48 protein-coding genes (1 of these 48 only partly in view) are annotated in these 57,671 nt (G+C 43.2%); 15 read left to right on the top strand and 33 right to left on the bottom strand.

From position 1 onward, the window contains the following. A protein-coding gene (locus tag AAEY78_RS00490; RefSeq protein WP_352336392.1) for a cation:proton antiporter crosses the window boundary here: on the top strand, positions 1-1,950 show its 3' portion. 279 nt of this gene lie to the left of the window's left edge; only the last 1,950 of its 2,229 coding nucleotides appear in the window; its start codon lies beyond the left edge, outside the window; it ends in the stop codon at positions 1,948-1,950. A 129-nt stretch (positions 1,951-2,079) separates the two neighbouring features. Here AAEY78_RS00490 and tmk read toward each other — a convergent pair whose 3' ends face one another. Then, a complete protein-coding gene (tmk, locus tag AAEY78_RS00485) occupies positions 2,080-2,766 on the bottom strand; it encodes a dTMP kinase (protein WP_352336391.1) in 687 nt (228 codons plus the stop codon). Between the two features lie 88 nt (positions 2,767-2,854). Next, positions 2,855-4,195 carry an endolytic transglycosylase MltG gene (mltG, locus tag AAEY78_RS00480; RefSeq protein WP_352336389.1) on the bottom strand — a complete coding sequence of 447 codons (1,341 nt, stop codon included), beginning with the start codon at positions 4,193-4,195 and terminating at the stop codon, positions 2,855-2,857. A 149-nt stretch (positions 4,196-4,344) separates the two neighbouring features. Here mltG and AAEY78_RS00475 point away from each other — a divergent pair, with 149 nt between their 5' ends. Beyond that, positions 4,345-5,109: a DpnI domain-containing protein gene (locus AAEY78_RS00475; RefSeq protein WP_352336388.1), complete on the top strand. Its 765-nt coding sequence runs from the start codon at positions 4,345-4,347 to the stop codon at positions 5,107-5,109. Between the two features lie 31 nt (positions 5,110-5,140). On the opposite strand, the gene AAEY78_RS00470 is transcribed toward AAEY78_RS00475, so the two are convergent. After that, a complete protein-coding gene (locus AAEY78_RS00470) occupies positions 5,141-5,719 on the bottom strand; it encodes a hypothetical protein (RefSeq protein WP_352336386.1) in 579 nt (192 codons plus the stop codon). A 153-nt stretch (positions 5,720-5,872) separates the two neighbouring features. Here AAEY78_RS00470 and AAEY78_RS00465 point away from each other — a divergent pair, with 153 nt between their 5' ends. After that, complete coding sequence (locus AAEY78_RS00465; RefSeq protein ID WP_352336384.1) at positions 5,873-6,061, top strand: DpnD/PcfM family protein; 189 nt, start codon at positions 5,873-5,875, stop codon at positions 6,059-6,061. A 5-nt stretch (positions 6,062-6,066) separates the two neighbouring features. On the opposite strand, the gene AAEY78_RS00460 is transcribed toward AAEY78_RS00465, so the two are convergent. Both AAEY78_RS00460 and AAEY78_RS00455 read right to left on the bottom strand, forming a co-directional pair. Next, positions 6,067-7,008, bottom strand: a complete 942-nt coding sequence (locus tag AAEY78_RS00460) for an aminotransferase class IV (RefSeq protein ID WP_352336382.1) — start codon at positions 7,006-7,008, stop codon at positions 6,067-6,069. 74 nt (positions 7,009-7,082) lie between these two features. Beyond that, positions 7,083-7,763, bottom strand: a complete 681-nt coding sequence (locus tag AAEY78_RS00455) for a hypothetical protein (protein ID WP_352336380.1) — start codon at positions 7,761-7,763, stop codon at positions 7,083-7,085. Between the two features lie 520 nt (positions 7,764-8,283). On the opposite strand from AAEY78_RS00455, the gene aroE reads away from it, so the two are divergent. Continuing rightward, positions 8,284-9,177 carry a shikimate dehydrogenase gene (gene aroE, locus AAEY78_RS00450; RefSeq protein WP_352336378.1) on the top strand — a complete coding sequence of 298 codons (894 nt, stop codon included), beginning with the start codon at positions 8,284-8,286 and terminating at the stop codon, positions 9,175-9,177. Here aroE and AAEY78_RS00445 read toward each other — a convergent pair. Further along, on the bottom strand, positions 9,174-10,286 hold the full coding sequence (locus tag AAEY78_RS00445) for an FUSC family protein (protein WP_352336377.1): 1,113 nt from the start codon (positions 10,284-10,286) through the stop codon (positions 9,174-9,176). The two genes, aroE and AAEY78_RS00445, sit on opposite strands and share 4 nt — an antisense overlap. Before the next feature lie 404 nt (positions 10,287-10,690). Between AAEY78_RS00445 and AAEY78_RS00440 the strand changes: the two genes are divergently transcribed. Both AAEY78_RS00440 and AAEY78_RS00435 read left to right on the top strand, forming a co-directional pair. After that, positions 10,691-12,511: an acyl-CoA dehydrogenase C-terminal domain-containing protein gene (locus AAEY78_RS00440; protein ID WP_352336375.1), complete on the top strand. Its 1,821-nt coding sequence runs from the start codon at positions 10,691-10,693 to the stop codon at positions 12,509-12,511. Between the two features lie 207 nt (positions 12,512-12,718). After that, positions 12,719-13,216, top strand: a complete 498-nt coding sequence (locus tag AAEY78_RS00435; RefSeq protein ID WP_352336374.1) for a hypothetical protein — start codon at positions 12,719-12,721, stop codon at positions 13,214-13,216. A 57-nt stretch (positions 13,217-13,273) separates the two neighbouring features. Here the strand turns inward: AAEY78_RS00435 and AAEY78_RS00430 are convergent, their stop codons facing one another. Both AAEY78_RS00430 and ybaK read right to left on the bottom strand, forming a co-directional pair. Then, positions 13,274-13,648, bottom strand: coding sequence for a 5-carboxymethyl-2-hydroxymuconate Delta-isomerase (locus tag AAEY78_RS00430; protein WP_352336372.1), 375 nt, complete (start codon positions 13,646-13,648; stop codon positions 13,274-13,276). Positions 13,649-13,769: 121 nt separating this feature from the next. Continuing rightward, positions 13,770-14,240, bottom strand: a complete 471-nt coding sequence (gene ybaK, locus AAEY78_RS00425) for a Cys-tRNA(Pro) deacylase (protein WP_352336370.1) — start codon at positions 14,238-14,240, stop codon at positions 13,770-13,772. 224 nt (positions 14,241-14,464) lie between these two features. Between ybaK and plsB the strand changes: the two genes are divergently transcribed. After that, positions 14,465-17,248: a glycerol-3-phosphate 1-O-acyltransferase PlsB gene (gene plsB, locus AAEY78_RS00420; protein ID WP_352336368.1), complete on the top strand. Its 2,784-nt coding sequence runs from the start codon at positions 14,465-14,467 to the stop codon at positions 17,246-17,248. 153 nt (positions 17,249-17,401) lie between these two features. Here the strand turns inward: plsB and ettA are convergent, their stop codons facing one another. Continuing rightward, positions 17,402-19,063: an energy-dependent translational throttle protein EttA gene (gene ettA, locus AAEY78_RS00415; protein WP_352336367.1), complete on the bottom strand. Its 1,662-nt coding sequence runs from the start codon at positions 19,061-19,063 to the stop codon at positions 17,402-17,404. Positions 19,064-19,521: 458 nt separating this feature from the next. On the opposite strand from ettA, the gene AAEY78_RS00410 reads away from it, so the two are divergent. Continuing rightward, entirely contained in the window at positions 19,522-19,815 is a 294-nt protein-coding gene (locus AAEY78_RS00410; RefSeq protein ID WP_352336366.1) for a GNAT family N-acetyltransferase, read from the top strand. A gap of 283 nt (positions 19,816-20,098) precedes the next feature. Continuing rightward, on the top strand, positions 20,099-20,392 hold the full coding sequence (locus tag AAEY78_RS00405; RefSeq protein ID WP_352336364.1) for a 4a-hydroxytetrahydrobiopterin dehydratase: 294 nt from the start codon (positions 20,099-20,101) through the stop codon (positions 20,390-20,392). 163 nt (positions 20,393-20,555) lie between these two features. Here the strand turns inward: AAEY78_RS00405 and AAEY78_RS00400 are convergent, their stop codons facing one another. Next, positions 20,556-20,711 carry a DUF1328 domain-containing protein gene (locus tag AAEY78_RS00400; RefSeq protein WP_025646712.1) on the bottom strand — a complete coding sequence of 52 codons (156 nt, stop codon included), beginning with the start codon at positions 20,709-20,711 and terminating at the stop codon, positions 20,556-20,558. Positions 20,712-21,127: 416 nt separating this feature from the next. Here AAEY78_RS00400 and AAEY78_RS00395 point away from each other — a divergent pair, with 416 nt between their 5' ends. Together AAEY78_RS00395 and AAEY78_RS00390 are read left to right on the top strand one after the other, a co-directional pair. Continuing rightward, positions 21,128-22,441 (top strand): saccharopine dehydrogenase family protein, encoded by a 1,314-nt coding sequence (locus AAEY78_RS00395; protein ID WP_352336363.1) that lies wholly within the window; start codon positions 21,128-21,130, stop codon positions 22,439-22,441. A gap of 828 nt (positions 22,442-23,269) precedes the next feature. Further along, positions 23,270-23,692, top strand: coding sequence for a hypothetical protein (locus AAEY78_RS00390; RefSeq protein WP_352336361.1), 423 nt, complete (start codon positions 23,270-23,272; stop codon positions 23,690-23,692). Positions 23,693-23,853: 161 nt separating this feature from the next. Here the strand turns inward: AAEY78_RS00390 and AAEY78_RS00385 are convergent, their stop codons facing one another. Beyond that, the gene (locus AAEY78_RS00385) at positions 23,854-26,406 is read right to left on the bottom strand and encodes a Tex family protein (RefSeq protein ID WP_352336359.1); all 2,553 of its coding nucleotides are present in this window, start codon (positions 26,404-26,406) and stop codon (positions 23,854-23,856) included. Positions 26,407-26,785: 379 nt separating this feature from the next. Between AAEY78_RS00385 and ompR the strand changes: the two genes are divergently transcribed. Together ompR and AAEY78_RS00375 are read left to right on the top strand one after the other, a co-directional pair. Then, positions 26,786-27,553, top strand: a complete 768-nt coding sequence (gene ompR / locus AAEY78_RS00380; protein ID WP_352336357.1) for an osmolarity response regulator transcription factor OmpR — start codon at positions 26,786-26,788, stop codon at positions 27,551-27,553. A gap of 84 nt (positions 27,554-27,637) precedes the next feature. Next, the gene (locus AAEY78_RS00375) at positions 27,638-28,792 is read left to right on the top strand and encodes a CobW family GTP-binding protein (RefSeq protein ID WP_352336356.1); all 1,155 of its coding nucleotides are present in this window, start codon (positions 27,638-27,640) and stop codon (positions 28,790-28,792) included. Positions 28,793-28,930: 138 nt separating this feature from the next. Here the strand turns inward: AAEY78_RS00375 and AAEY78_RS00370 are convergent, their stop codons facing one another. From AAEY78_RS00370 to ubiG, 5 genes are all read right to left on the bottom strand, one after another. Next, positions 28,931-29,197 carry a DksA/TraR family C4-type zinc finger protein gene (locus AAEY78_RS00370; RefSeq protein WP_352336354.1) on the bottom strand — a complete coding sequence of 89 codons (267 nt, stop codon included), beginning with the start codon at positions 29,195-29,197 and terminating at the stop codon, positions 28,931-28,933. Between the two features lie 135 nt (positions 29,198-29,332). Continuing rightward, positions 29,333-30,127, bottom strand: a complete 795-nt coding sequence (locus tag AAEY78_RS00365) for a substrate-binding domain-containing protein (RefSeq protein ID WP_352336352.1) — start codon at positions 30,125-30,127, stop codon at positions 29,333-29,335. Positions 30,128-30,302: 175 nt separating this feature from the next. Next, the gene (locus AAEY78_RS00360) at positions 30,303-31,097 is read right to left on the bottom strand and encodes a YciK family oxidoreductase (protein ID WP_352336350.1); all 795 of its coding nucleotides are present in this window, start codon (positions 31,095-31,097) and stop codon (positions 30,303-30,305) included. Between the two features lie 128 nt (positions 31,098-31,225). After that, complete coding sequence (locus tag AAEY78_RS00355) at positions 31,226-31,936, bottom strand: HAD family hydrolase (RefSeq protein ID WP_352336348.1); 711 nt, start codon at positions 31,934-31,936, stop codon at positions 31,226-31,228. 11 nt (positions 31,937-31,947) lie between these two features. Then, positions 31,948-32,745, bottom strand: a complete 798-nt coding sequence (gene ubiG, locus AAEY78_RS00350) for a bifunctional 2-polyprenyl-6-hydroxyphenol methylase/3-demethylubiquinol 3-O-methyltransferase UbiG (RefSeq protein ID WP_352336805.1) — start codon at positions 32,743-32,745, stop codon at positions 31,948-31,950. A 492-nt stretch (positions 32,746-33,237) separates the two neighbouring features. Between ubiG and AAEY78_RS00345 the strand changes: the two genes are divergently transcribed. Then, positions 33,238-33,858, top strand: a complete 621-nt coding sequence (locus AAEY78_RS00345) for a thiol:disulfide interchange protein DsbA/DsbL (RefSeq protein WP_352336346.1) — start codon at positions 33,238-33,240, stop codon at positions 33,856-33,858. A 103-nt stretch (positions 33,859-33,961) separates the two neighbouring features. On the opposite strand, the gene yjgA is transcribed toward AAEY78_RS00345, so the two are convergent. The 8 genes from yjgA to mazG form a co-directional block, all read right to left on the bottom strand. Continuing rightward, the gene (yjgA, locus tag AAEY78_RS00340; RefSeq protein ID WP_352336344.1) at positions 33,962-34,471 is read right to left on the bottom strand and encodes a ribosome biogenesis factor YjgA; all 510 of its coding nucleotides are present in this window, start codon (positions 34,469-34,471) and stop codon (positions 33,962-33,964) included. 91 nt (positions 34,472-34,562) lie between these two features. Then, on the bottom strand, positions 34,563-35,519 hold the full coding sequence (gene rapZ, locus AAEY78_RS00335; RefSeq protein ID WP_502943581.1) for an RNase adapter RapZ: 957 nt from the start codon (positions 35,517-35,519) through the stop codon (positions 34,563-34,565). A gap of 108 nt (positions 35,520-35,627) precedes the next feature. Further along, positions 35,628-36,521 (bottom strand): pantoate--beta-alanine ligase, encoded by an 894-nt coding sequence (panC, locus tag AAEY78_RS00330; RefSeq protein ID WP_352336342.1) that lies wholly within the window; start codon positions 36,519-36,521, stop codon positions 35,628-35,630. A gap of 48 nt (positions 36,522-36,569) precedes the next feature. Beyond that, positions 36,570-37,370, bottom strand: a complete 801-nt coding sequence (gene panB / locus AAEY78_RS00325) for a 3-methyl-2-oxobutanoate hydroxymethyltransferase (protein WP_352336341.1) — start codon at positions 37,368-37,370, stop codon at positions 36,570-36,572. Positions 37,371-37,430: 60 nt separating this feature from the next. Further along, a complete protein-coding gene (gene folK / locus AAEY78_RS00320) occupies positions 37,431-37,931 on the bottom strand; it encodes a 2-amino-4-hydroxy-6-hydroxymethyldihydropteridine diphosphokinase (RefSeq protein ID WP_352336802.1) in 501 nt (166 codons plus the stop codon). A gap of 250 nt (positions 37,932-38,181) precedes the next feature. Further along, positions 38,182-40,656 (bottom strand): polynucleotide adenylyltransferase PcnB, encoded by a 2,475-nt coding sequence (gene pcnB, locus AAEY78_RS00315; RefSeq protein ID WP_352336339.1) that lies wholly within the window; start codon positions 40,654-40,656, stop codon positions 38,182-38,184. A gap of 210 nt (positions 40,657-40,866) precedes the next feature. Then, the gene (locus tag AAEY78_RS00310) at positions 40,867-41,229 is read right to left on the bottom strand and encodes a ComEA family DNA-binding protein (protein WP_352336338.1); all 363 of its coding nucleotides are present in this window, start codon (positions 41,227-41,229) and stop codon (positions 40,867-40,869) included. After that, positions 41,213-42,127, bottom strand: a complete 915-nt coding sequence (gene mazG, locus AAEY78_RS00305; protein ID WP_502943580.1) for a nucleoside triphosphate pyrophosphohydrolase — start codon at positions 42,125-42,127, stop codon at positions 41,213-41,215. The genes AAEY78_RS00310 and mazG overlap by 17 nt, the downstream gene beginning before the upstream one ends. A gap of 229 nt (positions 42,128-42,356) precedes the next feature. Between mazG and AAEY78_RS00300 the strand changes: the two genes are divergently transcribed. Then, positions 42,357-43,844, top strand: a complete 1,488-nt coding sequence (locus AAEY78_RS00300; protein WP_352336336.1) for a phosphohexomutase domain-containing protein — start codon at positions 42,357-42,359, stop codon at positions 43,842-43,844. A gap of 118 nt (positions 43,845-43,962) precedes the next feature. Here AAEY78_RS00300 and AAEY78_RS00295 read toward each other — a convergent pair whose 3' ends face one another. The 9 genes from AAEY78_RS00295 to AAEY78_RS00255 all read right to left on the bottom strand — a co-directional run bounded on the left by AAEY78_RS00295 (position 43,963) and on the right by AAEY78_RS00255 (position 57,519). Then, positions 43,963-45,327, bottom strand: a complete 1,365-nt coding sequence (locus AAEY78_RS00295) for a UDP-glucose/GDP-mannose dehydrogenase family protein (protein ID WP_352336334.1) — start codon at positions 45,325-45,327, stop codon at positions 43,963-43,965. Positions 45,328-45,407: 80 nt separating this feature from the next. Next, a complete protein-coding gene (gene pgi / locus AAEY78_RS00290) occupies positions 45,408-47,069 on the bottom strand; it encodes a glucose-6-phosphate isomerase (protein ID WP_352336333.1) in 1,662 nt (553 codons plus the stop codon). After that, positions 47,062-47,940: a UTP--glucose-1-phosphate uridylyltransferase gene (locus AAEY78_RS00285; protein WP_352336331.1), complete on the bottom strand. Its 879-nt coding sequence runs from the start codon at positions 47,938-47,940 to the stop codon at positions 47,062-47,064. Before AAEY78_RS00285 ends, pgi begins: the two co-directional genes overlap by 8 nt. Before the next feature lie 79 nt (positions 47,941-48,019). Further along, the gene (gene galE, locus AAEY78_RS00280; protein WP_352336329.1) at positions 48,020-49,060 is read right to left on the bottom strand and encodes a UDP-glucose 4-epimerase GalE; all 1,041 of its coding nucleotides are present in this window, start codon (positions 49,058-49,060) and stop codon (positions 48,020-48,022) included. 114 nt (positions 49,061-49,174) lie between these two features. Then, complete coding sequence (gene sucD, locus AAEY78_RS00275; RefSeq protein ID WP_062534534.1) at positions 49,175-50,050, bottom strand: succinate--CoA ligase subunit alpha; 876 nt, start codon at positions 50,048-50,050, stop codon at positions 49,175-49,177. Positions 50,051-50,151: 101 nt separating this feature from the next. Then, positions 50,152-51,318, bottom strand: a complete 1,167-nt coding sequence (sucC, locus tag AAEY78_RS00270; protein WP_352336328.1) for an ADP-forming succinate--CoA ligase subunit beta — start codon at positions 51,316-51,318, stop codon at positions 50,152-50,154. Positions 51,319-51,459: 141 nt separating this feature from the next. Continuing rightward, entirely contained in the window at positions 51,460-52,908 is a 1,449-nt protein-coding gene (gene lpdA / locus AAEY78_RS00265) for a dihydrolipoyl dehydrogenase (protein ID WP_352336326.1), read from the bottom strand. Between the two features lie 322 nt (positions 52,909-53,230). Beyond that, a complete protein-coding gene (odhB, locus tag AAEY78_RS00260; RefSeq protein ID WP_352336325.1) occupies positions 53,231-54,457 on the bottom strand; it encodes a 2-oxoglutarate dehydrogenase complex dihydrolipoyllysine-residue succinyltransferase in 1,227 nt (408 codons plus the stop codon). A 197-nt stretch (positions 54,458-54,654) separates the two neighbouring features. Beyond that, positions 54,655-57,519 (bottom strand): 2-oxoglutarate dehydrogenase E1 component, encoded by a 2,865-nt coding sequence (locus AAEY78_RS00255; RefSeq protein WP_352336323.1) that lies wholly within the window; start codon positions 57,517-57,519, stop codon positions 54,655-54,657. Positions 57,520-57,671: the final 152 nt, after the last annotated feature.

Below are 57,671 nucleotides of genomic sequence, written 5' to 3'. Positions count from 1 at the left end.
GGGGTGCTGATTACCATTGCGATTGTCGCATTATCTACGTATTGGTTGTTCGATATTGATCCACTGATTGCTTTGCTCTTCGGTGCTCTAGTGTGTGTCACCGGTCCCACCGTGATTACGCCATTACTGCGTAGTGTGCGCCCAAATAAAACCATCTCGAATATCTTAAAATGGGAAGGTATTATTATTGACCCCATCGGCGCGATTGCCGTGGTCTTAGTCTATGAATATATCATCTCAGGTGGCGAGGCAAGCAGTCTGTTGCTGTTTGCTAAAATTGTGCTGTTGGCAACGGCATTGGGCTTGGCGGGTGCATGGCTACTGGCATTTTTAATGCGTCGGCACATGATTCCTGAATTTTTGCGCAATGTCTTTACCCTTGCCTTTGTACTGCTGTTGTTTTCGATATCCAATCATTTGGAACATGAGTCCGGTTTATTAACCGTAACCGTACTGGGGGTGGCGCTTGCCAACTGGCCAAAGTTCCCGCGCGAGACCATTTTAGAATTTAATGAATCGTTAACTATTTTATTGGTATCGGTATTATTTATTATTCTTGCCGCACGCGTTGAGCTGACCAGTTTAATCAACGTCGGTATTGCTGGATTGGTGTTACTCGCTATCGTGATGTTTGTGGCGCGCCCGCTGGTGGTTTGGGTGTCGTCTATGGGCTCAAATCTAAAAACCAATGAAAAGCTGATGATAAGCTGGATTGGTCCACGCGGGATTGTCGCTGCCGCTATCTCCTCATTATTCGCCATTCGCTTGCAAGATTACGATTTGCAAGGCGTTGAGCTACTGGTACCTTTAGTATTTATGGTTATTATCGGTACGGTCATGATTCAAGGTTTGGGCGCAAAAATGGTCGGCAATTGGCTTGGCGTACGTGAGCCTGAAACCAATGGTATTTTGATTGTTGGCTCCAATCCTGTGGCGCTTTTAATTGCGACCTCTTTAAAAGAGCAAGGCTTTGATGTGATTGTCGCGCACAGTAACTATACCAATATTGCCAGCGCGCGCATGAGTGGCTTGCGCACCTACTTTGGTAATCCCGTCTCTGACCATGCCGACCATCATTTGGACTTAATTGGTATCGGGCATTTATTTGCCTTAAGTATGGATAAAGAGCTTAACACCTTGTCCGAGATTCATTATCGCCATGAATTTGGTGAACAAAACATCTACCGCTTAAAATTCAGTGAAGAAAAAGTCAAAAATGAGCGCAATGATAAACAAGCCAACTTTCATTCTAAATGGCTGTTTGGCAAAGACGTCACTTATACCAAGCTTGCCAGCATGCTATCCAAAAAAGCACGTATTAAAATCACCAATATCACCGACTCTTATAGCTTCGAGCAGTATAAAGCCGATAATAAGCAATTTGTACCGCTGTATACCATTGATAAAGACGGCAAATTGCACGTGATTACGGATAAATTCGATGGTACGGTGCCACGTGACCGCAAGCTGGTGGCGTTGGTTGTTGATGATGAGGTGCAGCCAAAACCAGTCGATGTGACTGCCAAGCAAGAGCAAGCGCGCACGGTAGCAGATGCCCATTTTGACGCGACGGCTAAAGCGCCAGAAAAGCGTAAAGAGATTGAGCTGGCAGAAGAACTGGCTAATGAGCTGGCGGTTGATAATGCTGGTGATAGTATTGGTAATAGTAATGATAAGAGTACTGGTAATATGACAGGCAAGCCTAACTCTGAAAGTGAGGTAAGTGAGAGTACCCTGTTAAATAAAGACAGTTCAGCTGCGCCAATAAAAGACCCTGTGAATAACAACACTAAAACCAATGGTAATACGAAAACTAATAACAGTACTCCGAAATCTAAAAAAGGCGCGTTAGACCGCAATCGTCTACCCGATTCAAATCATGGGACGGATAACAGCGCAGATAGTGTGACGGATAGCAATATAGATAATGATGACCAGCCTGCTCTTTAAGTTGTATTAAATTAAACTGAATTGAATTAAACGATTTAAAATAAAAAACCCCAACGCTAACGTTGGGGTTTTTTATTGAGCATTGATATTATTTAAAATATAAACACGTTTAGCTTAAATTAAATTAGCTTAAACTAAATTAAACCTATCCTGCACCACTTGCCAAATACGCGCACTGACCTCATCAGTGCTACCTGTCGCTTCAATACGGCAGATGCGCTCCGGATGTTCGGTAGCCAGTAGCGCAAAGCCTTGATGTACGCGGGCAAAAAATTCGCTGGCTTGTTGCTCAAAACGGTCGGCAGCACTGCGCTTACCCGCGCGCGCCATGCCTTCATCTACAGGTAAATCCAGCCACAAGGTTAAATCTGGCAACTGCGGAATAAACTGCGCAATTAAAGATTCAATCTTTGCCAACATTGCCGCATCGCCATGCGCACGCCCAAAGCCTTGATACGCCACAGTTGAGTCGATAAAACGGTCACATATCACCCACGTACCACGTTGCAAAGTAGGCATAATCAGCTGTTGCACATGGTCGCAGCGTGCGGCAAACATCAGTAATAGCTCAGTATCGTCATTAATATCGGTTACTGGGTCTAGCAATATGGTGCGCAGACGCTCCGCAAAAGGACTACCGCCCGGCTCACGAGTACGTAAATAATCAATACCGTTTGCTTGCAGGCGCGCACATAAGGTTTCAATGGCGGTAGTTTTGCCAACGCCTTCTGTGCCCTCAAAGCTGATAAAGCGCCCTAATGGCAATGCGTTTGCGGTGGCTTTTGCGTCTGCTTGAGCATTTAAAGAGACTGACATGACATTACCTTATATAAATCATAGGTACGACTATCATTACTGACCGCTAAAACGGTTTACGGTCAAAACAATTTACGTTCAAAACAGCTTATTGCGCAGGCGCTTGCGCTTTTTTCTCACGTATCACGCTTAGATAGTCTTTAACCGCTTGATTGTGTCCTGCCAAGCTATTGGTAAATTTATGACCGCCATTACCGGTTGCTACAAAATACAGCACGTCACTATCTGCCGGATGTAAGGTGGCTTCAATCGATGCGGCTGATGGTAAGGAAATCGGTGTCGGCGGTAGACCATCAATCTGATAGGTATTATAAGAGGTTTTTTCATCAATATCTTTACGGCGAATATTGCCCTCATAACCACTGCCCATCCCATAGATAATGGTCGGGTCAGTTTGCATGCGCATGCCTTTCTTAAAGCGATTATTAAATACCGCTGAAACTAAAGGACGCTCTTCGGCAACGCTGGTTTCTTTCTCAATAATAGACGCCATTATCAGCGCCTCATACGGGGTTTTATACGGCAGATTGGGCGCGCGATTCTCCCACGCTTTGGTCAAGGCTTTTTGTTGCAGCTTATATAAGTCGGTCAATATCTGCTTGTCAGTTGCGCCTTCGCCATAATAATAGGTGTCAGGTGCAAACCAGCCTTCCAAGTTATGATTAACGATATAATCTTGGCTACTGGTCACTGTACCCGGTAGGATACTATTTAGCTCCAGCGCTTGAGCGATACTGGCATTGTCCGCATCATTGGTAAGCACTTCTTTTTTGATACCTTCGGCGTCACGTAGGGTTTGGTATAAGTCTTTTGAGGTTTTACCTTCTATCACTTGCACCTTAATCATTGCCACTTTTGCGCCTTGTTCAAGCACTTTTAGCACGCTGGAAAGCGATGGATTTTCAGGTAATTGATAGACGCCGGCATGCAATGGCGCATCAACGCGCGATTTGATATAAAGCTTAGCAAGGCTCGCCGAAAACAGCGGCACGTTTTGCCACTGCGGTAGCAAACCATAATAGGTATCGCCGTGCTCAACTGTCACCAATTGCTGCGGCTGGGTAATCCGACCGAATAAGGTCTGATAAACCATCACCAAAACAAAAGCGGCAATCAGCCCCAACACCAGCAATATCTGATAGCCACGCTGCATAAAAAAGGACGGGTTATCGGTTTTATAATGGCGGGTGCTGCTGGGCTCATTAATCAATGAGATGTCCGTCGCTGGCGCTTTATCCGCTTCTGCGGGCGCATCTCGCTCATCTACCTCTTGATTACCTTGATGGGATGCCGTATCAACAGCATCAGCTGGTAAGGGCTCAGTGGTTGTTGAACGCGTGTCATGACTGGTATCGAGGCTGGCATCACTGGGCGTTGATGACGTATTATCATTATTATGAGAGGGTTTTTCAGGTGTCGGCGTGCTCATGGCTACTCGTAAGACAGAAGTTTGCTAGAATTTAGCATTGAACTGCACGCTTTTCAATATTATTTGTTTGGTGGCAAGGCTTATTTGCTTAGTGCTACCTAATTCAGCTATCAAATCACCTAACTATCTCTATTCTATGGCACCACATTATGAATCTAAATTTTGACCAAAAACTGGCAGAGAACTATCGCTCGCCGTCACAAATCATTCGTGTGCTTAGTGAAGATTGGGTCAAAAATAATGGCTATTGTCCCAGTTGTAATACACCGGCACTGTCCGAATTTGCCAACAACCAACCTGTCGCTGATTTTTATTGTCCCAATTGTGCGGAGCAATATGAGCTTAAAAGTAAAAAAGGCAGCCTGAGCCATATTATTAATGATGGCGCGTATGACACCATGATGCAGCGTATTAATAGTGACGATAACCCCAGCTTTTTCTTTTTGACCTATTCGAAAGAGCTAAGCGTTAATAATTTTTTAATCATTCCCAAGCATTTTTTTAAGCCGGATATGATTGTTAAGCGTAAGCCATTATCAATCACGGCAAAGCGTGCAGGTTGGGTTGGCTGCAATATTGATTTGCGCAAAGTGCCTGAATCGGGCAAGGTATTTTTGGTTAAAAATCAGCAAATTATTGCAAAAAATATTGTCAGCCAACAATTTCAGCAAACGCTATTTTTGCGCACACAAACGCAGCGAGCGCGTGGTTGGACATTAGATATTTGGCAATGCATTGATAGACTTGATGAGCAGTTTACTTTACAACAAGTCTATCATTTTGTTGACGAGCTACAAGGCAAACATCCTAATAATAATCATATTCAAGATAAAATTCGTCAGCAATTACAAGTGCTACGCGATAAAGGTATTATTGAGTTTTTAGCGCGTGGACATTATCGAAAAATAAAATAACTTTATTAGAAAATAGGATAGCCATTGTGATTTATATCAAGCGTTTTTCAGGATAGCCCTTAGCTCGCAACCGTCCTTTGTTATCTTTATAAGCGGGTGTCGTTAATATTTTTTGCTCATCCCAAAGCGGTAAATATTCGCAAGCGACCAAACGTTCATGATAACGATGCGGCGGATACGCTATTTCCAACTCGTCATTGACAGGAAAAAAGGGCTGTTCATCAATATCTAAATAGGTATAGCGTCTATTCTTGACATAATCTTGCCAGTGCCACAGCAGCTCAACGGGTGTGCGCACAGGTTTGGTAAAAGCTTGCCGTTTTATGGTAATGGCGCACATGATATATTCATAATGCGGTAAACGATGCACGCCTTGCTTGACCACATCACGCCGTAAATGCGCATATTCAAACATACCACCGTAGGCGATATATTTTTTGCGGTCTTGCAAATACATGACCCCAAATGCCTGTTTGGTATGCGGTAATAAATAAACCACCTTATTGGGTTTAAGCTTAGCCTTACGACAAATTTCATTAAAAATTAATAATCGACGAATGGGAAGTGGCAGTCGTTCTTCTTTATAACTCAAGCGATAAATTGAGCGCATCGATATTTCTCCTTTTAAAAAAAGGATCATTGATCGATTTTCCTGCTGAAACAAGCTTGCTTAACAAAAGACGATCACTTCTTTTGAGTCGCCCCAATAATGAGGTGACATAATTTTGCCAATGGATAGGGTTAAAATTTGCGGGCGCATAGCATGAATAAAGCAGTAGCCATGAAAAGAATTTTTCACATAGAAATAACGGAAACCTTAAGCAGAGTGATTAAGGTTAATGCTAAAGACGAACAAAGCGCTTTATCAAGTATTCAAGCACTTTATCAAAATGAAGAAATTGTTTTAGGTTCAGAGGATTATCAGAGTACGGAATTTGAAGTTGTCGAATAAAATACTCATACAAAATTGATGATTTCACCCGTCAGTAACGTCAGCGAACTCACTGGCATCACACCGCGCAGTGCATTACAAAAAAATAGTTGTGATAAATAAGGCAAATCCTCGTCCATCAGCGGTCGTTCCATAATCGGTGTCGCAGACGTTGCAAACCCATCTATGATAACCGCGCGCATCACCCCACGCACGCCTGAGCAGTCAAGCGGTGGCGTAAACCATTGGCTAGTAACGGATTGGTCTGCTGTATCGTCAGTTTGTTTTTGAGAGTTGATTTGAGAATTGAGACGATAAAATACGTTGCTCATTGTGCCCTCAACCCAGTGCCCATTCATATCACGCACTAACCCTTCGCCTATTATTGGATAAGTCTGCTTAATATGCTGTAACTCACCACTAGCAAGAACATTATCCAGACGATTCAAGCTTTTTAGACCCGCTAAAGGTGGCGGCAGGCAGGCAAGTTGCGCGGTCAAACACGTAGCAGATATGGCAGGCTGTATCGGTAAGCGTTTACCATCGGGCAGTTGCCAATGTTCGGATGTGATAATGGTCATGGCAGCTGCTTTTAACCAAATCTCGCAGGCACTACCGGATGCGCAGGGCACAAAACCATAACCGCGTATGGCTTGCGGGGCGCGAGTGATGATAAGTTTAAGCATACCGTGCTGTAGCGTTTGGGCATATTTTTGCACAGTTATTAATAGTGCATTGCTATCAATATCGAGCTGTAATGCGGTAGCGTGAGAACGAATGCGCTGCTGATGATAGTCTTGCCATAATATAGCGCCACCCACCACGCCCATGGTGGTAAAAAACCCATCGCCATAGGCCAGACCTCGATTATCCAAGCTAATGCCGCTCGTATGTGGCACGGTGCTATCTGCTGTATTTTCTGCGTCATACGACTGCAGGCAATACCAGCCATCCGATTGTGTAAGCATAAGGGTTTAATCTGTTCTGTATGGCTAGTGTTTCACAATTATCGTCTAAAATTCATAATTTATTAATCATTTGATTAATTACTTGCCACTGGCTCAGCAACTGCTGGCTCTGCCCCAGACTTATTAAGCACCAGCATACAGCTGTAAAACTCACATTTCGCCAGCTCTATCTTTTGACCACCCATGGTTTTGTTTTTGATAATTTGACCGCCAAGCATATCTGCAATCAAGGCACCGCCTTCGTCACCCATCAGCTGACGCGACAGTTTATAAGCTTTTTTGGCATGGGCACGGCTCAGTTCTTTTTCTTTATCATTATCGGTTGGATTGGCAAAATACCAGCCCATTTCTAAATATTTGGTCGAGTCAATAAGGTCAAGATAAGGGGCGTCGGTCGTCATAAAACGGTATTTAGTTGCTGGATTACTGGCGTAGTCTAGGCTGTTCTCATCAGTACTCAGCACCTTTCCAAAGGTGGCTTGTATTTTATCCAAATCGTTGATGGCTAGCGACTCGACACTGTCTTTGCTCCATGTCGATAAGTCATAATTGACCGGTAGCCCTTGTCCAGCTGTGGCACCGTCCAAGTCTGCCGTTGTAGCTGCCGGTTTTGACTCTGCACTCGGCGTTTGCTCGCTACTGGTATCAGAGGCGGCGTCACCCACCGTTTTATTTGAGTTGTCACATGCACTCAAGGAGACGCCTGCAATCATAGTGATACCAATGGCAAAATTCTGTAGGGTGTTGTTCCGCATGGGTCATTTACTCACAGTTTTATAGGGGTCTCAGAATAATATTAATCAGCGAATGACTGCCTCGCTGCTAATAATGATAGGTATAAATAATTTTTTAGTGATTGCGCCACTTTATTAGTTGCTCTTATTAAGTGCTTTTATTGATTGCGAGTTAGCACGGGCAGTGGTTAAATCAATATATTTTATAGTGTACCCAACTGCCCAGCCCTTGACTAGCCTTTACGTTACGCGTAACAATCGCAGGCAGTAGAAATTTGTTAAGAACCTTGTTTGGTGCTTGTTCAATGATTGTTCGGCGCTTATCTAACGCTTGATTGCAGTCGTCCTGGCAACTTTCATGGAAATTTTTTAGCAATTTTATTAAAAGCTCTAATATTGAAAGTTCCATTTGAGCAAACGCGCTAATAGAGCGTGTTAATGTGGTTTGTTAATACAGTCACGCCTAATATTAATAACATTTGGCAGCCAGCACGGTTCATTTTTTAAATCTTATCTTTCACTTTCGATGGGCAATACCTTTATGATAACCAAACCAACCATGACCCAAACCAGACAGCACTTTATCGTTATTGGCAATCCGATTGCCCACAGTAAATCCCCTGAGATTCATGAGGTATTCGCTAACCAAACAGGCTGTGCTATCCGTTATGGGCGTCAATATTGTCCCGATGATGCTGCAAGCTTTACTGCGGTGGTTGAGGCATTTTTTCAAGGCGGCGGTGTGGGCGCAAATGTTACGGTGCCGTTTAAACAGCTGGCTTACGAGCAGTGTTTGGCGCAAGGCGGCGTGTCTGAGCATGCGCGTATTGCAGGTGCCGTTAATACGTTATTATTAAATCAGGAAATGCTAAATAATGGCGCAGCGGTCAACGAGGCGCTGTATGGTGATAATACCGATGGACAAGGCTTGGTCAATCATATCACAAGCCTAGGCTGGCAGCTTGAGGGAGCACGCGTGGCGATTATTGGTGCCGGTGGCGCAGCGCGGGGGGCGATACTGCCGCTGATTCAAGCAGGTATTGCGACACTAACGATTGCCAATCGTACCATGAGTAAAGCGGCAGACTTGGTAACGGAGCTAAGCGCAGCGAGCTCAACTATCGCGCAGCATAATATTAAAAGTTGCGCAACTGCCGAGCTATCCGGACATTTTGATATTATTATTAATGCCACCTCTATCGGGCTAAGTGGTGAGACCTTGCCTTTATCTGATAACTTAAACTGTAATCAGGCATACGATATGATGTACGGGCGCGAGTTACCATTTTTACAGCATTTCGCTACCCGTGGTGCCCAAACTTCAGACGGCTACGGGATGTTGATTGGACAGGCGGCACTCAGTTTTGAGCGTTGGACAGGACATAGCATTGATGTCACGCAGGCAACGACGATGTTAAAACAAAAATCCAGCTAACTCGCGTTTTTATTTTCATCAAAGTGGCTGAGTAACCAATGCTCAAATCGGCGCAGCGGTGTTCTCAGCGCCGTTGAATGCATTGCCAATCCACCACTTAATCCCATCAGACACCCAAGCGCGGTATCAAGCAGCCGCGCCTGAATAATCTCGCCATACATCTCAGGCACAAGCGGCAGACCACTGCCATATTCGGCAATAAATATCGTTAATGGCGTGATAAATATCACCGCAAGCCCATAATGACGGTCAATCAACGATTCAATACTTAGCACCATCACCAGCAATGCCGTTGCCACGCCCCACATCGACAATCCCCATGACAGCATCCAACTTGCCAGCCCAATCCCTATCATCGTTCCAAGCAGGCGGTGCAACTGCTTAATCCATATTGTACGCAGATGAATCCCTTGAATAATTATAAAACAGCTCACCGCTGCCCAGTAAGGATTGGACATCTCAAGGGTCATTGCCAGTAACAAAGTTATACTCACAAAAGCCGTCACAATCAGACTTTCGCTTATGGTATCTGGCTCATAAGTATAGCTTGGCGCGGGTAATACGGGGCGCGTAAGGACTAAAAACACTGAATAAAACAGCGCCATGATAACTGCAAAACTGCTGCCCAATAGTACCATACCTGTTGCTGGCAGCACTTGCGCTAAGGGTAGCGGGATAAACAGCGCAATCGCCATTGCCATCATAATAAATAACCCTGACGGTGGCGGCTGTCGATAATAACGTCCTAACAGCACCACAACAAAGGATACGACGGTAAAAACCGGCAACCTTAAAATAGGCACTTGCTGAGCAATCAGCCCAAGCGCAAAACACAGTGACATCGCAAAGCTCCACGCCAGCATCGTCACTATTCGATACGGCAGCTTGCCTACTAATGGTAAATTCAATATCACCATCGCCCCCAATGATGCCTTTATTCCGGACGGCAAATCGCCAAAATAAGCACCCACAAACACCGGCACACTAATAGCAGTCGCCGCCATAAAGGGCACATGCCATGGTCTACGGCTTTTATTGATCGTGAGCAAATGGTTAAGCTCTCCATCAATCATGCGTTTTAGGGTGACTAAATGCGGCGAGGTATTCATGAACAAAATCCTAATGGATGGTATTTAACGGAGGGTTATTTGAACTATAATCATAACTTAAGGTAATAACTATATTGAAAAGGTATGAATATTAGTTAACGACAGTAGTTTTGTAGAATTAGAAAATCTATACTAACAAGAACGCTGCAAGGCATATACAGAGTATGCAAATCTTAAGCCCTATGATTAGAGGCATTATTACAACGTTGCTCGCAACCATGTTGTCTTAATAAAAAGTTATTGTATTAAGAGAGAAATATATCATTTTTAGTACGACCATTTATTACTTTTAGCCGACTGTCTTAAGCATTTAGTTGACCTTATTAAAATAAATATACTGATATAAATTCACTTAGCGCACTCCCATGCCTATTGACGAGACCCACTTATTAAAGAGAATGATTATGTTAACTTACAAAGCTCCATTGCGTGATATCAAGTTTTTGATGAATGATGTGTTTAACTTTCAAAAGCATTATAAAGACTTAGATAATGGCGCTAATGCTGACCCCGAAACCATCGATATGATTTTGCAAGGCATGGCAGATTTTGCCCAAGATGTGCTGTTGCCTATTTACCAAACTGGCGATGCTGAAGGCTGTCATTTTGAAAATGGCGTCGTGACCACGCCAAAAGGCTATAAAGAAGCGTACGATCAGTTTGTAGAAGGCGGCTGGCACGGTATCTCCTACCCTGAGCAATACGGTGGCATGAATTTACCGATGTCAATTAACCTGATTAAAGCAGAAATTATCGGTACGGCAAACTGGCCTTGGGCAATGTATCCGGGCTTATCAACCGGCTGTATCAATACCTTGATGCAATACGGCACGGATGAGCAAAAAGAGACCTATTTACATAAATTGGTCGAAGGCGCATGGGCAGGCACCATGTGTTTGACTGAGCCGCAGTGTGGTACAGATTTGGGTCAGGTGAAAACCAAGGCCATTCCGCAAGCTGATGGTAGCTATAAGTTGTCTGGCACCAAGATTTTTATCTCAAGTGGTGAGCATGATTTAACAGAGAATATTGTGCATATTGTATTGGCACGCCTACCGGATGCACCAGAAGGCACACGCGGTATTTCCTTATTTATTGTACCAAAATTCTTGCCAAATGCTGAAGGTGAAATTGGCGAGCGTAATGGCGTAAGCTGTGGTTCTATTGAACATAAAATGGGTATTAACTCATCAGCAACCTGCGTCTTGAACTTTGATAATGCCTCAGCTTACTTGATTGGTGAGCCGAATAAAGGTCTAAAGGCGATGTTTACCTTTATGAATACCGCGCGTATCGGTACTGGTATCGAAGGTCTGGCGCATACTGAATTATCTTTCCAAAATGCCCTGCCTTATGCCAAAGACCGCCGTTCAATGCGTGCTTTGTCTGGCGTTAAAGACCCTGAGAAAGTAGCTGATGCTATTATTCATCATGCTGACGTACGGCGCATGCTGCTGATTCAAAAAGCCTTTGCCGAAGGTGGTCGCTCGATGATTTATCATGCCGCGCGTTATGCTGATAAAATGACTCAAGGTATCGTTAATGGCGATGAGGCTGAGTTTGAAAAATGGGATGATAAGCTTGGTTTCTACACGCCTATTCTCAAAGGTTTCTTAACCGAACTTGGTATTGAGGCGGCAAAACATGGTCAGCAAATTTACGGCGGACACGGTTATATTAAAGAATGGGGCATGGAGCTGATTGCTCGTGATGCACGTATTGCCACCATGTACGAAGGAACGACCGGCATTCAGGCACTAGATTTACTTGGTCGTAAAGTAATTTTACAGTCAAGAGGTAAAATCATCCGCGATTATACCTCGAGTATCATGAAATGGTGTGGCGAGTATGCCCTTGATAAAGACATGCGTAAATTCGTATGGGCATTGACCAAAATTTGTGCTGAATGGAATACTTTAACCGTGCGCTTGATGCTCATGGCACGTAAAGACCGCGAAATCATCTCCGCCGCTTCTGACGACTTCCTAATGTATTCAGGCTACGCGATGATGGGCTATCACTGGGCGCGCATGGCGGCAGTGGCTTATGATAAGCTAGAAAATGGCGGCACAGAATCACCAGAATTCTATAAAGCAAAAATTCAAACCGCTGAATTTTACTTTGATAAAGTACTGCCACGTACCTCAGGTCACGCTGAAGGTATGGTTGCGCCAAGCGAGAGTATGACCAGTATGGATATTGATAGCTTTGCCTTTTTAGATTAAAAAGGGCTGAATGCTCATAAAATCTTAAAAAAAGCGCTCAATTAAATTGGGCGCTTTTTTTAATTCTTGATACTTATTAATTGATACTTATTAATTGATACTTATTACTTGATAATTGATTTAGCTGATAATACGTGCGCTACTGAACCAATAAGGAATTTTACCTACACTTAGCATTATCACAATTTTAAATTATGGGAAGTTATCATGTCGCCATTATCTATTACTTCTTTGCTTCCTACTATTGCCACTATTACCATTATTAGCCTAACCACTATAACTGGCGCACAAGCGGCTACTAATAACTCGCCTGTATTAACTGCTCAATCAGCGGTTCAGTCAGCAACAGACATGCCTATTCGTTTTGCTAAAGGTCAAATTAGTACCAAAATTACGGGTAAATTAAGCCCAAAACAAAACGAGCATTGGTATCAATTTAGCGCCGCAAAAGGTCAATACGCCATCATTAATATTACGCCACTAACCGGCACCACTGAGACCGCAAATGTTGGCGTCTTATATATGCCGGATGGCACTCAAGACGGTACTAAAGGCGGCATTATTTATCAAGGCTGCCTGCCAGCATCGGGCAAATATCGACTATGTATGGTACGTAACTTAATGGCAACTGACGGTAAAACAGCAGGCTATACGACCGAGATAATCATTTTGCCTAAATACGCCAGTCAGTCTCTGTGTGAATAAAATACCGATAAAGCGACGATAAGGTGTCGATACAAAAAATGTTACTATTTATATCAATTAACTACCGAGTATTTTCTTCTGATATATAGAGCTAAGCTCTTCTACTTCGACACAGATTTGCAATTGAGCGCGTCCTGATTGCGCGTCTGCTAATTTGTCTTCTATCGTTTTCATCAATAATTGCGCAAGACTATCGTGAATAGTAGCGTCACGCCCTGGCATCAATTTTAAATGCGCATAAATAAAGCCATGCATTTGCTCATCATCCTCAACACCTACCAAAAAAGTATTTACTGGCAATATACGCGCCTTAATATCAGTAGCTTGTTTAAAATATCCCGTATCCCAAAGCGCTTTATTTAACGTTTTGAGCAGTGATTCGGCATGAGGAATAGAAACGTTAGGCGTTGCTTGAATGGTTAAATGTGGCATAAAATTTATCCTTAGAATGGAAGCTATGAGAGTTATTAAGAGTACATGATTATCGATTTAATTATTTATTCTCACTATGAGTTACTATAAATCGCTATAAGTTGCTGTGAATCGATAGTTTTCAACTATCTGCAATATCTGCAAAATTAGCATTCAGAGTGGTCGCCAATTGCATTGGTGGTAGCTCAATCTCAAGCCCACGACGACCCGCGCTCACATAGATAGTCGCGCTATGCGCTGCCGAACTATCAATGACAGTCGATAAGCGCTTTTTTTGCCCTAATGGACTAACGCCACCTAGCACATAACCGGTGCTACGCTCGACTTGTTTGGGGTCTGCCATCTGTACCTTTTTGCAGCCCAGCGCCTTTGCCATTTTTTTTAAATTTAATGTGGTTGTTACGGGAACAATAGCAACCGCTAGCACGCCTGCCTCCGTTGCTACCACCAAGGTTTTAAATACTTGCTCACCTGCCACCGCTAATTTCTCAGCTGCTTCCAACCCATACGAAGCCGCACCTTCGTCATGCGTATACTCATGAAGCTGATAGGTAAGTTTACGTTGTTTGGCAAGATTAATAGCAGGCGTCATAATGTCTCACAATGAAGAAAAAGAGATGGATAATAACTCACAACGATGGTAATAAAATTTAGGCACAAGTAATTTTATTATTTTACGCAAAAAATTTGCGCAGTGAAACGTTTGGCTACGTAAGTGACTATAATATTCCGCTCAGATACGGAGGCGATATATCGCTTTATGCACTTTTATGGCATCATAAGGATATTATATTTCACAAAATTTGACTTCTTATTATGATACCGACGTTTCTAAAAAAGCGGATGTCTAAAGCCTCGACGCTATCTTCTGATACCGCTCTCAATAATAATACGCAAGCCGCTGATAGCCAAAAAATTGCACCGGCAACCTATACCAAAGCGCCAATCAATCAGCTGTATCGTAAGCTATCAGGGCAAGTCCTTGATGTGGCGGTTAAGCCAAAATTATTGGGCGAGCTGCCAGAGATTGCGACGGACGATGACACACTGACTTTTTATGTGCTGCAAGATTACTCACGTTCTAACAGTATCTTGATTGATTTGCAAACGCAAGAGTGTCAGTTGCCACCTGCATTGGTCGGGGTAACTGACCCTACTTATCAACTCGATGAAAATGCCGCGATAATATTTTTGCATCATCCAAAGGCAAAGGACAATCAGCTGTCACCGCGCTTATCACGCCTGGTTGCCGCCACGTTACAATATCCAGCGCTTAAGATTCGTCTCGTGCCCGTCTCGATTCTGTGGGGACGCGCCCCTGAAAAGGAAGATTCCTTATTCCGTCTGTTGATGACTGACGGCTGGGAAGACCCGACCATCACCAAGCAGTTATTTAATATTGGGGTGATGGGACGTGATACCTTTGTCCAGTTCCATGCACCGCAAGATTTGCGTCATCTGATTTATGAGAGTTTAGATTCAGATAACTCAGAAGTGCAAAACGATGTGCAAATTACAGCGCAAACCACAGATATTATTAATAGTTCTTTAGACAGCGTTAATATTAATACTAATGTTGCTAAAGAAGTTTTAGGTCATACGTTAGTGCCGTCCGCTGATGCCAATCGTGAATTGGTTCGCACATTGCAACATCAGTTAAATGTATATCTAGATAAGCAGCGTGCCAGTATGCTCGGTCCTGACTTGTCGGACAGACGCAATTTGGTCGACAAGCTAATTTACTCGCCAGCCATCAAACACGCGATAGAAAAAGAAGCCACGGCAACCGATAAGACTGTACGTGAGGCACGCAGTATTGCTAAAGGCTATGCTAATGAAATGGTCAATGATTACTCCTACCCTATTATCCGTATCTTTGATCGCTTTTTAACGTGGTTATGGACGCAGCTGTATGATGGCGTTGATGTCCATCATTTTGAACGCGTGCGTGAGCTGGCTATGGATCATGAGATTATTTATGTCCCGTGTCATCGTAGCCATGTCGATTATTTATTATTATCCTACGTGATTTATAAACGTGGTTTAAGCATCCCTTATATTGCCGCTGGTGATAACTTAGATGTGCCGGTATTGGGACCCTTTTTACGCGGTGCGGTAGCATTCTTTATTCGTCGTAGTTTCCGTGGTAATGCCCTTTATACTGCCGTTTTACGTGAATATTTGCATACCCTTATCACTCGAAAAACACCGATTGAATACTTTATTGAAGGGGGACGCTCGCGCTCAGGGCGCTTGCTACCACCGAAAATGGGCATGCTAGCAATGACCGTGCACAGCCAATTGCGCCAAACCGTTAAACCAGTGGTATTTATCCCCACCTATATCGGTTACGAGCGCATCATGGAGGGCGGCACCTATATCGGTGAGCTCAAAGGGAAACCTAAAGAGTCAGAGTCACTGATGGGGCTGCTCAAAGTCAGTCGTAAGATTGAGCGGATTTTTGGTAATGTGCATTTAAGCTTTGGTACACCGCTGCATTTAACCGACTTTATGACCAAGTTCGATGTGCCCGCAGACAGCTTACCGGATGACCGCACCGATACCCCACTTGATGCCAAAGCCAGCGCCATGGTCGATAATATCGGCATCAAAATTATGCAAAATATCAATAAGGCTGCGGTGGTCAATCCAGTATCGCTGTTATCTTTGGTATTATTATCTGCACCAAAAGCGGCGCTTGATGAGGCTATTTGCCGCGAGCAAATCGCCCTGTATCAGAATATTGCCCGCCAAATCCCTTATGCAGACGATACGGTGATTACCGATATGAGTCCGCAGGATATTATTAATTATGGTATTAAGCTCAAGCTGATTGAGCGCACGCCGCACATTTTAGGCGATATTATCCAAGTTGCTGGCAAGCAAGCAGCGCTGCTTAGTTATTTCCGTAATAATATTTTGCATGTATTTATTTTACTGTCTTTCTTAGCGGCACTTGTGGCACGCAACGGGCGTATCGAACGCAGTCGCTTGGATGGCATCGTCTCACAAATGTATCCGTTTTTACAAAGTGAGCTTTTTTTACACTATCCTTCTCACAACTTGACCGAAACGCTTGAGCAAAAAATAACCAATATGCAGGCGCATGGGCTGATTGTTGATCTCGGCGATGGCATATTGAGTGTTCCTGATGCCAATAGTCGCTGTTATCAGCAGCTTGAAGTATTGGCAACGCCAGTTGGACAAAGCCTTGAGCGTTATTTTATGACTTTAGCGCTCCTTGCCCAGCAAGGCTCCGGCAATTTAACGGCTGGTGAAGTGGTTGACTTGTGCCATTTGCTCGGTCAACGTTTATCGGTATTGTACGCCGATGATATTCCAGATTTCTTTGATCGGGCGCTGTTCTTAAGCTTTGTTAATGCGCTGATACGCTTGGATTATATCCAAACCGATGCAGAAACAGGTATGTTAACCTTTGATAAACGTATTGACGATATCGCCCACCATGCCAAGTACGTGCTCAGCCCGGATATGATGCAAATATTGCAACAAGTTGCAAGCTTGGATGAGGAAGCGATTGCACACGCCATGACTGAAATTAAAAATAAGAAACAGCGTAAATTTGGGCGTAAACGTTAATTAAAATAGTTATTAATTAGTATGAGTCTGCTTAATAAGACAGTAAACCCTAGCACCATAAAAAAGACCGCTAATCAATTAGCGGTCTTTTTTTATATTTTTATAGATGACTGACACTATAAGACTGAATTACTCAATCTTATAGTGCTCCAATTAGGTGGTAATTTTTTTATACTTCATACGCTTAGGATTGGCATCATCGCCCATCGTCTTTTTACGATAGGTTTCAAACTCAGAATAGTTACCATCAAACCATACCGGACCTTCATCTTCAAATGCCAAGATATGGGTAGCAATACGGTCAAGGAACCAGCGATCATGCGACACGACCATAACGGTACCTGGGAAGACTTGAATCGCATCTTCTAGCGCGCGCAAAGTCTCAATATCCAAATCGTTCGAGGGTTCATCAAGGAGCAATACGTTCGCGCCTTGCTTCAGCGTTTTGGCTAATTGTAAGCGGTTACGCTCACCACCAGACAATTGACCGACGTGCTTTTGTTGGTCTGAGCCTTTGAAGTTAAAGCGACCGATATACGCACGGCTTGGGGTGGTATAGTCGCCAACGGTAATGATATCAAGACCGTCAGAAATCTCTTCCCAAACCGTTTTACTGTCATCCAAGTTATCACGAACCTGACCAACATAGGCAACACTGACGCTTTCACCCAATTCAACGGTACCGGTATCTGGCGTATCACGTTCGGTAATCATGTTAAATAGTGTGGTTTTACCCGCACCATTGGGACCAATAATACCGACGATAGCACCCGCTGGGACATTAAAGCTCAGGTTTTCATACAATAAACGGTCGCCAAAGGACTTGGAGATATCATTGATTTCAATGACTTTATTGCCCAAACGCGGACCAGGCGGAATATAAATCTCAGAGGTCTCATTACGTTTTTGGAATTCTTGTGAGTTCAATTCTTCAAAACGCTGGACACGAGATTTAGACTTGGCTTGTTGGCCTTTTTTGTTGGTACGAATCCAATCCAGTTCTTTTTTCAGCGCTTTAGCAAATGACTCTTCTTGCTTATTCTGCTGCTCTAGACGAGTGTTCTTTTGCTCGAGCCACTCAGTATAGTTGCCCTCATACGGGTAGCCATGACCACGGTCAAGCTCCAAAATCCACTGGGCAACATTATCTAAGAAATAACGGTCATGGGTAATGGCAACGATTGTACCGCTATAATTCTGCAAGAACTGCTCTAACCATGCTACGGACTCAGCGTCCAAATGGTTGGTCGGTTCGTCAAGTAATAGCATGTCAGGGCGCGACAATAGCAAACGGCATAATGCTACTCGGCGTTTTTCACCACCGGATAATTTGCTAACATCAGCATCCCATGGTGGCAGACGTAAAGCATCAGCGGCTTTTTCTAGCTGATTGTTTAAGTTATGTGCATCCCAAGTTTGGATGATGTCTTCCATCTTACCTTGCTCTTCAGCAAGCTTATCGAAGTCCGCATCAGGCTCAGCGTATTCGGCATAAATAGCATCCAAACGAGCCAGCGCATCTAAGGCTTCACGCATACCATCTTCAACGTTGCCGCGCACGTCTTTGCTGTCATCAAGCTGCGGTTCCTGTGGTAAGTAACCCACTTTAGTACCAGTTTGCGCACGCGCCTCACCACTAAATTCAGTGTCTACGCCTGCCATAATGCGCAGCAAAGTAGATTTACCTGAACCATTGATACCCAAGACACCGATTTTTGCGCCAGGGAAAAAGGATAAATTAATATTTTTTAGAATCTCACGCTTAGGCGGAACAAGTTTTGACACGTTGTTCATCGTGTAGATATATTGAGCCATTAACACTCCGATAGACTGCATAAAAAAGGTCGAGACAGGACTGAGCGTGACTGCTAAGCCGCTAAACCTTAAAATCAGGGTTACAAATTGTCTGTCATTATCGCATTGTCGGGCAACCCCTGCAAGCTGACAGCGCGCTTTCCCGCTCGTTTTGCGCCTTTTGTATATAAACTGTCGTATAGGCATTTTTGCAGAATCACTTTTGCAGAGGAGTTGAGTGCTCGTATAAACATGGCACGCAAATAAGGCGGCGTTAACATTTTGGCTATCTACTCTTACCATCCGTCACTAGTAGCATTCGAGATAAATTGGCATACTGATTCACAGGCTTAGGCAGCCATCTGTTTATATAATTATTCCCTGTTTAAATAACCGTTTATCTTGAATAATTAGTAATTTAAACAGTCATGATAACTACTCAACTACAATAAAAATGATGATAAAAAAGGAGTTCTCTTATGAGTACCGAATCTGAACAATCAGAACCAACCATTACCCATCGTCCGGAAGCACAACGTTTTGATACTACTATTGATGGTCAGACTGGATATATCAGCTATCAAGAGCGCGATAACACCTTAATTTATGACCATACGATTGTGCCGCAATCACTGGGCGGACGCGGCGTTGGCTCAGCTTTGGTCAAGCACGCGCTAGATTTTGCACATGAGCACAATAAAAAAGTGATTCCGCAATGCTCTTTTGTCTCAGCATATATTAAGAAGCATCCTGAGTATCAAGATTTGCTATAATATCTACGCTACAAAGATTGCTAGTGTAGAGAAAAATACACTATATTTATCGCAGAATTTTTGAACTATTTTTACCACAACTGACTTATATTACCCGCCTATCCGTTTCACAGACTTGCTTATATGTTTATCAACAAATATATGGCAATATGTGCAACCTAGGTGGGTTTTTTGACCTATAGCGTAACTATAATTGATGCCATTTAGCGCTGTTATGGTTATTTTCCACAGAATTTTTAGGCAATTTTCATACAGTCATTACACAATAATAAAGGATATTGCTATGAGTAGTTTATCTCATCAACAAGTAGATTTGCAGTTAGAGGAATTGGCAGGCTGGGCGCGCGACGGTGATAGCATTGTTAAGACCTATCATTTTAGTGACTTTATTGAGGCAATTAGCTTTATGAATCAAGCCGCCTTTTATGCCGAAGCACTTGATCATCATCCTGAGTGGCGAAATATGTATAATGTCGTAGAAGTACGCTTAACCACTGGCGATACGGGCGGCATCACTAGCCATGATATTCGCCTAGCAAAACGGATGGAACATATCATTCAGCCTAAACGTTTATAGTCATTAATATTTTGAGCTATTACGAATGACTCTGTAACAATACAAATAGAGAATTGTTAAACCAAAAAATGTCCTCAATTGAGGACATTTTTTATACTGCTAAATTTTTGATTACGTTGACACTGCCACTCATGTAATTAAAAGTATTAGTATCAAATGCTACTTACATTTTGCGACCAACAAATGCCACAATAAATAAGATAACCGCAACCACTAAGAAGATATAAGCTAAGTTAGATGATAAGCCTGCGACTCCACCAAAACCTAGTAAACTTGCGATAAGCGCGATGACAGCAAAGATAATAGCCCAACGGAACATAGTGATTCTCCTCAGATCAATAATGTTAATACTTATTATGATTTACAATTTATTATTTAGAAAATTTTAATTCTTTTTATGAACAGTTCTTATTAACGCTTCTTATTGACAGTACAGTGGTTAGTGCACTGCGTCTTGCTTGTAGGATTAGAATAGCAAGCTTTAATTCTAACGTTCGTTCATTTTGGTAATAATCGCGCTACGTTGTGTAACCTATGTAGTGTTCTTACGTTGTTTGTGGCAAATTTGGTACGCTCAGTTACTTTAGCTTCGGTGAAAAATGGTCTATGCTTTTTTAATCTCTTTATTTTTCTAATCTCTCCATTTCTCATTAATAGTCTAAGTAACACTAATAATCTAAATAATTAGTATAAGTCCTTATTAATCGTGCTCTATTGACAGTAAAGGAAGCCATTATGTCTCACTCTTCAGATGCTACACATTCTTCAGAAAATAATAACTTTTTAGATAATAAGCTAGAACGCCTCTATACCCTTATTTTATATGGGGCTACCAGTTTTGTTGGGCAGATTACTGCGCGTTATTTGGCAGACTTTTTATCTGGGCAAGAACACCAAGATATTAAATGGGCAATTGCTGGTCGGAACTTAGACAAATTAGAGAAGCTGCAAGCTCAGATTATTGAAGAAAATGATGTAAAAATCGATATCATTATTGCCGACAGTGACGACGCTGTTAGTCTCGATAAGATGACTGCGCAGACTAAAGTCATGATTTCAACCGTAGGTCCCTATCTTAAATATGGCGAACCACTGATTAAATCCTGTGTGGAAAACGGTACTGATTATGTTGATCTGACCGGTGAGGCAATTTTTATTAAAGATATGCTGGATAAATATCAGCATCAGGCGCAGCAGAGTGGCGCACGTATTGTCAATTCATGTGGTTTTGACTCAATCCCATCGGATTTGGGTGTTTATTTTACCCAACAGCAGAGTGAAGCGAATTTTAATACTCCTTGTGACACGATTCACATGCGCGTTAAAGCTGCTAAAGGCGGTTTATCCGGTGGTACGCTTGCCTCGATGGCGACTATTTTTGAAGAAGTTGGACAGAATAAAGCACGACGACAGCAACTTTCCAACCCTTACCTATTGAATAACGATAATAATGCGCCAAATGTGCGCCAAGATAATATCAATAAGCCGCAGTATGATACTAAGCACGGGCGTTGGTTGGCACCCTTTATCATGGCAACTATCAATACTCGTATCGTCCATCGTAGCAATCAATTATTGAGCTATGAATACGGTCGTGAGTTTAAGTACGATGAGGCTATGTGGATGCAAGATGGCGTTAAAGGTCAACTAATCAGTTATGGCATGAGCGCAGGCATACTGGGGTTTGTCACTGCGATGACGTTTAAGCGCAGCCGCGAATTTCTCTCCAATCATGTATTAACCAAATCTGGCGATGGACCTTCTAAGTCTGAACAAGATAATGGCTATTTTGATTTGCGTTTCTTTGGTAAAACAACGAACAATGAGACTATTGCAACTAAAGTAACGGGGAATAAAGACCCTGGCTATGGCAGTACGTCACAAATGCTGGCACAAGCAGCGCTTTGCTTAGCAGAAGATATTTCTAAGAATGATATCAAAGGCGGATTTTGGACGCCAGCATCTGCGATGGGAGACAAGTTAATAGAGCGCTTAAAAAATCATGCTGGGATTACTTTTGAGGTGATTGAAAGTCAACACGCTAGCTAACGGCTAAATCAGTTATGTAACGTGATATCTACTAATACGTCCTAAAACATATTATTCTTAAGCACTCATTAAATAAAAAATCAGTTCTTGATACAGTATTAGCCGTATTCTTGATAACAAGATGCGGTTTTTTATTGTCTGAATTTCATTACTAATTATCTAAATGTTAAGAAAGTATAAGAAAATTCCATTTTAAGTCAATCACATTGCTAAATATGTCTTTACCGGTATTCTTAGGTAAGTATTCTTTTTATATTGTTACATTGATTATTGGGTAGTTGATACGATGATTTCTAATATCATAACTATGAAATCTATTCTTATTTTGCTTCCTGTTTCTTATAGCTTTCTGTTTTTTATAAACGATAAGTAAAAATGTCTGATAAACATGCATATTAAAACGTATATCGCTATCAAAGGCAGTAGCAAATTTTTTAAATAGTAAGGATTAATTGTAAGACAATGATAACAACATGATTACAGCACTTTCGCAATCTCACACAAAAGCATCAAGCTGTTAGAATATTAATTTATGTGCTACTGAAATTCTAAGGTTTTAATTGCTACTCTGAGCTTCCAAATTTCTAACTAACATCTGTAATCGACTCAAAGTTTTATAAGTTCCTTTTGTCGTACCAATCATGACAATCACAATAGTGGTTATCGTGAATAGTGGTTATCGTGATTTTATTTTAACTATATGTATTGTGTTAGCTATACTAAATACATATTTTTGAAATTATAAACAAATTTGAACTTCATAAAATAATGATGAAAGTTAGTATAATTTAGTCCTAAATAGATTCTGTAAATCAAGGAATGCATTGCATGAAAAATCGTATATTACCTTTGTCATTAGTTATTGGCGCGGCACTTACTCTTCCAAGTTTAGCCATGGCAGCACCTGCTAAACCTAAGCCTGTAACTGCGAAAACTGTGGCGGCAAAAGCTGTGGCTGCTGATAATACCATTCAAACTGACATTGACAATACCGATGGCAAACTTGCATCAATCAAATCGAGTGCGGTAGAAATTAGTGAAACGAAAACTTTTTCTCGTTCACGCGTTAATAACAATCTTGGTCAGCAACCAATGACTACTGAGATAAAAGCGCCAAACGGTCAAGAGCCAATGACTACTGAAATAAAAGCGCCAGCTGAAGCCTTACAAGACCAAGAGTTACAAACAACTGAAATAATATCTGAAGATCCTGTTCTAGATGCACCAGAAGATTCAGAAGAAGACCTATAAGTAAGTACTTAAACAACCGTACTAAGGCGATGAGTGTTTTAAATACGATTATTAAGAATAGTTATTAAAAATAAAACCAGCATATTTGATTTAACAAAAAAGGCAGCCTAACGGCTGCCTTTTTATGACTATTTATAACACAAATTTTATAACACAAAGTCTTATTTCTTAGCTTTAGTCACGCCTGCTTCTTGCAATAGCGCACCAAGCGTCCCCATTTTACTAGGCTCTGGCTTGTTAGACTGCGGTGCTTTACTGCGATTGGTATTCGCGCTTGCATTGCCTTTATCATCTCTATCTTGACGCTGCGGACGCGGTGCAGAACGGCGCTTCTCGTTATCTGCATTGCCTGTATTAGGACGATTGCTGCGTGGACGGCTTACTTTGTCATCCTTATTGCTCGTATTGTCTGTTGCCGGTTTCGCAGCAGTACGTGCTGGTTTTTCAGATTCCGGCTTCATGCTAAAGCCAATACGTCCACGCGCCTCATCAATACTAATGACCCGAACAGAGATAATATCACCTGGTTTCACGCGATTCATCGGATCAGCGACAAAGTCATTTGCCATTTGTGAGATATGTACCAAACCGTCTTGATGAACGCCAACATCAACGAAGCAACCAAAGGCAGTCACGTTAGTCACCACACCTTCTAAAGTCATGCCCTCAGACAAATCTTTAATGCTATTGACATCATCACGGAAGGTAGCTGTTTTAAACTCAGGACGTGGATCACGTGCAGGTTTAGCAAGTTCTTCGATGATGGCTTTTACGCTCACATTGTCATCATTAGCTGCTAATGCAGTGGTATCGATAGTATTTAGCACGCCATCATTACCCAATACTTCGCTTAATGCTTTGCCCGTTTGAGCAATTAAGCTATCGACCAAGGCATAGCTTTCTGGATGCACACCAGTTGCGTCAAGAGGATTGCTACCATCATGGATGCGTAAAAATCCTGCGGCTTGCTCAAAGGTTTTAGCGCCCAAGCGTGGCACGTCTTTCAATGCTTCACGGCTAGCAAAAGCACCATGCTCTTTACGATAACTGACGATTTGCTGAGCGACATTGCGATTCAAGCCAGCAATGTGAGCTAGGATAGCAGGGCTGGCAGTATTCACATCAACACCAACCGCATTTACACTATCTTGAGTGACTTTATCAAGGCTATCAGCAAGCTGGGTTTGATTCACATCATGTTGATATTGACCGACACCAATGGCTTTTGGATCAACTTTTACCAATTCAGATAATGGGTCTTGCAAACGACGGGCGATAGAAACCGCGCCACGTACCGACACATCCATATCACCAAGCTCATCGCTGGCAAGCTCGCTGGCTGAATAAACAGACGCACCAGATTCATTAACGATAACGGCTTTGGCTTTTAGAGCTTCATTTGCTGCCAAGATTTCTTTAATCATCGCGTCCGTTTCGCGACTTGCCGTACCATTACCAATGGCGACCAAATCAACATTATAAGTGCTGAGTAAGCTGTCGATAACGGCTTTGGCTTCCGTCATTTTGTTATCTGGGGCAAATGGATAAACGGTTGCGACAACTGGCTTGTCAGCACTATCAAGCATGACATGACCTTGCGCATCGACAATCGCCATCTTAACGCCATGACGAATACCGGGGTCAACACCCAAAATTACTTTGCGACCTGCAGGTGCTGACATCAGCAAATGCTGTAAATTATTGGCGAACACATCAATCGCATCAGACTCAGCGGTCAGACGTTTTTCAGTCAATAGACGATGTTCAATATGCGGACGCCATTTGTCTTTCCAAAGACTGGTTGCAGCTTCCGTTAAAAATTCACGACGCGCATCCGGGGCTTTGGCATCAATATCAAAATGTTTGGCAATTTTTGCAATAAAGGGGGCATCTTCGCCTTCAATTTTAAGACCCAAGACGTTTTCTTGGCGACCGCGTAACATGGCTAACAGACGATGATTCGGCAAACGCGCAAGGCTTTCGCTGTGTTCAAAGTAATCTTTGAACTTCTCGCCCACTTCGCGTTTTTCATCGCTGGCAACGGTTGATACAATAGTTGCCGTTTTAGCAAAACCGCTACGTAAGTTGTCCAATAAACCAAGCGCTTGCGTCCAGTCGTCAACAATAATGGCTTGTACGCCCGCCAGTTGCTTGTCGATATCGCTGAAATCAACCTCAATCTCATTACCGTTATCATCAGTAATGGTCGCTGGTGCTTGATAACCTGCCAGCGCTTCGATTGGGGTAATATCTTGCGTTAATACAGCTTGAGCGGCGTTATCTAAGCCTGCGGCGCGTGCTTTTGCAGCTGGTGAGCGGCGGCGCGGACGATACGGCAAGTAAATGTCTTCAAGCTCAAGCTTAGAGGTCGCCTTGTCGATACGGCTTTGTAGCTCATCGGTCATATTACCTTGAGTGCTCAGCAGCTCAGTAATTTTAAGGCGGCGCGTTGCCATATCGCGTTCATAATTAAGCGATTTTTCCAGCGCGCGCAATTGAGCATCGTCGAGATTTTGTGTTTTCTCTTTACGATAACGGGCAATAAAGGGCACGGTTGCGCCGTCATCGTAGAGGGTGACAAATGCGTTAACTTGAGCAGACGTAATGCCAAGCGCGCGAGCAAGTTTGTCTGAGATATTCGCGTGTGTCGTTGCGTCCAAGCCCTGTGCTTTTGTTGGGGCTTGAGAAGACGTTTGGGTATCAGTGCTACTCATATACGTATCTATCGTTGAGAAATGGTGTTTGGCATTATAGCAAAAGCTGCATGAATAGAAATCCTTTTTATCTCTTACGTGATTATCTCTATTTTTAGGCTATCAATCCTATCAGTTCACGCTCTTAACTTACTAAGCTAATTGCACACAGCGCTTTGGTAAACAAACACCTACAGCATTTATACCTGCAAGTGATGCAATTATTGTTACAATCTTATACACTAAAGCGGTGGCGCTAAAAACATGACAATCAAAAAAGCCGTTGCACAAAAGTTGTGATAAAAACATAAAAATCATTGACCGTTACTTTTACTCTGTTAAGAATACGGATTGACGATATTACTATTCATGATAATACTGTTCATTAAAGGATATCTGCATGACTGATAATAAAAGCTCAGACACCATGACTCAGCGTATTTTAGTGGTCGATGATGACGCACGTCTGCGTTCATTGCTCCAACGCTTCCTAGAAGATGATGGCTTTGTCGTTCGTACCGCACATGATGGCGCGCAGATGGACAAGCTCATGCAGCGCGAATTGTTCTCTTTGGTCGTGCTTGATTTGATGCTACCGGGTGAAGATGGCATCAGTATCTGTAAGCGCTTGCGTGAAGACAATGGCGACATTCCCATCATTATGCTGACAGCGAAAGGTGGCGATGCCGACCGTATTGCCGGTTTGGAGGCAGGCGCGGATGATTACTTGCCAAAACCGTTTAATCCAAAAGAGTTGCTTGCACGTATTAAAGCAGTACTGCGTCGCCAAAATCGCGAGTTACCTGGCGCACCAAGTTATCAGTTAGAAGTGGTTGAATTTGGACCATGGACGCTGGATTTATCAACGCGGACGTTAAAACGTGATGGCAGTGTGGTCACGTTGACGACGGGTGAATTTTCGGTATTAAAAGCGCTGGTACAACATCCACGCGAACCATTAACCCGTGATAAGTTGATGAACTTAGCACGTGGTCGCGAATGGGGTGCGATGGAGCGCTCAATTGACGTACAAGTCTCACGCTTGCGCCGCTTGGTTGAAGACAATCCATCACAAGCGCGCTATATCCAAACCGTATGGGGCGTGGGTTATGTGTTCGTTCCTGATGCCGATGCGGACGCTACGGTAGCAAGCGTCACTCCTGAATAATTAGGTTAAAAGGGTTGTGTTGCAAGGCTTGACGCACGCTCAAGCACTGCAACACAACCCTTATTCATTAAGCACTTATCTCTTATGACCATATCCTCAATGATTCAAAACGTACCCTGCACGCTTGTGACAGGGTTTTTAGGTGCGGGTAAAACCACTTTAATTAATCAGTTGCTTAGTACCAAGACTATAGGCGCACGCTGGGCGTTACTGATTAATGAGTTTGGGCGCATTGGTATCGATGGCGCATTGCTGACCCAGGATAATAGCGACCAGCAAGATATTGCCATTAGCGAAGTCAGTGGCGGCTGTATCTGTTGTACCAGTCAATTGCCGCTACAAATTGCCCTTAGCCGATTACTGAGTGAGCATCGCCCACAGCGGCTAATCATTGAGCCAACAGGGCTTGCGCATCCGCGCGAGCTGTTACGCCAGCTGAGCGAACCACATTGGCAAACCGCGCTTAATATGCAAGCAGTAATAGCGGTACTAAGCGCCGTACAGTGGCAAAATCCGAAATATCGTGACCATGAGGGTTTTCAGGCGCATATCTGTGCAGCAGATGTTATAGTCATTAATCGTTATAAGCAGTTAAGTGCCACTTGCCAGCAAGAAATGCAAGCATGGATAACCGAATTAAACCCGCAAGCACAATTAATTTGGGCACAACTTCCTGAAGCATCTGAGACAGCGTTATTGAAATCAATAACCGATAAGCTCACCCGACAACTCAATACTTCCAGCCAAATATTAAGTCAGCAAACGGGCAGTCTTAGCCACTCTCGTATCCGTCTACAGCCGCCAATGCAGTTGCTAACACCTAAAACTAGCGCAATAAGCACTGATATTGTTCAGGATGAGACGCTACCGTATCGCTACCATGATAGTCAGCAAGGTATATTTCAACAGAACATGACGGTAGGTGGCTGGCGCCTACCGGCAGAGTGGGTATTTGATGCTGATGCCCTTCAGCAGTGGCTGTTAGCATTACCAGAGTGGCAACGGATAAAAGGCGTTGTAAATACTTCTGATGGCTGGTTGCAGCTTAACTTTACGCCTGACAGCTTGTCGACAGCAACGACCAGCGCCCAAGTCGATAGCCGCTTAGAAATTATATTGTTAAGTAAAAAAGGCAGCGATACCAGTGTAGAAAAAACCACAAATGATAAAAACCAACCTCAAGAAAGCCAAGAAAATCGGGCAATATGGGATGACGAATTGATGGCGCTCATTCTTTAACTTTAAAACTTGTTCCCTAGAAAGTCATAAAAAAAATTATAAATTTATTCGAAAAAAAGGCTAACATTATCATCTAATGTTAGCCTTTTTTATTGAGCATCTTTTAATTTAGCAATAAACACTGGTTGCTTATAAATACTAGCGCAACTGACTGTCCTTACTGCCACGGCGATTAAATAGCTCGGCAGCTTTTGCTTCTTGCTCAAGCTCTATCTGACAGCGTACACAATGCTGGACACCGGGTAACGCTAAGCGTCGCGCTTCGGCAATCGGCTCACCGCACTCATCGCAAAATTCTGCACTATCGCCACTCGGTATCGCTCGCCGTGCACGCTCTAGCGCATCATTAACCGTGGCATCCATTTGCTCGTGCTCAGCCCCATCTCTTGACCACCCACCTGCCATAATTTATCCTTTTTCTTTTATTAACTACTTATTATTAATCGTATAAAGTACTTTAAGAACAAATAGATGGGGCTAAATAATAGTTATTTCAATAGGCAAGCGCTTAACTTGATATTAATAATTATATCATTCTACTCAACGTTGCCAGCCTTCAGTTTTCATGATTTTTTGCGCTTTTTCTGTGATTAGAAAGTCGAGAAAACCTTGGGTTTGAGGATCTGCCTTTGGTGATATAACAACGTTCAGATCGCGCCAGATTACTCGGTCAGCATCTATATAGACCATATCCATATCTTTAGCATTGTTAATAGGCCATTCTGGCCACGTTAACCAAGCATCTGCCTTCTTTTCCTTAAATGCTTTGAAGCTAGCTCCAGAACCTAGCGAATACGATACGATATTTTTTCGAAAACGAGCAACATCGCTTAAGCGGCCTTTGCGACCTGCAACATCTTCCCAAGTGCCATTTCCAGATGTGTTGTATATACTTTTACCATCGGTAACTACTATTGAGATGTCTTTTGCCAATAAGTCATCAAATCCACGTATTTTTTTAGGATTTCCTTTTTGTACTGCTATGACAGTTGGGCGAATATATATAGGTGTCACTTTCTCATGATCAAAAGTTTTATACGTTTCAAGAAAGGCAGTCATTGATAGCTCAGAAGTTCCCCACAGAGCGTCTGCATCGGCTTGCGCAGCAGCAGACCAACGGCTCTCAGGGCCCGCCACGATCTCTACTTTAGTTCCACCTTGCTTTTCCCATAAATCTGCCACTTTTCTCAAAGCGGTATGCGGTCCGCCCGCACCATATAACTTAATAATGCCATCTTTAGGTTTATGCACTATGGATGGATCAAAAAGTGCTGTCTGAGCAACAGCTGAAGTGCAACCCAGTAGAATGCAGGCAAAAGAGATAATTTTTTTCATTGATACTGTCCTCAATTGAAACTATTAATAGTTCTCACTAAAAATGAAGTAACTAACATTTTAATACGATACCTAGTCAGACTATATCGCTAAACAAGTTACTGCCATACTGGTAAGAACTACCCACATCAGTTTGATTCATTATTTCTATCTAAGCGGTAACGACACTTTATGACTAGTGTTTTGGTTGTAGCGCCACTACTTGCCCGCGCACATCAATACTTGCATCAGTCATCAAACACACATAACCTGCCATAATCTCTTCAGGGGTTTTAAGGGTCATTGGGTCTTCGCCCGGAAACGCATGAGCGCGCATGTTAGAACGCGTACCGCCCGGATTGATACAGTTAAAGCGCAAATTGGTGGTATTTCTGGTCTCTTGAGTGAAAATATCACTCATGCCTTCTACGGCTTGTTTTGATAAAGCATAAGCACCCCAAAAGGCACGTGGATGCGTGCCAACTGTGCTGGTGGTAAAGACAATAGAACCGTGCGCAGCATCTTTGAGCAGCGGTAACAGTGCTTGGGTTAGCATAAAGGTTGCCGTAGTATTGACATGCATAACCTTCGCAAAAATATCAACATCGTACATCTCAAGCGGTGTCAGTGCGCCTAATAAACCAGCATTATGCAAGATGCCATCGAGCTGTCCGACTTCTTTAACAATCAGCCCTTCTAACTGCTGCATCTCCGCATAACTGGCTTTTTCAAGATCCATTGGCAACACCGCTGGCTGCTTGCCGCCCATGCTTTCGATTTCATCATAAACCGCTTCTAGCTTACTCACGGTACGCCCAAGTAACAGCACAGTTGCGCCATAGCGCGCATAGGTCAATGCCGCCACGCGCCCGATGCCATCCCCGGCGCCCGTGACTAAGATAGTTTTGCCGTCTAGACACTGCTCAGCTGGGACAAAGTTACGAATGGCTTCATGGGTTAAGGCTTGATTAGAAGGATTGCTGTTGTTCATGGTAAGACTCACTACGGATGGTTTAGTACGGTTTTTTAAAAACTTAGCGTAAAGGTAATGTTGTCATGACCGTTTTTAAACAATATTAACTGCTTAAAATAGCTAAAAACATGGTTAAAAAGACTGAATTATAAATATTCAAATTTTCCAGAATTTAATAACAATTCTCTTAACTGCGCTGGCGTGTCAATAATATAATCAGCGCCCCATTTTTTAAGATTGTTTTGATCTTCAGGTGGAATATAACCGTAAGCCGCTAAAATAGTGGGCATATCGGCGGCTGCGCCTGCTTCAATATCACGCACATGGTCACCGATATACAGCACGCTGCCTGCTGCCCCGCGCGGAATAGCCAGTTTTTCTAGAGCTAAATACATGGGTTCAGGGTCAGGCTTGGGGCGCGATACGTCATCAGGACAGACCAATACAGCACAGCGTTCCTCTAAATTCATTACCTTCAGCAGTTGCTCTGATAAATAGCGCGGCTTATTGGTGACAATACCCCAAGGTACATTTTGTTGTTCAAGGGTCGTCAATACCATCTCAAGCTCAGGAAATACGCAGCTCTCAACACAAATATCTGCTTCATAATCGTCCAAGAACTGCTGACGAAACGCTAATAATTGCTCTTCACTAACGCTTAGCTGTTCATTATGACGTAGCATCAATTGCACCATCGCAGACGCACCTGCGGATACTTGCTCACGAATTTCCGCTTCCTGCGGGGCTTGCCAATTGTTCTCAGCACTCATTTTACCAATAATACGGACAAAATCAGCTGCCGTGTCAATGAGCGTACCATCAAGATCAAACAATACTGCTTTTACAAACCTTGCCATAACAGTTGCTCTTATAAAGATGAGTGGGTAGAAGTCAAGGGTTTATGAACCGCTAACATATAATTAACATCAACATTTTGCGCCAGCCAGTAGCGCTTGGTTAACGGATTATAGTGCAATCCGATTATATCTTGACGGTTAAATCCAGCAGTGATTGCCATTTTATCCAGCTCAGCTGGGGTAATGAATTTGGCATAATCATGCGTGCCGCGATCTAGCAAGCGCAATACATATTCTGCACCAATAATGGCAAATAGGTAGGATTTTGGACTGCGGTTAATGGTGGATAAGATGCAAACCCCGCCCGGCGCGAGCAGCTTAAAACAAGCATCGACAATGGCAGCTGGGTCTGGCACATGCTCCAGCATTTCCATGCAAGTGACCACATCGAACTGCCCAGCATGCGTTGCCGCTAATTGCTCAACTGGAATATACTGATAGCGTAGTGTTTCATCCAAGCCACTTTGCTTAGCATGTAGCGTTGCCGCCTTTAAATTTTCGGTACCCAAATCAATACCGGTCACATCCGCACCGCGACGCGCCATAGACTCAGATAAAATACCGCCGCCGCAGCCAACGTCCAGCACTTTTTTACCCATCAAGCCACTGTCTGCCGTTTTATCTGTATCAATACCTTGATAACCGCGCTTGATATTGTCCTCTATCCAGTTTAAACGTAAGGGATTAATATGATGCAAGGTGGCAAAGGCACCGGTATTGTCCCACCATTCATGCGCTAATTTATTGAATTTATCCACCTCGCTTGGGTCGACGTTGGTCGCATTCGATAGCGAAGATGACGCTTGCATATTAGTAGGAGAGTGAGATGCAGAAACCGCTGAGCTCATGAAATATTCCTTAATAGATGGATAGTGGCGCAAAGGACTGTGTCAGATACAGTCGGCGAAATCATGGGCTTTATGTTAGCATGAGCGTCACCGTTTTGTCGTGAACACATGGTGACCGATTGTGTATGTTAGTCGTGATTGCAAAGGACAGCTGTTAATATAATAGCTAAATGATAAATTACGGTTGAAAACCATTCTAATTTAGAATGATAACCGCCTTTAACCTGTATCAGTAAGCGCTATTAAATAATGACTCACAGCTTTACAACCATTGGTTAAGAATACAGTTCACAAAAGTCTCTATTTTACGCTATTATAGGCAAAACCTAGCTCAACGTATTGGCATAAAATCGGTTAACGATTGAGCCCTAAATTAAGCATTAAGACGACCTCTTACTTGTCTTACGACATTGACTTTATCACTCTGTATTATTTACTATTCAAGGAAAACATATGAAACGTGTCATCGCATTGACTGGTCTTGCATTCGCTATTGGACTTGCCAGCACGGGCGCACAGGCGGCCAATTATGTCGCTGGAAAAGACTATCGTGTCCTTGATAATCCAGAAAAAATCAGCGGTAATGCCATTATCGTTCGTGAATTCTTTTGGTATGGCTGCCCACATTGCTACACCCTTAATCCGCATATGGAAAAATGGGCAAAGACCAAAGCTAAGGATGTGGCATTCTTTAAAACCCCTGCAGCGTTAAATCCTGTTTGGGAAGCCAGTGCCCGTGGTTTCTATGCTGCTCAGTTCTTAGGTTTTGAAAACAAAACCCATGACGCGTTATTTGAGACCATTCATAAAGATGGCAAACAGATATTTGACCAAGCATCACTCAGCAAATGGTATGCCTCAAAAGGGGTTGATCAAAAGAAATTTAACAGTCTATACAACTCATTTGCTGTAAGCACAAAAGTTGGACGCTCACAAGCAGGCGCAAAACGTTATCAGTTATCAGGCGTACCCGCAGTAGTCGTTCAAGGAAAATATGTGGTTACTGGTGAAAGCGCTCAAGTCCCTAAAGTGGTTGATTTCTTAGTGAATAAAGTCCGTGCTGAGAAAAAATAAATCGTTAGCATAGCACTCGTTTAAACACGCACGAAAAAGCCAATCATTGATAATTGGCTTTTTTGTATTTAACTTTAACATCCATATATTAAAGTTAACACTGCTACTTAAGTTCCGTTAATATAGCCACTTCACGAATATAACTTGCCAAATCTTGCTTCGCTTCTGCCATCAGCTCATCGTCTTGAATATGCTTGGCGTATTCAATCCAAAGTAACAATTGATAAAGGCTGTTGCGCTCTGAAGCTTTGTATTGTTTGACAAATTGTTTTAACGTGCCTTCATCACTGATGTTTAAGCGCTCAATCCAACTCTCAATTTTAGAGACTTGTTCATTTGGGAAAAACGCATCAAATAGCGCTTTGACCAACTCGTGGCGATTTTCTTCACTGATAAGCTTGCCGACGCGTTTGGTTTGACGGATGCGCGCAGTCGCGCTAGTGATATCAGCAAGCGCCATCAATTCTGCCATAAAATATTCGCTGGCAGGCAGTTTTTTAAGCTGCTTTTTAGATAAGCTAGCGAGCGGTATAGACAATGTCTGTAAGCGCTCATGGGCTTTTTTAAGTTCGGTGCGCGAGACGCGCATGTCATGTTCTGACCAGTCAATCATGGTAAGCCCTCTAATACTAGAAATAAAATTTGTGAAAGTTGCCGTGTACAATGGTGTCGTACGGCCACTTAAAAAGTCAACATAGCCAGATTTACCAGCGGCTCTTTTCTCGGTGCTTGGTCACTACCGTCAATGCGGCAGGCAAATTGGCACTCAGTGTGCGCTGTAATTGCTCGGTGATGAATACGGAACGATGCTTACCGCCCGTACAACCGATTGCCACTGTCACGGTATGGCGATTATTATGTAAAAAATCAGGCAACCAACGCTGTAAGAATGTACTGATATCGTCCGTCATTTCAGCGACTTCTGGATAATCAGTAAAAAAAGCACCCACTTCTGCATCAAGCCCCGTAGCTTGGCGTAAGGCTGGGTTCCAATGCGGATTAGGCAGTATTCTTACGTCAAAGACAAAATCGGCATCAATAGGATTGCCATATTTAAAGCCAAACGATAACAAGTTAATAATAATTTTATTTGCCACGCCAATATGGTCACGCAAATATTCTTTTAACTGATGAATATTTAAATTACTGGTATCGATTTTAATATCTGCACAATACGCAATCGGCTGCAATAGCGACACCTCAGTTCTAATCGCAGAAGGTAAGTTATCAGCACATGGTTGGCTATTGACCCCATCTTTTGCCATCAGTGGATGCACGCGGCGTGTGGCATTAAAGCGTGCCACCAAAATAGTCTCTTGCGCCGTCACATAGATGACCTTGACGTTGTACTCACCATAAGTTTGTTTTAACGCTTTTTGGGTTGTCGCAAAATTGGACAAATCAGCGCGTGGCGAGCGGATATCAACGCCCAATGCAATACGCTTAATACCCGATTCTTTAATCAGTTTATGCGCGGCATCAACGACTAAGGATAATGGCAAATTATCAATCGCATAATAACCAAAATCTTCTAAAATATTTAATGCCGAGGTTTTACCTGAGCCTGAGCGTCCTGATACCAGTAAAATACTGACGCTGTCATCCACCGTTATTACAGGTACATTGCTGATATCTGCTACTTCCATGACCACTTGCCCCATTTTTTATTCATCGTTTGTCGTCATTATTTTAGCTATTGTTATAAAGAAAGTTATCAAATAGGTACACTGCGACACTGACTATATCGCTGCCAAATCCGCCAGCGGTCTTTATTGCTCAATCGTTACCAATAGATTATCCAGTAAACGCGCACGTCCAAGCCATGCTGCCACCACAATAATGAGATGCTGCGGCAATGTCTCTATAGAATATGTAGATTGAGACGCTCTGTTAGTAGAGATATTGTCTAATTGCGCGGTTTTAAGTTCTAAATAATCAATAATAAAGCCAGCAGCAGTGATGCGACTCGCGGTCTCTGTAATAAGTGCCTCAAATCCTTGTTCAATATGCGCGCCTAACTTTAATTGCTGTGCCAAGCGCTGCAATTCTTGCTGCAATACAGGTGCAATTTGGCGCTCATCCGCACTCAAGTATTGATTGCGTGATGACAATGCCAAGCCATCAGTAGTACGTATAATGGGTGCTGCAATGATATCAATCGGATAGCTTAAGTCGCGCACCAACTGCTTGATAATCGCCAATTGCTGATAATCTTTTTGCCCAAATACGGCAATATCGGGCTGCACGATATTAAATAATTTTGACACTACGATACCAACGCCATCAAAGTGCGTAGGGCGAGTTTTGCCACATAATTGCTCAGTAATAGCACCAGCGCGAATGGTCGTCGGCGGCGGTAATACCGGATACATCTCATCAATACTGGGCGCAAACACGTAATCGGCACCAACAGTTGCCAGCTTCGCCACATCTTCATTTAAGGTACGCGGATAACTGTCAAAATCTTCGCCAACTCCGAACTGCGTCGGGTTAACAAAGATACTCACCACAACGATATCTGCATGCTCTTTGGCAATCTTAACCAGCTCTAAATGCCCATCATGTAAATTACCCATGGTCGGTACTAAGGCAATGCGCTGCTGACTGCGAAAAGGTTTTAATACAGCTTGTAATGCAGCGATATGATGATAAATAATGGGCATCACGGACTCTTTTATCTCATTAACGAATGGGTATAATAAATATTGATGTTAATTAAATTCATGCTGAGCAGTAGGAAAACTGCCTGCGCGTACCGCTTGCTGATATAGCGCAAAAGCGCCCTCAATACTACGCGCACTATTACGCTCATCAGTTAAAAAGTCATGTACAAATCGAGGCACGCGACCATGTACCATCCCCAACATATCATGCATCACCAACACCTGACCGTCGGTATCGGCTCCGGCACCAATACCGATGACCGGTACATTTACCGCCTCAGTTACCGCTTTGGCTAACGCAGCAGGGACGCATTCTAATACCAGCATAGCCGCACCAGCGTCTACCACTGCTTGAGCATCCGCCATTAATTTCTCTGCTGCCGCGTCCCCACGACCTTGTACTTTATAGCCGCCAAAGACATTGACCGACTGCGGGGTCAAACCCAGATGCACGCATGTGGGTGTGCCTGCTTGCGCCAATATGGTCACCAGCTCACACAGCTCTCGACCGCCTTCGACCTTAATCACCTGCGCACCCGCCTGCATCAACTGCCGACTATTCGCAATTGCCTCAGGTAAAGTCACATAGCTCATAAATGGCAAATCCGCGATAATCAACGCATGCTGATTACTACGCGCCACGTTAGCCGTATGATACGCTATATCATCGACTGTCACTGGCAGCGTTGACGTATGACCTTGCACCACCATACCCAAGCTATCACCGATTAGAATAGTATCAATCAGCGCCTTATCCATCATGCGAGCGAACATAGCGTCGTAGCAAGTTAAACAAGTAAATTTGACACCATCTTTTTTGAATTTATTTAAAGTCGATAACGTGGTCATATAACCCTCACTTTTACTCTGGAATAACTTATTGCCGGTCTATAAATACTTTACCAGTAACTATCTATTATCAGATTTATCAGCAAGAATGTTTAGCCCGGTCCAATCACTTGCTTGCGGATAGCGGTTTATCGGCTGCCCAGCAATGACAATATCCGGCGCTAACTCTCGCAGCGGTATCAAGACAAAATTGCGCTCGCCGATTCCTGCATGTGGAACGGTTAATCGTGGCTCGGTAATCTTGTCTTGACCATACAATAATAAATCAACATCTAGACTGCGCTCGCCCCAATGACGTAAGCGAGCACGCTTTGCCGATTGCTCAAGGGCTTGGCAAACATCCAGTAAAGCAAGTGGCGCTAGGCTCGTTTCAATTCCAACCACCGCATTGATAAAATCAGGCTGATCTTGCGGACCCATGGGTGCTGAAGCATAAAAAGAGGACACACGCACATTGCGAATATCGTCGTTTTGGCGCAGACCTTCAATTGCCTGTTGCACGTGAACAATAGGCGAGCCAAGCTCATTAGCAATGTTGCTACCCAAACCGAGATAACACATTATCCAGTTATCCGCTTCGATATGGCTACTGTCTGCTACAGTAGTAAGCAGTACCGTGCTATCTATATCATCATTTACAGAAAGACTCATGACTATACTTTACTCAGCAATTCAAATTTTACTCGATAACGACTAACCAATATTGTCTGTAAATAGAGACTGTATCAAGCGCTCTATCTATGATAAGCATGGCTTTGGATTAACTTATAATGATGAATTTATCATAAGTTAATCCAGTTACTTGCTCATGCTATTCGCTCGGTTGACGGCGACGACGCTTAGCGGGAACAGGTCCTTTATTTGTCGCATCTGGCTGAGCCGCATGCTGCTCGGAAACAGCTTTTTGAGAAGCAGCTTTGCCATTTATATTGTCTGCATCTTGCGCATTAGCCTTGTTATTTGCTAATGGCGATGCCTTATTCTTACGTGCTCTGACTGGTGCTTTACTAGGTTTGGCACGTGCTGTCGGTTGCTCTGCTTGCTCCGTTACTTTAACCTTAGTAGTTTCAATCTCAGTCTGAACATCATGTTTAGGCTGATGAACTACTTTAGGAGCTTTTTTCTCGTATTTCGCAGGTGTCGATGCTTTAGATACAGTTCCTATAGAAGCTGAATCTGTAGACTGCGATTTTTTAGGCGCTGAATGCTCAGTATTATTACTTAATGTATTATCAGCAGTACTATTTGATACACGGCGGCGACGTTTATATGGTATCGGCTCGTTGTCTATCGTCACTAACTGCGGTGCTTGCGCGATAGTGCGTTTGCCAATAGGTTTACTTACAGCGTGAGGTTTGACATGAGACAACTTAGTATTAGACGACTCATTATTAGATGACTCAGTACTAACTGGTTTATCTTGTACTTTCTCTGCCGCTAAGCTAGTGGTTGTTTGCACTTGATGCGATTGTGCGTGTGAATCTTGCTTCGCTTTAGGCACATTTTGACTGGTTACTGGCTTTTGCTGAGCCGTATTTTGACTTTGACGACTTGGCACAGATTCAGACTGCAACGCGTCATCTTGCACCAATTGTCTTTTTAGCGGTGGAACGACGTTCTCGTGCTCAATGACAAATAGCGGTGTTGGTGTTTGTGGACGCGCGGGCTGTTTTGCCACGCCAGCATTATTTGCCAATGACAACTGTTGTAGTTGCGACCATTCACGACTGTCTTGCTTCATCTGCTCAGTATGTGAAGCATGATTAGCGCTATCGCTAGGTGCTTTGGCAGACGTTGATGATACTTGCAAAGCGGATTCTGAAACGTCCGATTTTTGCACGGCACGACGGCGACGCGCTGGAATGTTAGAGGCATCATTGACCTGCGCTGGATTATTGACTGGACGCTCAGATACTTTTTGATTCGAGTTATCGCGACCGTTAGTAACACGCTCTGTATTTGACGGCTGGTTTTGCGCTTCATATGCTTGTTGATTGGTGGTACTTACCGCTGCTGGTTGACGATTACGTCCGCGCCCACGCTTATAAGAACCGCGACGAATATTTCCATCGAAGTCATCAATGGCTTGCTGCTGCTCGCGTTCAGTCAGGGTCTGATAGGTCTGCCACCAGTCGCCCATGCCATTAGTCGATTCTGATAATGGATGTTCAGCATCGCCACATTGTTCACGCAATAATAAAAAGTCGAAGCCAGCACGAAAACGCGGATGCTCAGACAATTGCTCAATTTGTTTACTACGCGGGGCGGCAAGTTTGGGCTGTAATAACCAAATATCACGAATAAATTGTTCCGCAAATTTTGGAATAGCCGTCTTAATACGTTGACGGTCAATAACTTTACCCGCCGCTTGCATCTGGGCATCAGCAAAAGGCATATTGCGCTTTTTGGCTTTCTCTAACTGATGGAGATAATTTTCCCACAATAAGGCGGCATAAAAGAATGCTGGATTGATACTTTTACCTGCATTAATACGCTTATCGGTATTGATAGCAACCTGTTTTACCAGTGCATTTGGCTCAGACGGTGGATAAATAATAAGGCTGTCGATAGCACCCGATTCAAACAATAACGGTAATAATGGCACTAAATAACCACCGGTGAACATCTTTTGCGTTTCATCATAAAGGCGATGCGGCGATATTTGTTCTAGCAGCGCCCAATTGCCTGCATGAAACTGCGCGGCTAATGCGCTATCAAACTCAAAGCCCAATTTGGCTTTAAAACGTAGAGCGCGCAAGAGACGCACTGGATCTTCTTCAATACGTACCGGTGCCTCACCCAACAGGCGAATAATTTTATTATCAATATCATCAAGCGCACCACAAAAATCATGCACCACGCCTTTTAACGGCTGATAATAAAGAGCATTAATTGAAAAATCGCGACGGGCAAAGTCTTGCTTAATATCGCCCCAAACATTGTCACGAAGAATCATGCCGTCTTGATTGGTATTGGCATCATTGATAGGTGGTCCACGAAACGTTGCTACTTCAATCAATTCGCGACCTGAGTAGACGTGTGCCAACTGAAAGCGTCGACCGATGATACGGCAACGTTTGCCAAACACGTCTTTAATCTCATGTGGCTTGGCATCGGTGACCGCATCGAAATCTTTTGGTTTCAGACCTAATAATGTATCGCGCACGCCGCCACCGACGATATAGGCGTCAAACCCAGCTCGGGACAAAGTGGCAATTACTTCCGTAATAGAATTGGGTAATTCAGATTTATTCAGTTCTAACTGCTTGGCGGCACGCTCGGCCATGCATCTACTCCTTGCCAATACTCTTAACCACCTCTGATGAACACAGCGTTTATCGGGCGGATGTATCCGCTAGTTTAACAAATTTTAGCCGCGCTGGGTGTGTTATGACAGATAGTTACGCGCTATTTTGTCACTGTTATAGTATTCATCTGCCAGAGCCATACTCTTTATCCAGCAGTTTTTCGGCTATCATTGCCAAAAAGTATCCGTTTAATGCTGTACCCGTAAACGTGCACGGTTCTTTTCGATAGTTTTTGGACCAATACCTTTTACTTTTTCTAGCTCATCGATACTTTTAAAGTCGCCAAACATTTCTCGGTATAAAATAATGGCTTGCGCTTTACTGCTGCCAATACCATGCAAGGACGTCAGCTCGCTTTCCGTGGCGCGATTAATATTAATCCCCATTTGGGTGCGCGCTTGGGTGGTGAGTTTTTCTTGTTGTAGCAAGTATTGATAAGCGCTTTTTGGATTATCAATACACGGTGCTGCGTGCACATTGCTGATAAGTGACAGATTTATTAGCACCGTTAAAATAATAACGCTACAGCGCAAACTATTTTGCACGTTCATGCTGTTTTGCTACCTCCCACAATGCTTCCATCTCTAACAATTCACTATCCTCAATACGCTTACCTTGCGCTTCTAATTGCGTCTCAATATAAGCAAATCGCGATTTAAATTTATGTACACACGTTAAAGCAGCGGCTTCAGCGTCCACATTTAATTTACGCGCAACATTGACCAAAGCAAACATACAGTCGCCAAGCTCTTTTTCAATCTTAGTAAGATTGGACTTTATCTCGTCTTTAGATTTAACCATATTAGACGTATCAACTAGCTCTACTTTTAATTCGCTGATTTCTTCATCGAGCTTTTCCAGTGCGCCACTAAGTCCATCCCAATCAAAGCCTAACTTTGACGCTTGTTTTTGCACGTCTTGTGCTTGCATCAGCGCGCTACCCGGTTTGCACGTATCCAAACGGCGGCGCGGCTTGCCACGTAGCGCACGCGCTTGATTTTCTTCTGCTTTAATCTCATCCCAGCGCTCTTTAACCGCAGCGTCATCTTGTAGGTTTTCTGCATCAAAGACATGCGGATGGCGACGAATCAACTTTTCTTGCAGCGTAGTAATGACATCTGTCAAATCAAAGCGTCCTTGCTCCGCATAGAGCTGACAATGAAAAATAACTTGTAATAACACATCACCAAGCTCACCTTTGATATCGTCATCATCATCGCTTTGAACCGCTTCGGCAAGCTCATAGGCTTCTTCTATCGCATACGGAATCAGGCTATGATTGCTTTGCTTTTGATCCCATGGACAATCGCGACGCAGGCGTGCCATTAATGCAAGTAAATCCGGCAAACTGCCTGTGGCATTGGGCGTTCCTTTTACTGGAATAGGCAACGACACCTTATTTTGGCTAGGCGTTATGCTGACGGCTTTATGCTCTGTTTTGTGATTCATAATGGCTACTCATAAGCGTTGATCATTATTTTTTAAAATGGCGTTTTTTTATAGTAGATAGTAGCGCAATGAAAATTAGGCGGCTACCCTATTCTTCTCTTAGATAGTGTATCATTTAATGATTGTTGGCTTATTTGTTTGCGCCTATATCTCACTGTATTTGTCTTTACCTATGACTTCTCACCTCTAACCGCTGCTCTTCTTATAATTAAAAAAGGAATTTACCATCATGACTGTGGCTTCTGCTATTCAATCTCCTTACCATCCGCCGAATACTTTTACTCCCATTACGATTGACTCTTTTAAAGCCTATGATATTCGTGGCGAGCTTGGGGTGAATCTAAATGAAGAGATTGCGTACCGTATTGGACGCGCGTTTGGTCAGCTATTAGGTCAGCGTTACTATAGCGCTGATATTACTGATGAATTAAAGGTGCTTAATCTCGCCATTGTGATTGGTTGTGACATTCGTCATTCAAGTGAATCACTAAAACAAGCCACCAATGCTGGTATTATTGATGCTGGTATTGATGTGATTGATCTTGGCATGACGGGCACCGAAGAGGTCTATTTTGCCACCACTCATTATCACGCATTGGGTGGCATTGAAGTCACGGCAAGTCATAATCCAATTAATTATAACGGCTTAAAGTTAGTGAAAGAGCACTCAAAGCCGATTAGCGCTGATGATGGCTTGGCAGAAATCAAACAATTGGCAGAATCTGGGCAATTTACCACGCCTACAGAAAAAGGGAAACTACGATTACTCAGCGATAAAAGCGCTTATATCGACCATGTTATGAGCTTTGTTGATGCTAATAAATTAAAGCCGCTAAAATTAGTGATTAACTCAGGTAATGGCAGCGCAGGACCCGTCGTTGACTTATTAGTTGATAAGCTTACACAAGTTGGCGCGCCAATTGAGGTGATTAAACTGCATCATACCCCTGATGGCAGCTTTCCCAATGGCATTCCCAATCCCATGATTTTAGCCAATAGAGCCGCCACCAAGCAAGCCGTTATTGACCATAAAGCAGATCTTGGTATCGCCTTTGATGGTGATTTTGATCGTTGTTTTTTATTTGATGAGTCAGGCGAGTTTATTGACGGCAGTTATGTGGTCGGTATGCTGGCACAAGCCTTTTTAAATAAGCATGCGGGCGAGTCGATTGTTTATGACCCACGCGTGCTGTATAACACCGAAGCAGTAATAAAAAACCATGGCGGGCAAGGCGTGGTGAGCAAATCTGGGCATTCATTTATTAAGCAAGTAATGCGTGAATCAGGCGCAATATACGGTGGCGAGATGTCAGCGCATCATTACTTCCGCGACTTTTGTTATTGCGACAGCGGCATGATTCCATGGCTATTAACCATTGAGCTGCTATCCATTACTGGCAAGACCTTATCAGAACTGGTCACAGGCTATATTCAGGCATATCCCAGCTCAGGCGAGCTCAATTTTCAGTTAACGACACACGATGCACCGACTATCATTAGCGCTATTGAAGAAAAATTCAGCGCGGAGAAACCTATTAAATCGACGCTCGACGGTCTCAGTCTTGACTTTGGCGAATGGCGTTTTAATTTACGCGCCTCTAATACCGAACCATTAATCCGGCTGAACATTGAAACACGCGGCAATGACCAATTATTGGCAACAAAAACGCAAGATATTCAACAGTGGCTCGCTAAACAAGGCGCAATATCTGCTTAATGAGGGTAATTACTCATACTAATGTAAGATATTCATTATCAAAAAAGGGCGGGGTTATTTGTTAATAACCCCGCCCTTTTTTTAGTTCATTAATAACGATTTTATAATTGTAAGCTGACTACGACTTAGCTCGACCAATGCCTATATAGTCACCTATTAAGGTAGTCACTTGCGCGCGCGTCAAGGCATTTTGTGCATCAAATATAGGCATCGCCTGCTGATTCAAGCGTGCAGTATCTAAATGCTCTTGTGCCGACCAGCTGATAATAAAGATAGCTTGCGCACTATCTAATCGCTCATAAGGGCTGTCGATCAGCTGTAATAAAGGTTGTTCATGATACAAAGCGGTCAGCTCAGCTTGAGCCTTATCACTATACACAAGGGTAGTGATATTATATGACCATAATAAATGTAACAGAGGATGAATAGCCGAGCCTGCCGTACGACCTGAACCCGCTTTATAGCTACCACCCCAAATCACGACCGTCTTATGGTCAATAAATCCATCAAAATATTGCCAGAACTTACGAAAGATAAGCTCTTTTTGATCTTCATTAATGTATCTAACTGCTTTTAGAATTGGCATCTCCACACGACTGGCACACCCAGCTTGTTCAAGCTGTGTTAATTCAGCAGGTAACGTATTACCACCAAAGCCCCAACCGGCTTGCAAATAGCTGCGCCCAACCCGCTCATCTAAGCCCATAATATGACTGACTTGCTGAATATCGACCTGATGACTATCAGCAAGACGCGACATCTCATTCATTAGGCTCACGCGTGTGGCAAGCATCGCCATAATACTGCTGCGCGCAAATTCAATGGTCGCAATATCAGCACAATGGTAAGTACGCGCATGCTGCATAAGGGTTTGTAGCGCAGGTAAGTGCTGGCTGCTATTAGGTGTTTTCTCACCCAATAGCCATAACGAAGGGGTCAACATTGAACTAAAAGCGTCACCGTCTTGCAAGAAAATAAAAGGTACATAATACACCCACGCACGCTGTAAGCGCTGAGCTAATAAAGAAGCCTGACCCAAGGTCTGACTGCCGCTGATAACAATCGGCAGCTTCTGCTCATGGCTGTGATTAAAAGCAGCTAACCAAGTGTCTTCTGACCATATCGACTGCGTACTGTCTAAGAACAGCCAATAGAAAGTCGCCTCTATTTTCTCAGCGCCTTGATGCGCTACTGCTACTTCATAAGTAGCAATGAGTGCCTCTGCACTTGGCGCTATTGGCAGACTAACAATCTGCTGCTGTTGAACATACATCTGCCATAGTGCTTGCAAGTGATGCTCAAACCCATACTGCTGTAAATTTTTCTTTATTAGTGTTTGGTCTGCGTGTAGATGTACTACCTGTCCTAAGCTTGCCAGCACCACCGCACTGGTAATAGCCTCAATACCATGACCGATAATGACACAAACGTTAGAGACTTCAGATGACAGCTGTTGAGCGCTAGGTGTAGAATCAGGTGACATGGATTACCTTTAGAGATTAAAGAATGGGTTTGAAGAGACTACACTGCGATATAGTTATAGCTATAGTTATACTAACAATATTAAGACAACTGTTTAATGCGGGACAGCAGCTGATTGGTTGAACTATCAAAAGAATCTGTACTATCTTGCTGCAGAGCTTGATAAACCGTTTCTGCCATTTGCTTACCCATCTCAACGCCCCATTGGTCAAATGGATTGATGTCCCAAATACTCGCCATAACATAAACTTTATGCTCGTAAAGTGCAATCAACGCGCCCAAACTATGCGGGGTTAGCTCATCAATCAGTAAGGTAGTTGAAGGCTGATTACCACGATAATGTTTATACTTATCTGAATGACAAGCGGCACTTGTGTCAGCAATGGCTGCATTACCAAAGGCTAAAACACGACTTTGCGCCAAACAATTGGCTAATGACAATTCATGCTGATGTTGTAGTGACTCATTTTGCACGTCATCACTATAATGGCGCACGCAGGCAATAAAGTCACAAGACACGTGCTGAGTCCCTTGATGTAACAGTTGATAAAAGGCATGTTGCGCATTAGAGCCAACCTCACCCCATAAAATAGGACAGGTATCATAATCGATGTGTTCACCATCGTGAGTAACCGATTTACCATTACTTTCCATTTCAAGCTGGGTTAAATAGCTGGGTAGATAACCCAAACGACCGTCATAAGGCAGCACTGTATGCGCATGGATGTGTAAAAAGGTGCTATTCCAAACCGCAAGCAAACCTAATAATACTGGCAAGTTATCTGCAAAGTCAGCATTGGCAAAATGCACATCCATGCTATGCGCGCCAGCAAGTAGCTCACGAAACTGTGGCATACCAATACGAATCGCTATCGCAAGACCAATGGCAGACCATAGAGAAAAACGCCCCCCGACCCAATCCCAAAGCTGCAATTGATGCTCAGGATGAATACCCCAAGCATTCATTTTTTCGCTATTTGCAGAGATACCAACAAAGTGTCGACGCAGTACGCTACTCTGCGTACCGCCACGTAAGGTAGCCGTAGCAAGTAACCATGATAGTGCGGTCTTGGCATTAGATAATGTATCAACCGTACCAAATGATTTAGATGAGATAATAAAGAGTGTTGTTTCCGCATCTAAGCGCTTTAGCAAATTATCTAATTGGCTACCATCCATATTGGAGACAAAATGTACGACAATCTCGGTGTCAGCCCACTCATCAAGTGCCGTCGCTGCCATCAATGGACCTAAATCAGAACCACCAACGCCAATATTGACCACATCAGTAATGGCTTTACCTGAAAATCCACGCCATGTGCCCTGACGGATACGCTGGGATAAACGCTCAACTTGCATAAGGCTATGATGCACATCTGCGACAACATTTTGCTCACCCACTTGTAACGTTGCCGTGGCTGGTAAACGTAGCGCAGTATGCAGGGCAGCACGCTCTTCACTGGTATTCACCATAGCGCCCTGTAGTAGTGCTTTAATACGTGCTTGCAAATCGCCACTATTCGTAAGATTCAATAAATTCATGAGCACCGTATCATCGATACATTGCTTGCTATAGTCCATATATAGTGCTCCACTTTGGGCACTATAACGTTGATTACGGGTTTTATCGTGCTCAAATAGAGATGCTAATGACCATGATTGATCCGCAAGAGTTTCTAATTGCGTCCAGTATTTTGATTGACGTGCGCTGCCGTGCGACTTATTTCTTATAGAGTTATTCATTGAAGGCCAATTGTTGTTGAGCAAAATAAATGAATGCTTGCATATAGGACTGCATATCGCCTGCATCATAACTGTCGCCAAGCATGGTAGTGACATTGACGCCATACTTGCTAATCAGCGCATCAATTGCATCGGTCAGCTGAATTTCCCCACCCACTGATGCCGTGGTACTTTCTAAATAATCAAATATTTGATTGGTAAAGACATATCGCCCCACTACCGCTAACCTAGAAGGTGCTTCTGCCAAACTGGGTTTTTCTACAAAACCTGCCACACTAAAGCTGGCATTTGCGTCGATATTATCATCCACACTACTAGTATCACTATTACTAAGGTTAGCGATGCCGTATTTAGACACATCTTCGTCAGCGACTTTATCCACTAATATTTGTGAATGACCCTTTGTGACAAACTCATTAATCATAAATGCTAAGTTATCGGTATACATATCAGTCGTAAATGGATCAATGACGACATCAGGCAACAATACAGCAAAATTATGCTGACCAATAATGGGACGAGCTGCCAATACTGCATGACCAAGCCCCAAGGACTTACCCTGACGTATCATAGATATCGTAACATCTTTAGGTAACCAATTGAGACTATCAGCCAGCTCATCTTTACCTTTATCGCGTAACTGATGATCCAGCTCAGCATTGATATCAAAGTAGTTTTCAATGGCACTTTTTTGCGCATGTCCCACCAATACGATGTGCTTAATACCAGCGGCAATGGCTTCTTCCACCACATAATGAATCGCAGGACGATTGCCTAACGGTAATAGCTCTTTAGGTACCGACTTAGATAATGGCAGCATCCGCGTACCGAAACCGGCAACAGGAATAACAGCATGGGTAATTCTTTGCATAATTGTATCGCCGTACTAGAAGAAATATTAATAATAAAATTCTATAAGGTAAATATAAGCTCATAAATTTATGATGCTTTTACGGTACTCTATAGCCATGTGGATTCATACTTTGCCAGCGCCATGTATCTTGGCACATATCGTTAATATCTAATTTTGCTTGCCAACCTAACAACGCTTTTGCTTTATCCGCACTGGCATAGCAGCTGGCAATATCACCCGCACGGCGGGCTGCGAATTGATATGGTACATTTTTTCCAGTGGCTTCTGTAAAAGCAGTGACCAACTCTAATACAGAACTGCCTTTACCCGTACCTAAATTAATCGGCATAAAGCCTACAGGAATAGTTTGCTCGGCGGCATAGCGTAGCGCATCTACATGACCTTTTGCCAAATCTGTCACATGAATATAATCACGCACGCCTGTACCATCTACTGTCGGATAATCATTACCAAAAATATTCAGATTAGTCAGTTTGCCGACCGCCACTTGCGAAATGTACGGCATCAGATTGTTAGGAATATCATTAGGATCTTCCCCAATTTGACCTGATGAATGCGCGCCTACTGGATTAAAGTAACGCAACGTAATTAAATTCCATTGTTTATTAGCTGAGGCTAAGTCCTCTAAAATATGCTCGACGACCAGTTTACTTTGACCATAAGGATTGGTACATGAGCGCTTTGAGTCCTCATCAATAGGCAAGGTTTCAGGATCACCATAAACAGTCGCTGAAGAAGAAAAAACAAAATTGTTAACTTTGTATTCTGCCATCACTTCAAGCAAAGTAACAGTGCCACTAACATTATTACTATAATAAATCAATGGCTTAGCAACTGATTCGCCAACCGCTTTAAGACCAGCAAAATGAATGACCCCAAAAAACTGATGGGCTGTAAAAACTTTTCTTAATGACTCAGCATCACGAATGTCGCCTTCAATAAATTTGATTGGCTTACCGATTAAGCTAGAAACACGATTAATAGCTTCCTTACTACTGTTAGATAAATTGTCATAGATAACAATCTCGTAGCCTGCTTCATGCAAAGCAATACAGGTATGAGAACCGATATACCCTGCGCCACCAGTCACTAAGATTTTATTTTTATTATTTTCCATATTGATATCCAAAGCAGTTTTTAAACAAAAAAAGACACCCCATTGTAGGGGTGTCTTTACTGTATATCAAGTCAGTTTATGCACTCAAATATAAACTTATGTTTATATAACGACTTACCAGCCAGTAACTTCTTTTAGTTTCTCACCCAATTTTGATGGGTCACGCGTGTAAGCAATACCTGCTGCTTCGAACGCTTTAAATTTATCTTCAGCTGTACCTTGACCACCAGAAATAATAGCGCCGGCATGACCCATACGCTTGCCTTCAGGTGCTGTAACACCAGCGATATAACCAACAACTGGCTTGGTCACATGATCTTTGATATAAGCAGCTGCTTCTTCTTCAGCAGTACCACCAATCTCGCCGATTAGGATAATCGCTTCAGTTTGTGGATCTTCTTGGAACAATTTAAGCGCATCAATCTGGTTCATACCAGGGATCGGATCACCACCGATACCGATACAGGTAGACTGACCAAAACCAAGTTTAGTCGTTTGAGCAACGGCTTCATAGGTCAACGTACCAGAGCGTGAAATAATACCCACTTTACCTGGCTGATGGATATGACCTGGCATGATGCCGATTTTGCACTGACCTGGAGTGATCACGCCTGGGCAGTTAGGACCAATCAGACGTACATCGCCTGCTTCTTCAAGATAACGTTTTGCTTTTAGCATATCAAGCGTTGGTACGCCTTCAGTGATCACAACAATCAGTTTCACACCAGCGTCAATCGCTTCAACGATAGAATCTAGTACAAAAGGAGCTGGTACATAGATAACAGAAGCGTCAGCTTGAGTCGCTGCCATTGCTTCTTTCATGGTGTTAAATACTGGCAAACCTAGGTGCGTTTGACCGCCTTTACCTGGAGTTACGCCACCAACAACTTTAGTACCATACTCAATAGCTTGTTCTGAGTGGAACGTACCATTCTTACCAGTAAAACCTTGCACCAATACTTTGGTGTCTTTATCAATTAATACACTCATTATTTTATCCTTGTATGCGATTGTCTTATAGGCATCTGCCCATCCTGCGTTAAATATTAACGACTATAGAATGACAACAGATGCCTTTTATGCTTAAGCAATTAGGCTTGAACAGCGTCAACGATTTTTTGAGCAGCGTCTGATAAACCTTGAGCTGAAATCAATTTTAGACCAGATTCTTCTAGGATTTTTGCGCCAAGCTCAGCATTGTTACCTTCTAAACGAACAACAACAGGTACTGTTACGTTAACTTCTTTGATAGCAGCGATAATAGCTTCTGCAATCATGTCACAACGTACGATACCACCGAAGATGTTGATTAGAACACCTTCAACGCTGCTGTCTTCCAAAATGATTTTGAAAGCTTCAACAACGCGATCTTTAGTTGCCCCGCCGCCAACGTCCAAGAAGTTAGCAGGCTTGCCGCCGTACAATTTGATGATGTCCATCGTTGCCATTGCAAGACCAGCACCGTTAACCATACAACCGATATTGCCTTCTAGCGCAACATAGTTTAGGTCAAACTCAGCTGCTTTAAGCTCACGCTCATTTTCTTGTGATTTGTCTTGCAGCGCAGCAATTTTAGGCAGACGATACAAAGCATTTGAGTCGATACCAATTTTGCCGTCAACACAAACGATTTCGCCATTTTCACGAACCGCTAATGGGTTGATTTCAAGTAAATCAATGTCGTTTTCAACGAATGCTTGATAAGCACCAGACATTAATTTAACGAATTGATTGATTTGCTTGCCTTCAAGACCCAATTTAAACGCCACTTCACGCGCTTGGAATGGCAATAAACCAACCAATGGATCAATGCTCGTTTTAAAGATTTTTTCTGGAGTATTGTTAGCCACTTCTTCGATATCAACACCACCTTCAGTTGATGCCATAAACGTCACACGACGTGAAGAGCGATCAACAACAGCGCCAAGATATAGCTCAGTTTGTACAGGATACATATCTTCTGCAACCAATACGAAGTTTACTGGTTGACCAGCCGCGTCCGTTTGATAGGTTACTAAGTTCGTGCCGATAAGCTCTTCAGCCACTTGCTTGGCTTCTTCACGAGTCTTAACCAGTTTAACGCCGCCCGCTTTACCGCGACCACCAGCGTGAACCTGTGCTTTAATAACAGCAATATCAGTTGGAGTTTTGTCAAAAGCTGCTGCTGCTTCGTCGCCATTATGGGCAATGATGCCTTCTTGAATTGGCAAACCGTAGCTTTTTAATAGCTGTTTTGCTTGATACTCATGTAAATTCATTGATTGTATCCTTTATTTTTTACAATTAATAAAAAGTGAAAATAAGTGCGCGTCCACATCAGTTTGGCGCACTTTTTGACTTTTAATGCTACGCCTATAATCTAATAGACCATGGTATTAAGAGTCAGGGTAAAGCGTAACTTATTTACGTTTTTTACGCTGAATGGCGTGAATAGGACGACCATCAGCTGATAAAGCAGCTTCATGTACGGCTTCTGAAATCGTTGGATGTGCAAAAGTCATCAGTTGCAGATCTTCGATGCTTGATACAAATTCCATCGCAATCATACCTTGATGGACGATGTCACCAGCGCCAGCAGCAATCGCATGCATACCTAACAAGCGATCCGTTTTAACATCAGCAACGACTTTGATAGAGCCTTCGCCTTCACTTTGAGCCAAGGCACGACCATTAGCGGCTAAGCTAAATGAGCCGGTCTTAACTTCAAAACCTGCTTCAGTGGCTTCTTGCTCAGTCATACCCACCCATGCAATTTCTGGGTGCGTGTAGATGACATTGATAATAGTGTCATAGTTAACTTGAGCTTTTTCGCCATGGATGCGTTCAACAGCCATGATACCTTCTTCTGATGCTTTGTGCGCAAGCATTGGGCCACGTACTAAGTCACCGATAGCATAAACGCCATCAAGGTTGGTTTTACATTGGTCATCAACGTCGATTAGGCCACGTTCAGTCAAGGTAATACCACTGTCATCACCTAGCAATTTTTCTGAATAAGCACGACGACCAACACAAACAATTAGCTTATCAAAACGCTGCTCTGTAGATTCGCCTTTGTTCTCACTAGTGACCACAACTTCATCACCATCGATTTCAGCTTTGATAACTTTGGTATCAACACGGATATCAAGGCCTTGCTTTTTGAACATTTTAGCAGCTTCTTTAGCGATGTCTTTATCAGCCGCAGCTAAGAAACTAGGTAGCGCTTCATACACGACGACTTCTGAACCCAAACGACGCCATACAGAGCCTAGCTCAAGACCGATTACACCAGCACCGATTACACCTAAACGCTTAGGGGTTTCAGTGAAATCTAATGCACCCGTTGAGTCAACGATACGGTCATGGTCAGTTTTGGCAACTGGAATATCGATAGGGATAGAACCTGAAGCAAGGATGACATTCTTTGCAGTAATAGTAGATTCAGCAGCATCTTCAGCTGTGAATTTAATTTTCTTGTCACTACCTTTACCGTCAACTAAAGTACCCCAACCTTGCAACCAGTCAATGCCATTACCTTGGAATAAACCAGCAATACCACCCGTTAATTGCTTAACAATAGCTTCTTTACGACCTATCATGGTTTCGATATCGATAGCAACATCACCAGTACTGATACCATGCTCATCAAGGTCATGCTTAGTTGCTTCGTAACGATGCGAACTATCAAGTAAAGCTTTTGATGGGATACAACCGACGTTTAAGCAAGTACCGCCAAGTGCAGGCGTGCCTTTATAAATACGTTTTTCAATACAAGCCACGCTCATACCCAGTTGAGCTGCACGAATAGCTGCTACATAACCACCAGGACCGCCGCCGATAACGACTAGATCATAATTATCTTTCATAATAATATGTTTCCATGTTTTGTTTATCGTGTCACTTATTCTGCATATCTTTAATAAAGCCAGCATTTTCTATAAAACTAGTAATGTTTGATAAACGCAGTACACGCCTTATCGCCAAATCGGCTTGAAGACATGAGTATTTTATCCGTTATTTATAGTCACAAATAATGATTAGAATTATAAAAATATGATTTTGGGCGCAATAAGAAGTACCGAATGATTGATATCTAAAATTTAATAAGTCGCAAATAGAACTCTAAGCGATACCTGCATCACAGGTTTAAAAGCTTGTATCGGTCATTACCAATACAAGCTTAAAAAATTAAAGATCTAAAAGTAACAAAGTAGGGTCTTCAACCAACTCTTTAATGGTAACTAAGAATTGTACTGCTTCTTTACCATCAATCATACGGTGGTCATAAGACAAGGCAAGATACATCATTGGTAAGATTTTAACTTCACCATTAACCGCCATTGGGCGATCATTAATAGCATGCATACCAAGAATAGCAGTTTGCGGTGGGTTCAAGATAGGCGTTGACATGAGTGAACCAAATACGCCACCGTTTGAAATGGTGAACGTTCCGCCAGTCATATCATCTAGACCAAGTTTACCTTCTTGTGCTTTACCACCGAACTCACGAATCTTGGCTTCAACATCCGCCATGCTCATCTGATCGGTATCACGCAATACTGGCACGACAAGACCACGATTAGAAGATACCGCAACACCGATATCATAGTAACCATGATAAACGATATCATTACCATCTAACGATGCATTCACTGCTGGGAAACGTTTTAGTGCTTCTGTTGCAGCTTTTACGAATAACGACATAAAGCCCAAACGCGTACCATGACGCTTTTCGAACTGATCTTTATACTTAGCACGCATATCCATCAACGGCTTCATGTTGACTTCGTTAAACGTGGTTAACATTGCCGTTTCTTGAGAAGCTGCTAATAAACGATTTGCAACGGTCTTGCGTAGACGCGTCATCGGTACACGGCTTTCGCTACGTGGACCAGCTTCAGCAACGGGCTGACCACTGTCAGTTTTAATACTGCTATCCGCTTTTAGGGTTGGGCTGCTCATGTCACTCTTAGTAACACGACCACCACGACCACTACCTTCAACGTCTTTAGGATCAACGCCAGATTCTTTAGCAGCTTTACGCACTGCTGGGCTTTGATCTTTATGATCTGCTTCTACACCGCCAGTACTAGCAGCTGCTTGTACAGGTGCGCCGCCATCAGTTGCTTGCTTTTCTTGCACTGGAGCAGACTCAGCGGCAGGTGCGGCACTAGCGCTTGCGCCAGCTTCAAACTCTGCAATCAACTCATCTGACAATACTATATCGTCAACATGCTTAACAATACGAGTTACCACACCATTATCTGGGGCAACCACTTCTAATACTACTTTGTCAGTTTCGATTTCAGCTAATAGATCATCACGATTAACCTGTTGACCTTCAGTGACATGCCATTCAACGATTGTACCGTCGGCAACCGATTCTGGAAAAACGGGGGCTTTAATCTCAGCCATCGATATACTCCTTAGATGTAGATATTACTATTTATTATGAAGTCGTGATGAGCAACCCGTATCTATCATCCATAGCAATGCTATAGGTAAGCACTATGGATAAATAGTCTAATAGATACTGGCTGCCATCGCCTGATTGATAAAAATGTTATTTAACGCTTTAAATTTCTTACTAGAATTGTCATAGCTGGAATAAGTTATTTAGCCAACTCATCGACGCTAATGCCAAGACCACCAGCAATCAATGCTTGCTGCTGCTGTAAATGTATTTTAGCAGAACCTGTCGCTGGTGCTGCACTAGCAGGACGCGCAACCGGATCAACAATACGAGCTTTAGTTGGATGTGGCACAACAATACGATACATCTCAGGTGCTAGATAATACCAAGCACCTTGATTAAGCGGTTCTTCTTGTGTCCATACAATCTCAGCTAAGTTGCTATATTTTTCAATTTCAGCCACTAAGCGTTCTTCTGGTAGCGGATATAACTGTTCAATGCGAGCGATCGCAACATGGTCAAGACCTAAAGCGCGGCGCTGTTCAAGCAAGTCATAATAAACCTTACCACCACACAAGACGAGACGCGTGATTTGTTCTGGATTGACATTGTCAACATCTGATAAAACCGTTTCAAACTTGCCAGTTGCCAATTCTTCTAATTGAGAGGTTGCCAGCTTATGACGCAGTAAGCTCTTTGGGGACATAACAATCAAAGGCTTACGAATCGGGCGAACGCCTTGACGACGTAACGCATGATAAATCTGGGCTGGAGTTGTTGGCGTGATAACTTGCATATTGTCTTCAGCACACAACTGTAAGAAGCGCTCAAGGCGAGCAGATGAATGCTCAGGACCTTGACCTTCAAAACCGTGTGGTAACAACATCGTCAAGCCGCAAACGCGCTGCCATTTGGTTTCGCCACTAGCGATAAACTGGTCGATAACTACTTGAGCACCGTTAACAAAGTCACCAAACTGCGCTTCCCAAATGATTAAGGCATTAGGAACAGTGGTTGCATAACCGTATTCAAAGGCTAATACCGCTTCTTCTGATAACAATGAGTTATAAGTCGCAAAGCGGGCTTGGTCTTCGCTAATATGGGCAAGCGGCACATACATGCTGCCATCTTCCATATTAAACAGCTCGCTGTGGCGATGCGAGAACGTGCCACGACCGACGTCTTCACCGGTGATACGAACCAATAGGTCATCGTTATCAACTAAAGTAGCATACGCTAAAGTCTCAGCCGCGCCCCAGTTTAATGGCTCTTCGCCGGTTTGCATGGCTAGACGCTGTTCAACGACTTTTTGTACCTGACGCTGTAACTTGTAACCTTCTGGCATCTCTGCCATACGGCGACCATAAGCTTTTAATTTTTCAATATCGACACTAGTATCCCAGTCGTCTTGTAACTCATGATTTAAGTATGGCGACCAATCTACAAATAAGTCTGAAGAAGGCTCAAGAACCAGAGAGTTCGCTACATATTCGCCACGATCTAATGATTCACGATATTCATCTTCGTATTTGGTTTCTTCTTCAGCAGTCAACACGCCTTCAGCAATCAGCTTTTGAGCATAGATAGCACGGGTCGTTGGTAATTTCTTGATGACCGCATACATAAGTGGCTGAGTGGCAGACGGCTCGTCCGCTTCGTTATGACCGTTACGGCGATAGCAGAACAAGTCGATAATGATGTCTTTACCAAATTCATGACGGTAATCAAGCGCAAGCTGAGCTGCAAATATGACTGACTCAGGATCATCACCGTTAACGTGCAGAATAGGCGCATGAACCATTTTTGCCACATCAGTACAATATTCGGTAGAGCGCGCATCTTCTTGACGGCTGGTGGTAAAACCAACTTGGTTATTAATAACGATACGTACGGTGCCGCCCGTGGTATAAGCACGAGTCTGTGACATCTGGAAAGTCTCTTGTACCACGCCTTGACCTGCAAAAGCAGCATCACCATGGATAACAATAGGTAGAACCAGATTACCAGTAGTGTCGTTACGACGTACTTGGCGGGCGCGAACTGAGCCTTGAATCACAGGAGAAACAATCTCAAGATGCGATGGGTTAAAACCAAGGGCTAAATGCGTCTCGCCGCCTGGAGTCATAACGTTAGAAGAAAAACCGTTATGATATTTAACGTCGCCTGAGCCTTTTTCTGGCTGTACTTTACCATCGAACTCATCGAATAAGTCGGCTGGGTTTTTACCTAGAACGTTAACCAGTAGGTTTAAGCGTCCACGGTGAGCCATACCAATGACCACTTCCTTGGTGCCATAACCGCCAGCACGTTGGATGATCTCATTGATAGCAGGAATAAAGCTTTCGCCGCCTTCCAAGCCAAAACGCTTCACACCGGTATATTTACGGGCTAGATATTTTTCAAGCCCTTCAGCTGCTGTCAAGCGCTCAAGAATAGACAAACGCTTGTCTTTATCGAATTCGATATGACCGTGATTGGTTTCTAAATATTTTTCCATCCAACGCTTTTCAGTGCTGGTGGTCACGTGCATGTATTCAATACCGATATGACGGCAATATACACGCTCCATGATTTCAATAATTTCGCGTAAAGTCGCTTCAGACTTACCAATGCTCAAATCGCCCGTAGAATAGACGGTATCAAGATCAGCGTCTGATAAGCCATGATATGCTAACGTTAAGTCTTCAACCGCAGCGCGCGGATGTAGCTGTAACGGATCAAGCTGAGCACGACGATGCCCACGGCGACGATAAGCAGAAATAAGCTGTTGCACGCCCATCTGTTTAGGGTCAGCACAGTTTGCCGTACTGCCAGATGTGCCAGCAGCCCCAGTTGATACCTTGTTCGCAGTTTGATTGCGCGCAAGCAGTAAGAACTGGTCTTGAATGGCATGGTGGGCGGCGTCATTTTCTGACTTATATTGTTTAAAATAATCCTGCCATTCTGCATCGACGCTATTAGGGTCGCTTAAGAATTGCTCGTAGAGGGATTCGATATAATGGGCATTGTCAGCAGCGAGTTCTGTATGATCTACATTAGCTGCTTGTTTAGTTATACTATTCATAATAATCGTCTATTTGATAGATAAATGAATGGAATCGTGCTTATTGTTGTGTAATCCGTTATATGCAGGGCGCTATATATGGCGTATATCATAGGATACTGTTTGCAAGGAATGCGATTGCTGAGAGGCTATTACTGACTACCAGTGCTCCA

The organism is Psychrobacter sp. 16-MNA-CIBAN-0192, assembly GCF_040309565.1.
Lineage (GTDB): Bacteria > Pseudomonadota > Gammaproteobacteria > Pseudomonadales > Moraxellaceae > Psychrobacter.
The sequence above is the reverse complement of the archived record's forward strand: the minus strand, read 5'-3'. Positions and strand labels throughout refer to the sequence as shown.

Coding starts and splice junctions, on each gene's coding strand:
- AAEY78_RS00435 (WP_352336374.1), top strand. CDS start 12,719: ATGTCGCCATTATCTATTACTTCTTTGCTTCCTACTATTGCCACTATT.
- AAEY78_RS00470 (WP_352336386.1), bottom strand. CDS start 5,719: ATGCGCTCAATTTATCGCTTGAGTTATAAAGAAGAACGACTGCCACTT.
- AAEY78_RS00400 (WP_025646712.1), bottom strand. CDS start 20,711: ATGTTCCGTTGGGCTATTATCTTTGCTGTCATCGCGCTTATCGCAAGT.
- AAEY78_RS00390 (WP_352336361.1), top strand. CDS start 23,270: ATGAAAAATCGTATATTACCTTTGTCATTAGTTATTGGCGCGGCACTT.
- yjgA (WP_352336344.1), bottom strand. CDS start 34,471: ATGATTGACTGGTCAGAACATGACATGCGCGTCTCGCGCACCGAACTT.
- AAEY78_RS00295 (WP_352336334.1), bottom strand. CDS start 45,327: ATGTCACCTGATTCTACACCTAGCGCTCAACAGCTGTCATCTGAAGTC.
- tmk (WP_352336391.1), bottom strand. CDS start 2,766: ATGTCAGTCTCTTTAAATGCTCAAGCAGACGCAAAAGCCACCGCAAAC.
- AAEY78_RS00375 (WP_352336356.1), top strand. CDS start 27,638: ATGACCATATCCTCAATGATTCAAAACGTACCCTGCACGCTTGTGACA.
- AAEY78_RS00355 (WP_352336348.1), bottom strand. CDS start 31,936: ATGGCAAGGTTTGTAAAAGCAGTATTGTTTGATCTTGATGGTACGCTC.
- pgi (WP_352336333.1), bottom strand. CDS start 47,069: ATGAATAACTCTATAAGAAATAAGTCGCACGGCAGCGCACGTCAATCA.
- AAEY78_RS00465 (WP_352336384.1), top strand. CDS start 5,873: ATGAATAAAGCAGTAGCCATGAAAAGAATTTTTCACATAGAAATAACG.
- lpdA (WP_352336326.1), bottom strand. CDS start 52,908: ATGAAAGATAATTATGATCTAGTCGTTATCGGCGGCGGTCCTGGTGGT.
- AAEY78_RS00430 (WP_352336372.1), bottom strand. CDS start 13,648: ATGCCACATTTAACCATTCAAGCAACGCCTAACGTTTCTATTCCTCAT.
- AAEY78_RS00395 (WP_352336363.1), top strand. CDS start 21,128: ATGTCTCACTCTTCAGATGCTACACATTCTTCAGAAAATAATAACTTT.
- AAEY78_RS00365 (WP_352336352.1), bottom strand. CDS start 30,127: ATGAAAAAAATTATCTCTTTTGCCTGCATTCTACTGGGTTGCACTTCA.
- panB (WP_352336341.1), bottom strand. CDS start 37,370: ATGACCACGTTATCGACTTTAAATAAATTCAAAAAAGATGGTGTCAAA.
- AAEY78_RS00360 (WP_352336350.1), bottom strand. CDS start 31,097: ATGAACAACAGCAATCCTTCTAATCAAGCCTTAACCCATGAAGCCATT.
- AAEY78_RS00440 (WP_352336375.1), top strand. CDS start 10,691: ATGTTAACTTACAAAGCTCCATTGCGTGATATCAAGTTTTTGATGAAT.
- rapZ (WP_502943581.1), bottom strand. CDS start 35,519: ATGGGGCAAGTGGTCATGGAAGTAGCAGATATCAGCAATGTACCTGTA.
- AAEY78_RS00285 (WP_352336331.1), bottom strand. CDS start 47,940: ATGCAAAGAATTACCCATGCTGTTATTCCTGTTGCCGGTTTCGGTACG.
- panC (WP_352336342.1), bottom strand. CDS start 36,521: ATGCCCATTATTTATCATCATATCGCTGCATTACAAGCTGTATTAAAA.
- galE (WP_352336329.1), bottom strand. CDS start 49,060: ATGGAAAATAATAAAAATAAAATCTTAGTGACTGGTGGCGCAGGGTAT.
- sucD (WP_062534534.1), bottom strand. CDS start 50,050: ATGAGTGTATTAATTGATAAAGACACCAAAGTATTGGTGCAAGGTTTT.
- AAEY78_RS00455 (WP_352336380.1), bottom strand. CDS start 7,763: ATGCGGAACAACACCCTACAGAATTTTGCCATTGGTATCACTATGATT.
- folK (WP_352336802.1), bottom strand. CDS start 37,931: ATGTGTTATCTCGGTTTGGGTAGCAACATTGCTAATGAGCTTGGCTCG.
- AAEY78_RS00370 (WP_352336354.1), bottom strand. CDS start 29,197: ATGGCAGGTGGGTGGTCAAGAGATGGGGCTGAGCACGAGCAAATGGAT.
- AAEY78_RS00445 (WP_352336377.1), bottom strand. CDS start 10,286: ATGAATACCTCGCCGCATTTAGTCACCCTAAAACGCATGATTGATGGA.
- AAEY78_RS00410 (WP_352336366.1), top strand. CDS start 19,522: ATGAGTACCGAATCTGAACAATCAGAACCAACCATTACCCATCGTCCG.
- pcnB (WP_352336339.1), bottom strand. CDS start 40,656: ATGGCCGAGCGTGCCGCCAAGCAGTTAGAACTGAATAAATCTGAATTA.
- AAEY78_RS00475 (WP_352336388.1), top strand. CDS start 4,345: ATGAATCTAAATTTTGACCAAAAACTGGCAGAGAACTATCGCTCGCCG.
- AAEY78_RS00405 (WP_352336364.1), top strand. CDS start 20,099: ATGAGTAGTTTATCTCATCAACAAGTAGATTTGCAGTTAGAGGAATTG.
- mltG (WP_352336389.1), bottom strand. CDS start 4,195: ATGAGCACGCCGACACCTGAAAAACCCTCTCATAATAATGATAATACG.
- ompR (WP_352336357.1), top strand. CDS start 26,786: ATGACTGATAATAAAAGCTCAGACACCATGACTCAGCGTATTTTAGTG.
- odhB (WP_352336325.1), bottom strand. CDS start 54,457: ATGGCTGAGATTAAAGCCCCCGTTTTTCCAGAATCGGTTGCCGACGGT.
- AAEY78_RS00345 (WP_352336346.1), top strand. CDS start 33,238: ATGAAACGTGTCATCGCATTGACTGGTCTTGCATTCGCTATTGGACTT.
- ybaK (WP_352336370.1), bottom strand. CDS start 14,240: ATGACGCCTGCTATTAATCTTGCCAAACAACGTAAACTTACCTATCAG.
- AAEY78_RS00300 (WP_352336336.1), top strand. CDS start 42,357: ATGACTGTGGCTTCTGCTATTCAATCTCCTTACCATCCGCCGAATACT.
- aroE (WP_352336378.1), top strand. CDS start 8,284: ATGATAACCAAACCAACCATGACCCAAACCAGACAGCACTTTATCGTT.
- AAEY78_RS00310 (WP_352336338.1), bottom strand. CDS start 41,229: ATGAACGTGCAAAATAGTTTGCGCTGTAGCGTTATTATTTTAACGGTG.
- plsB (WP_352336368.1), top strand. CDS start 14,465: ATGATACCGACGTTTCTAAAAAAGCGGATGTCTAAAGCCTCGACGCTA.
- AAEY78_RS00460 (WP_352336382.1), bottom strand. CDS start 7,008: ATGCTTACACAATCGGATGGCTGGTATTGCCTGCAGTCGTATGACGCA.
- ettA (WP_352336367.1), bottom strand. CDS start 19,063: ATGGCTCAATATATCTACACGATGAACAACGTGTCAAAACTTGTTCCG.
- sucC (WP_352336328.1), bottom strand. CDS start 51,318: ATGAATTTACATGAGTATCAAGCAAAACAGCTATTAAAAAGCTACGGT.
- AAEY78_RS00385 (WP_352336359.1), bottom strand. CDS start 26,406: ATGAGTAGCACTGATACCCAAACGTCTTCTCAAGCCCCAACAAAAGCA.
- ubiG (WP_352336805.1), bottom strand. CDS start 32,745: ATGCAAGCGTCATCTTCGCTATCGAATGCGACCAACGTCGACCCAAGC.
- AAEY78_RS00255 (WP_352336323.1), bottom strand. CDS start 57,519: ATGAATAGTATAACTAAACAAGCAGCTAATGTAGATCATACAGAACTC.
- mazG (WP_502943580.1), bottom strand. CDS start 42,127: ATGAATCACAAAACAGAGCATAAAGCCGTCAGCATAACGCCTAGCCAA.